This window comes from Actinoplanes xinjiangensis (genome assembly GCF_003148685.1).
GTDB classification, from domain to species: Bacteria; Actinomycetota; Actinomycetes; order Mycobacteriales; family Micromonosporaceae; genus Actinoplanes; species Actinoplanes xinjiangensis.
In genome coordinates this window covers 1-57,671 of the sequence record NZ_QGGR01000023.1, presented here as the reverse complement: position 1 = coordinate 57,671, position 57,671 = coordinate 1, and the positions used below count along the sequence as shown (strand labels likewise).

The following is a 57,671-nucleotide window of genomic DNA, read 5'->3' as shown; positions in this document are numbered from 1 at the left end:
CGCCACCACGGCGGACGCCTGGAGTTCGTCGACCGCGGCGGTGTTGTAGAGGGCGCCGTGCGGCTTCACGTAACGCACCCGGTCGCCGGCGATCCGGCAGAACGCCTCGAGTGCCCCGATCTGGTAGACGATGTCGTCGCGCAGCTCATCGTGGGCGTAGTCGATCCGGCGCCGCCCGAATCCGGCCAGATCGCGGTAGCCGACCTGGGCGCCGATCGCGACGCTCTTCTCCACTGCCCGGCGGCAGACGGAGGCCATCGTGGACGGATCGCCGGCGTGGAAGCCGCAGGCGACGTTCGCCGAGGTCACGACGTCGAGCAGGGCGTCGTCGTCGCCCAGGCGCCACGCGCCGAAGCCCTCGCCGAGGTCGGCGTTCAGGTCAATCGAGTTCACGGAATCTCACGGTAGTGCCCGGCCGCGCCTGCGCGAGGGGGGCGACGTCGTCGACCACGCCGATCACCGGATATCCGCCGGTCGTCGGATGGTCGGCGAGGAAGATGATCGGCTGACCGTCGGCGGGCACCTGCACGGCCCCGAGGACGACACCCTCGGAGGGCAATTCGCCGACGTTCGTGCGGGTCAGGGCGTTGCCGGCGAGCCGGGCGCCGACCCGGTTGCTCAACGGGCTGATCTGGTACGCGGAACCGAACAGCCGGTGTGCCGCGAACCAGTCGTCGCGTGGCCCGAGCCGGATCCCGAGCACCGATTCCGCGCCGATCCGGGCCGGCTCGCCGATCAGCGGGGCCGCCCCGGTGGGTACGCCGACGGGGAGGGTGGCGCCGTCGGTGAGGCGGGCCGGCCCGAGCCCGGAGAGGGTGTCGGTGGAGCGGCTGCCGAGCACCGGTTCGACCGCGATCCCGCCGGCCACCGCCAGGTAGGACCGCACTCCGCGGCTGGCCCTCCTGATGTCGACGACGCCGCCGGCCGGCACCTCGAAGAGCTGGTGCCCGTGCGGCCGTTCGACCGGGCGCCCGTTCACGTCGACCTGGGCGACGGCGCCGGTGACGGCCACGAGCGCCGCCTCCGCGAAGCGCAGGGCACAGCCGAGCAGGGTGGTCTCCAGGGCGGCCGCGTCGTCGGGGTTGCCGACGAACCGGTTGGCGAGCCGCAGGGCCGGTTCGTCGAGCGCGCCGGAGCGGGGCACCCCGAGGTGCGCGTAGCCCGGCCGGCCGAGGTCCTGCACGGTGGTCAGCGGCCCGGCCCGCAGCACGGTGATCATGCCGCCACCAGCCGGACGCGAGTCCCGGGGGTGAGGAGTGCGGGCTGCTCCCGGCGTACATCGAAGAGGTTCTGATCGGTGTGACCGACGAGCCGCCACCCGCCCGGGGAGGCGGTGGGATAGATGCCCGCGTAGCCGCCGGCCAGCGCGACGGCGCCGGCCGGGACGCGGGGCCGCGGAACGGCGAGCCGGGGAACCGCCCACGCGTCCGGAAGTCCGCGCAGATAGGCGAAGCCGGGTGCGAAGCCGGAGAAGGCGACGTTGAGGGGCGTATCGACCAGACGCTGGATCGCCTCATCGGTGGTGACGCCCCAGAACTCGGCGACCGGTTCGAGATCCTCGCCGTCGAAGACCGTCCGGATCCGCACGAGGGGCCCTTCGGACTGAATTTCTCCGGGCGCCGGCTCCCACTGCGGTAGCTGTTCCTCGGTGCCGGGAGCCACCCCGTCGAGCAGGATCGTACGGGCGCCGGGCACGATCTCGACCGCTTGGAGCTCACCGATTTCGCGGCGTCGCCACAGCTCAGCGCGCCAGTCCTCGACCCGGTCGGCATCATCGCACTCGATCAGTAGACCGGCAGCTCCCACCCGTCGTATCTTCATGGGGAAATCATCCGGCAACGCCGGCCGTATCCGGCGTCACTACCCCCCAGTAACCTACGGTGCCGTAACCTGGATCGCGTGACGACCTCAGCCCCGTTCCGGATGAAGCCGACCGACCTCGGCAAGCCGCGACTACGCGGCCGGTTGCATCAGTACGCGTTTTTTGTCGCACTCGTCTGCGGCGTCGTGCTCAGTTCGATAGCGCTGAGCCGCCCCGGCATCGCACCGTTCGTCAGCTGCCTGATCTACAGCATCACGGTCTGTGGGCTGTTCGGCACCAGCGCGCTCTACCACCGCAGGGTGTGGAGCGAGCGCGGCTATCAGATCATGCGGCGCGCCGACCACTCGATGATCTTCATCTTCATCGCCGGCAGCTACACGCCGTTCTGCGTCCTGCTCCTGGAGGGCTCCCAGCAGGCGGTTCTGCTCAGCCTGGTCTGGGGCGGGGCGGTCGGCGGTGTCGCCCTGAAGATGGTCTGGCCGCACCTGCCGAGATGGGCGGGTGCACCGCTCTATGTGGCGCTCGGCTGGGTCGCGGTCGCGATCATCCCCGAGGTGCTGCACGTCGGCGGTGTCACCTGCCTGGTGCTGCTGCTCGTCGGTGGCCTCATCTACACGATCGGCGCGGTGTTCTACGCGCTGCGGCGGCCCAACCCGTGGCCCACCGTCTTCGGCCACCACGAGTTCTTCCACGCCTGCACCCTGGTCGCGGCGATCTGCCACCACATCGCCGTCTACTTCGCTCTGTACGCATGAAAAATCGGCCCGGACTTCGCGGTGAAGTCCGGGCCGTCGTACGTCAGGAGTAGGCCGGCGGAGGCGGCGGCGGGACGTCGTCCCGGCGGACTTCGTGGTACTCGGAGGTGTAACCCGTCCCGGCGACCGGCGCCTGCGTCCGGGTCACCACTGTACGGCGACGGTTGCTCCAGAACGCCAGCGTGATGACGAGGCCCGCCAGCCCGGCCAGCATCAGGATCCAACCGATCACGCCGATGTCCAGTCCACTGATGTCCGCCTCCACGGCGAACGCCAGGATCGCCCCCAGAGCGAGCAGGAAAATGCTTGCACCGATGCCCATCGGACCCTCCTCGGGTGTCCGCCCGGCCGTGCGATCCCGCTCGACCGTGATGAATGCGTTGATCGGGCGTTTACCCGCACGCGCCGAATCCCAATCAGGCAAGCTGTACCGATGACCACGCGGACGCTCATCCTGCTGCGGCACGCCAAGGCGGAGATCCCCGGCGACTTCGACGATTACGACCGCGCCCTCACCGACCGGGGTGGCCTCGACGCCGATGCGGCCGGAGCGTGGCTCGTCGATGAACGCCTGCACCCCGACCTGGTGATCTGCTCACCGGCCAAGCGCACCCGGCAGACCTGGCAGAACGCGGCGATCGCGCTGGCACAGGGCCGGTCCGGGCAGCCGGCGCCCGAGGTCCACTACGAGGAGTCGCTCTATCTGGGCCGCAGCGGCGAGGTCTTCGACCTGCTGCACGCGGTCCCGGACACCGTCCGTACGGTCCTGGTCATCGGCCACAACCCGACCATGTCCGAAGTGTCCGCTCTGCTGCTGCCGGACGAGCAGTACACCGGCACCGTGATCGAGATGAAGACCTCCGGCCTGGCCGTCCACACCGGCGAGAAGCCGTGGTCCTCGGCGGAACCGGGATCGATGCGGCTGACCCGGTCCCACACCGCCCGAGGCTGAGGGGCCCTACTTCCGGTACCAGGTCCGGGTACTCGTGTATCTCACGTTACCGAGCCTGTCGTACGCCCGGACCTGCACCTTCATGGCCTTCGCCGACTTGCTCGCGTTGAACGCCAGCATGTAGCCCGCGGTGTGGTCCCGCGCCACGACCTTCCCGTTGACGGTCAGCTCGACCCGCGCGATCCCACTCGCGTCGGAGGCTTTCACGTACACCCTGGTCGTGCCCTTGATCTTCGCCTTGTTGCTCGGCGCCCTGCTGATCGTCACCGCCGGGCCGTCGTAGTCGGCGGTCACCCATCGTGTGTAGGTCCGGATGTTGCCGGCCTGATCGGTGAGCCGCCAGTACAGCTGCACCGGGCCCGACGATCGCACCGACCGGACGGCCAGCCCGTATGGCGCGGTGTGGTCGAGGCCGGCGTATACGCCGTCTGCCCACAGCTCGGCCAGAACCGGACCGCTGACGTCGGTGACCCCGCCGAGACCGCTGGTGAAGACACCACGGACGCGGGTGCCGTGCGCCGGGCTCAGCGAGGTCGCGGTCGGCCCGGTGTCGTCGACCCGGTACCTCGGGGCGAGCGAGATGGTCAGGCCGTTCCCGCCCCGCACGTTCACGCTGATCCCCGCGTCGGCCGCGAGCTGGACCGTTCCGGTCCAGTCGCGCGTTCCCTCCGCTCGGGTGAGGAGGGTTCCGCCGACCCTGACGGACTCGATAGGGACGCTGTCCTCGGACGCCCGCACCACCAGATCGACCGGACCGCTGCGCAGGGCGGAGCCGGGTGCCGGCGAGACGACCGAGGCCGCCGGCGACATCGCATCGGCGGTGACCACCGTGGTCGCCTCGGCATGGTTGCCGGCATAGTCGGTCACCCGGACGGTGACCGGCAGATCGCCCCGGGTCCCGTGCGGCGCCACCGCCCACAGCTCCTCCCAGGGCTGGTCGGCGGTCGCCACCACCCTGCCGTCGACGATCTGCTCGACCCTCTGCACCGCGTGATCGTCGGAGTACCGCGGCTTGATGGGGGTGCCGCGCCAGGACAGGACCTGGCCGGAGGTCAGACCGGTGTCGGTGAGCACCGGGGCGACCGTGTCGGTGGCACCGAGCTTCACCATGGTGAGGGCCGCGTCGATGATTTTCGGGTCGTCGACACGCGCCCTGGCCGGCGGCAGGTTCGCCCCGCTGCTCACGATCCCCCATCGGACCCGCGCCGCCGAGTTGCCCTCCTTCGCCGCAATGCCGAGGGCGGCCACCCCGGCGACAACCGCGGCAGCGCCGGACGTGTTCCTCAGTGTCCGGTTCCTGGACTGCCGATCCATCGCGTGGACGTTCTGCTCGGCGGCGATGTCCACCCAGTGGTCGGTTCGCGAGTTGGTGTTCGAGTACACCGTGAGGTTGGCCGTCGCGCCGACCGCGATCACCGGCTCGATCGCCGCCGGGAACTCGCGGGCCGTCGCACCGGCATTGCCCGCCGCCGCCACCACCAGTGATCCCTTGCCGTCGGCGTAGGCGACCGCCTCCGCCAGGAGGCGACTCGGTGTGGCCGTGCTCAACGAGAGGTTGATCACCTGCGCGCCGTGGTCGGCCGCCCAGACGATGCCGGCCGCGGCATCCGCGGAGGATCCCTCGGCCGGCCCGCCCGCCCGATGACCCAGGACCCGGACCGGCATGATCCGGCACCGTGGGCAGATCCCGGACGCACCGACCCCGTTGTCCGCCTCGGCGGCGATGACGGTCGCGACCATGGTGCCGTGGTCGTCGTCGTCCAGCGGATCGGCGTCCTCGTCGACGAAGTCGTAGCCGGCGGTGATCCGTGCGGCCGGGAGGTCGTCGTTCGTGCTGACACCGGTGTCGACCACCGCCACCGTGACGTCGGGGCTGCCCGGCCCCCAGGTACGCGCGCCGAACACCCGGTTGCCGGTGTACGGCTCCCGGTTCACGCGATCGTAGGGGTCGCTGTCGGCATGAACCACGCCGTCGGTCTCCACGAACCGGACGTGCGTCTCGTCCGCGCTCAGTTCCGCCCGCACGCTGTCGGCGTCCCCGGCCGGGACCTCGAGGCGCAGGGCGCTCAGTCCCCGGACGGGCTTACTCGCGCGCACCCGGTCGCCGAGGGCGTCCAGAACGGTGGTGGCGTACGTCGAGTCGACCAGGCCCACATTGATCAGCACCGGGTCCTCGGCGGCCATGGCCGGGCTCGCGGCCGAACCCACCAGGAGTACGGAGACGAGACAGGAAGAGACGATGCGCACCGATGGCCCCCGGGCTCGATGATCCACAAGAGAATGATCATCGTAACGCACGTCGATACGGATGCGTCTCCCCCGAAAAGACGAGAGCCCGGCGGACGTCGTTGTCCACCGGGCTCTCGTCTTTTTCAGGAGAGTGGGAAAAGCTTGTGGATCAGAACGCGTCCTCGTCCAGGTCCATCAGGTCGAGGGTGGTGTTCTCGATGATCCGGCGGTCGGCGCCGATCCGCGGCAGGATCTCCGCGACGAAGAAGCGGGCCGCGGCCACCTTGCCGGTGTAGAACTTCTTGTCCGCCTCGGAGACCTCGCCGTTCAGCGCGGTCAGGGCGACGTCGGCCTGGCGCAGCAGCAGCCACGCGAGGACCACGTCGCCGAGGGCGAGCAGGATCCGGCGGGAGCTCAGACCGATCTTGTACAGCTCGCGGGGCTCACCGTTCTGCACGGCCTGGAGCCAGCCCAGGGTGACACCGAGGATGTTCTGCATCTCGGTGAGCGCCTTGCCGAGGGCGAGCCGCTCGTTCTTGAGCTGACCGTTGCCGGCCTCGCTCTCGATGAAGCCCTGGATCTCGGCGGCGACCGTGCCGAGCGTACGCCCACCGTCCTTGACGATCTTGCGGAAGATCAGGTCGAGGCTCTGGATCGCGGTGGTGCCCTCGTAAAGCGTGTCGATCTTCGCGTCCCGGACGTACTGCTCCAGCGGGTAGTCCTGGAGGAAGCCGGAACCACCGAAGGTCTGCAGCGACTCGGCGCCGAGCAGCTCGTACGCCCGCTCCGAGCCGACGCCCTTGACCAGGGGCAGCAGGAAGTCGTTGATCCGGCTGGCGGTCTTCGCGGCCTTCTCGTCGCCGGCGGCCTGCGCGATGGCGACCTTGTCCTGCCAGGTCGCGGTGTAGATGACCAGGGCACGAAGGGCCTCGGCGTACGACTTCTGGAGCATCAGCGAACGGCGTACGTCCGGGTGGTGGGTGATGGTCACCCGGGGAGCCGCCTTGTCGGTGTTCTGCACCAGGTCGGCACCCTGTACGCGGTTCTTCGCATACTCCAGCGCGTTGAGGTAACCGGTCGACAGGGTGGCGATCGCCTTGGTGCCGACCATCATCCGGGCGTTCTCGATGATCATGAACATCTGCCGGATGCCCTGGTGCACCTCGCCCAGCAGCCAGCCCTTGGCCGGGGTGCCGTGCTCACCGAAGGTCATCTCGCACGTGTTGGAGACCTTGAGGCCCATCTTGTGCTCGACGTTGGTGGCGTAGACACCGTTGCGCTCACCGAGCTCGCCGGAGGCCGGGTCGAAGTGGTACTTCGGCACGATGAAGAGCGACAGGCCCTTGGTGCCGGGACCACCCACGCCCTCGACGCCCACCGGGCGGGCCAGGACGTAGTGGATGATGTTGTCGCTCAGGTCGTGCTCACCCGAGGTGATGAAGCGCTTGACGCCCTCGATGTGCCACGAGCCGTCCGGCTGCGGGATGGCGCGGGCGCGGCCGGCGCCGACGTCCGAGCCGGCGTCCGGCTCGGTGAGGACCATGGTGGAGCCCCACTGCTTCTCGACGAAGAGCTTGGCCCACTCCTTCTGCTCCTCGGTGCCCTCGATCCACACGACGTGGGCGAAGGACGGACCGGACGAGTACATCCAGACCGGGGCGTTGGCGCCGAGGATCTGCTCCGCGACGGCCCACACGAGGCTCCGCGGCGCCGGGGTGCCGCCGAGGCCGGTCGGCAGGTCGAGCCGCCAGAACTCGGACGCCATGAAGGTCTCGTAGGACTTCTTGAACGACTCCGGCAGCGGCGCGGTGTTCGTCGCCGGGTCGAAGACCGGTGGGTTGCGGTCCGCGTCGGTGTAGCTGGCGGCGAGGTCCTCGCGAGCCAACCGGTCGACCTCGGTGAGCACGTCACGTGCCGACTCCAGGTCGAACTCGTCGAACGGCGCCTGGCCGAGCGACTTCTCCGCTCCGAAGACCTCGAACAGGTTGAACTGGAGGTCACGAAGGTTGCTCTTGTAGTGCGTCATGGTGCTTGGCCCCGCTCTCCGGACGCGAGTTACCCGTCAGTAACCCCACTGTATTACTGATCGGTAGCCAGCGACAACCCGGGAGACTTTTTCCACGGAACCCCTCGGTGAGGGGCCCTTGTCCGTCGGTTCGTGGGTCAAACGTCGCCGATCGGATGGGCGCCGATACAGCCGTTCGGCCATTTGCCTACTTCGACACGCTGATCACGTATCGCCGACCCGGAAGGCTCGTTCTTAGGGATAGACAGCTACGAACAGGGGGACGCCATGTTCGCCACGCTCAAGAACCTGATCCCGGAGCCGCGTCAGGCCAACCAGCCACGCAACTACGTCGGGCGGCATCGCCAGCCCGATCAGGCCCCACCGGTTCCCGCGCCGACCTCGCCGGCCGCACCGGACGACCCCGAGGACAGCGCGGCCTGACCTCAGCTGCCCGCGGCTCCGACTTCCCAGCTCGGCACCGAGACGGCAGCGCCGCCGTCCGGACCGGCGTACTCCAGCAGCACCAGCGCGATGTCGTCCTCGAGACGCCCGTGGACCCAGTCGACCAGGGCCGTCTCCAGCGACGCGAGACCATCCCCGACCGTGCCGTGGCCCAGCAGGCGCCACGCACGGTCGGCGGTCGGGAAGAACTCACCGTCGCGCCGTGCCTCGCCCAGCCCGTCGGTGAACAGCAACAGCCGGTCCCCCGGCTCCAGGCGTTCCACCCGGGGCTTCACCTCGGGCACGAACCCGAGCGGCGGCGCCGGCGCCGGTGGCTCCAGCGGAATGACCTGGCCCCGGCGCAGCAGCAACGGCGCCGGATGTCCACAGTTGACGATCGTCAGGGTGCCGCCACGCTCCTCGACCAGCGCCGCGGTCACGAAGTCCTCGTCGCCGACGCTGCGGGCCACCGCACGGTCCAGATCCTGCACGATCGTCTTCAGATCGGCCCGCTCGTACGCGACATGCCGATACGAACCCAGCACGATGCTCGCCAGGCGTACCGCGTCCAGGCCCTTACCCCGTACATCCCCGATGATGATCCGGACGCCGTAGGGCGTGTTGAGGGCCTCGTAGAGGTCCCCTCCGATGTCCGCGGCGGCGGTCGCCGAGATGTACCGGCCGGCCACCGCCAGGGCACCCACCTGCGGCCCGATCGGCCGGAGCACCGCCTGCTGGGCCACCGCCGCGAGCCGCAGCAACTCGCCGATCTTCTCCGTCTGCCGCTGCCGGACCGTGGCGCCGGCCGCCGCCACCCCGGTGGCCAGCACGACGCCCATCAGATTGACCAGTCCGGCCGTCTCCAGGCCCTGGGCGACCGGATCGTGCGCGACCTCGGGCGGCGGCACGCGGGACAGGACGACGAAGAGCGCTCCGACGACCGTCGCCAGCACCCCCGCACCGAGGACCAGCTGCCAGGCGGCGAAGACGGCGGCCACGAACGGCACGGCCGCCAGCAGGCCGACATACCGCGCATGGGGGCCTTCGGTGTACTCCACCACGGACACGATCGTGAGCAGCATGAGGGCCGCGCCGATCCCGGCGCGGTTCCCTGGGCTCAGCGGGTGTCGTCCCGCCATGAAAGTAGGCATGGTTCCGCCGAACAGCATGCCCGATCGACCTGACGTCGGGCATCAACTTGACCCGTAGGCTGAGTCGGTTCTGACCCCACGTAGGTACCGGAGTCATTCGGTCGGTCCAACAAGGGCGTCGGCCGGTGACAGGATGTCCGGGTGACCGACGATCTCCGTGACCTTCTCCGATCCGCATTCCGGTGGACCGATCTGGGCCCCGGCCACGACTACATGGTCAGCGACCGCTCCGGATGGTGGCGTGATCCGCGCATCCTCGACGGACTCGGCACGGCCCTCGCCGACCTGTTCCGGAACGACCGGCCGACCGTGGTGGTGTCGCCCGAGGTCACCGGATTCATGGTCGGGCCACTGGTGGCCCGGGCACTCGGAGTGGGGTTCGTCGAGGCGTACCGGGCCGGGGCGCGCCGGGCCATCGCCGAGCCGATGATCTGGGTCGACGTGCCCACCGACCACCGCGGTGACGTGCAACGTCTCGGTGTCCGGGAGAGACTTCTCGGCCCCGGCGACCGCGTCCTCGTCGTCGACGACTGGGCGGCCACCGGAGCTCAGGCGCGCGGCCTGCGCGAACTTCTCGGATCGCGGTACCTCGGTGCGGCGGTGATCGTCGACGAGTGCCCGCCCGAGGTGTCGGCCGAGCTGGCGATCAGAGGCCTGCTGACCGGAATGGACCTCGACCCGTAGACAAGGTGGACCGACCGCGCCCTATCGGGTGCGCTGGTAACCCGCGAGCGCACCCCGGGTCGGGTGCCAGCCGGTCGCCGTGTAACGGGCCAGGCCGCGCACCACATACGGGTCCTTGGCGATCAGCTCGTGCGCCTCGGCCTCGGTGTCCACGTCCAGCAGGATGATGCCGCCGGTCGGCGGGTCCATCCGGCCGGCGGTGACCGCGTAGCCCGTCTTCTCCAGCTCGTCGACGAAGGCCAGGTGGTCGGCTCGTGCCGCGTCGACCTCGTCGAGCGGCTTCAGGTACGTCGAAATCATGAGATACACGCCGCCAATCGTAGGCCCCGGACCAGCCGCCTGGACGGTGCCGATCGATGCCGGGCAAAAGGTACTTTTCCGGGGTGCAGATCCAGATCACCGCGGTTTCCGATCCGGCGCTGATCGCCGCCGCCACCCGGCACGGCCTGCGCCGCCCGGTTCTCGCCGCCCGCCTCGCCGGATGGGCGTTCCTGCTGGTCGCGGTGCTTCTGCTGGGGATCACCGGCGACCTCAGTCCGGGGCTGCTGGCCGGCGGTGCGGCACTCGGGGTGATCGTCCCGGTGGTCCTTCTCAACCACACCGCGCGCGGCCTGCGGGCCGGGCGGGTCACCACCTACGAGATCAGTGAGGGCGGTGTCGCCAGCTCCGACGCGGATGCCCGGCACGCGTACGCCTGGCGGGCCGTCCGGTCGGTCGAACACCTCTCCGGTCAGTTGCTCTTCCGGCTGCGCGGCGCGCGCCTGCTGCCGGTCCCCACGGCCGGGCTGAGCCCGGCACAGATCGAGCAGGTCCTCGGCGCGGCGTCGGCGCGCGGGCTTCACGTCCGGCGGTTCGCCTCCTGAAACACCCGATCGGGGTACGGCCACCCGCTCTCACCGGCGCCGGGCGGGCCGTCCTTCAGCCGATCAGCGGACCGACCGGGCCCGCGCGGAGGACGGCCGGATCCGTGCGGGGGCAGCACGGCCCGCGCAGGACGGCCGGGTCAGCGCAGGGCGGCCGGGTCCTGCAGCGGGTCGGCCCGGTCCGTCAGCGGGCCGGCCGGGTCCTTCAGCGGGCCGGCCGGGTCCGTCAGCGGGTCGGCCAGGTCCGGAAGTTCAGTGCCGAACGGCTGGCGGTCGGGCCGCGCTGACCCTGGTAGCGGGATCCGTAGACGGTCGAACCGTAGGGGTGCTCGGCCGGGCTGGACAGCCGGAAAATGCACAGCTGGCCGATCTTCATCCCCGGCCAGAGCTTGATCGGCAGGTTGGCCACGTTGGAGAGCTCCAGCGTCACGTGCCCGGAGAACCCCGGGTCGATGAAGCCGGCGGTCGAGTGGGTGAGCAGGCCCAGCCGACCCAGACTGCTCTTGCCCTCCAGCCGAGCGGCCAGCTCGTGTCCGAGAGTGATCACCTCAAGCGTGGACGCCAGCACGAACTCGCCGGGATGCAACACGAACGGCTGGCCGTCCTCCACCTCGACCGGGGCGGTCAGCTCGTCCTGCTGCTCGGCCGGGTCGATGTGCGTGTACAGGTGGTTGTTGAACACCCGGAAGAAACGGTCCAGCCGGACGTCGATGCTGGACGGCTGCATGAGCGACGGCTCGAACGGCTCCAGCAAGAGCCCGCCCGACTTGATCTCGGAGACCAGGTCCCGGTCGGAGAGAAGCATCGCAACACCATACCGACCTGCCCGAATCGGCGTGTTCGGTGGCTGTCTCGTACGTATGTTCGATAGAATGCCGGCATGGCTTCCTGGTCCGATTTCGCCGCCGCCGAGCCGGCGCTCGCTGACGGCATCCGTGCGCTCCTGCAGCAGTACGGCCCCGGCATGGGCTACCTGGCGACCATCCGCCCCGACGGCGGTCCGCGCGTCCACCCCGTCTCCCCGGTCTTCACCGCCGACGGGCTCTTCTGCTTCATCGTCGACTCACCGAAGCGCCGCGACCTGGAGCGCGACGGGCGGTATGCCCTGCACGCCTACCCACCGGAGGACAACGACGACGAGGCCACCCTCTCCGGCCTGGCGGTCCCGGTCTGCGACCCACGGGTCATCGCCCACCTGGCCGGCACCCTGCACGCCTCCCCCGACGTCGACTGGCGTCTCTTCGAGCTGACGGTCGACACCGCCATGCTGCGCCGCCACGGCCCGGCCGGCGCCCTCCCCCTGGCGGCCACCCCGTTCCTGCCGGCCTACGCCCGGATCTGGCGCGCACCCCGCCACACACCCAACCTCCTGGCCGTCGCCGGCTGACCTCAGCACCCACCCGCAGCCCCTCGCCGATGGTGGGGCGGTGCCGCCACCGACTCGGATAATCAGGTACAGTGGTGCAGCTTGCGGGTGTAGTTCAATGGCAGAACATCAGCTTCCCAAGCTGACAGCGCGGGTTCGATTCCCGTCACCCGCTCCACAGACTGAGGCCCAGGTCAGCGGCACGATCGCCGACCTGGGCCTCAGTAGTTTCTGATCTCTATTCGGTAGGCGTGCCCCCTGCGTGCCCCTCCGGATTCGCGTGCCCTTCCGTGTCCTCTGCCCGGTCGCCGCGGGCGTCCTCCACGGCGAGGATCTTCACCGCGACCTCACGTGACTGCGCACCGAGTTCCGGGTCCGCGTCCATGACACGCACCTGGTAAACCCGCCGACCGGTCACCTTGTCGAACGACGGCTTACGGCTCTTCGTCAGCTCGTCGTAATCCTGAACTTCAGCGATCGAGTCCGGCACCAGCACGCAGCCCGCCGGAAAGACATCCGCGAACTGAACCCGGATCCGAGCACCACCCTTGATCATCTTTACTCCCATCATTCATGCACGCGTGCATATCGATCGGCAACAAGATGGAGCGGATTTGTTGAAACTTGGCCCTGCATCGCTGCGAACACGGTTTCGCTACAGCCCTGACCTGCGATAAGTCGCTGTATCTTCGATTTCCGAAGTCCTTGACGGATGTCCGTAGGCCTCTGTTCCGAGGCGGTGACGCGGGGCGGGTCTGACCTGCACAGGGATAGATGCCGCCCCGCGCTGTGTCTAGCTACCGGCGATCAGGTGGTCCAGAAGCCAACTGGTTAGCGCTCGGGCGGCACCGGCGATCACGGCCGTGATCACGGTGAGGGTGATCCGTTTGGAACGCGGCTCGGGGTTTTCCGAGTGGTGCGGGGATCTAGCCATCGGGTGCTCCCTGGATGTTGTCGGAGACGAAAGCGGAGCCGGCGCCGGCTTGCGCTTTCAGACTCGGGCGCTCCGGAAGGTGGCAACCTGAGTAACGACGGGTGTCGAGCGGTCCATGACCGGTAGCGGTGAGGCATCATCGATCCCACGATGAATGCCGACGAGTCCCGACGAGTGCGCCGGCCGTCTGCGGCAACGGCTAAGCGTGTCCCGGTTCGCCGGCCGCGGAAGCTGGCCCGTCCTGACCTTGAGCCCGGTCGGGAGCAGAAGGTTCGAGATCTCCTCTATGACCTGCACCTCCAGGCGGGCAGGCCATCGCTGGAAGACTTGGAAAATCGGATCGGTGGGGACCAACGTCTTCTAGGGGCACCGAAGAAGGACGTGATCCGCCGGATCATCTCCCGAGGCGGGCCAGCCGCTCAGGCTGACGTCCGTGCGGTCGCCCGAACGTTGGCGCGGGATTGCGGTCTGGATGAACACACGGTCGATGCGCAGGTCACCCTGCTAATGCGGGAATCTGAGCGGCCACCCGCGTTTGGGCCATTGCTGGTGCCGCGGTCGGCGTACCTAGCGCAGGTTCGTCAGATCGCCCCGCCCTCACTTGAAGGCCGTGAGTCGGAGCTGACGGAGCTGGCCCGGTTCTGCCTGGACGAGCAGTCCGGCGACTACGTGTGGTGGCAGGCGGGGCCGTGGGCAGGCAAGTCGGCGTTGTTGTCGACGTTTGTGCTGAACCCACCGGAAGCAGTGCGCTCGCGGGTGCAGGTGGTGGCGTTCTTCATCACAGCCCGGTTCGCCGCGCAGGACACTCGGCAGGCGTTTACCACGGTAGTCGGCGAGCAGTTGGCCGCGTTAGCCGGCCAGGACGTTCCGGCGGTGATCGACGAGTCATTGCGCGAGGCGTGGCTGCTGGACTTGCTCGGGCAAGCCGCATACGACTGTCAGCAGCGGGGTGTACGGCTGGTGCTGCTCGTCGACGGCCTGGACGAGGACCTCGGAGTCACCACTGGCCCGCACGCGCGGAGCATCGCTGGATTGCTACCGGGTGTGCCACCGGCCGGCATGCGGGTCATCGTGGCCGGCCGGCCCAATCCACCCGTGCCGGACGACGTGCCCGGATGGCATCCGCTGCGCGATTCGGCCATCATCCGGCCGTTGAGCAGCTCCCCGCATGCCCGCGACCTGCAACGACTCGGGCGGAGCGAGCTGAAACGCCTACTCACCGGCAGCGTAGTTGAGCAGGATCTACTCGGTCTGCTGACCGCGGCCCGTGGTGGCCTATCCGGAGACGACCTGCACGAGTTGACCGGGGCCGGGCTAGTCGCCATTGAAGAGGTGTTGCACACCGTGGCGGGGCGCACGTTCACCCGCGGCTCCCGACAGTGGGCGGCAGCGGACGACCCGCTGATTTATCTACTCGGGCACGAGGAACTCGACGCCACCGCACGCCGCTATATCGGCGACGCCCTCCTGGGTGGCTACCGCGACCGCCTCCACACCTGGGCACGGCGCTACCGCCACCCCGTCGACGGTGGCCCGCCCTGGCCCCCGAATACCCCGGAATACCTTCTACTGGGCTACCCCCGGATGCTGGCCACCACAGGTGGGCTGCCCCGGCTAGTTGATCTGGTCACCGACCCCTACCGTCACGACCGAATGCTGGCGCTTTCGGGCGGCGACGCCGCCGCCCTCTCCGAGATCATCACTTGCCAGGACCTCCTCCTCGCCACGCCGAGACCCGACCTCGAAGCGATGCTGCGACTTTGCATCCGTCGCACCAACCTCGCTAACCGCAACAGCAACGTCCCCGCTGGTCTACCTGCGATCTGGGCAGCTCTGGGACAACCCGCCCGCGCCGAAGCCCTCGCTCACTCGATCCCCGATTCGTATGAGCAGGCACACGCGCTGATATCAGTCGCTCGAGCGATCGCGGCCACGGGCGACCCGCGCCAAATCCGACACCTCACCGACCAAGCCGAAACCCTCGCCCGCTCAATCATCATGCCGCATCAGCAGGCGCAGGCGCTGATCTCAGTCGCCCGAGCGATCGCGGCCGCCGGCGACACCCACAAAGCCGAAACCATCGCGCGCTCGATTACTAACCCGGACTGGCAGACGCAGGCGTTGACCTCGGTCACCCAGGCAGTCGCGGCCGCCGGCCACACCGATCAAGCCGAAACCATCGCCCACTCAATCACTAACCCGTACTGGCAGGCGCTTGCCCTGACCTCGGTCGCCCGAACCGTCGCGGCCAGTGGCGACACCGACGGGGCCCGGCGCCTCACCAACCAAGCCGAAACGATCGCCCACTCAATCACCAACCCGTACTGGCAGGCGCTTGCCCTGACCTCGGTCGCCCGAACCGTCGCGGCCAGTGGCGACACCGACGGGGCCCGGCGCCTCACCAACCAAGCCGAAACGATCGCCCACTCGATCACCACGCCGCATCAGCAGGCGCAGGCGCTGGCCTCGGTCACCCGAGCGATCGCGGCCGCAGGTGATATCGAGAGGGCCCGGCGCCTCACCGACCAAGCTGAAACGATCGCCCACTCGATCACCGACTCGCATCAGCAGGGGCAGGCGCTGATCTCAGTCACCCGAGCGATCGCGGCCGCCGGCGACACCCACAAAGCCGAAACCATCGCCCGCTCAATCACCCACCCGCATCAGCAGGCGTGGGCGCTGACCTCGGTCGCCGAGACGATCGCGGCCGCCGGCGACACCCACAAAGCCGAAACCATCGCCCGCTCAATCACCCACCGGCATGAGCAGGCGCAGACGCTGATCTCAGTCACCCAAGCGATCGCGGCCGCCGGCCACACCCACAAAGCCGAAACCATCGCCCACTCAATCACCAACCCAGAGCAACAAGCACAAGCATTGACCTTGGTCGCCGAAGCCGCCGCGGCCACCGGCGACACCGACCGAGCCCGACGCCTCACCAGCCAAGTCGAAACGATCGCCCACTCAATCACCGACTCGTATCAGCAGGGGCAGGCGCTGATCTCAGTCACCCGAGCGATCGCGGCCGCCGGCGACACCCACAAAGCCGAAACCATCGCCCACTCAATCACCAACCCGCATCAGCAGGCGCAGGCGCTGATCTCAGTCACCCGAGCGATCGCGGCCGCCGGCGACACCCACAAAGCCGAAACCATCGCCCACTCAATCACCAACCCACAGCAACAAACACAAGCATTGACCTCGGTCGCCGAAGCCGCCGCAGCCGCCGGCGACACCAACAGCGCCCGACGCCTCACCAACCAAGCCGAAACGATCGCCCACTCAATCACCGACCCGCATCAGCAGGCGCAGACGCTGATCTCAGTCACCCGAGCGATCGCGGCCGCCGGCGACACCCACAAAGCCGAAACCATCGCCCACTCAATCACCAACCCACAGCAGCAGGCGCAGACGCTGGTCTGGGTCGCCGAAGCTGTCGCGGCCACCGGCGACACCGACCGAGCCCAACGCCTCACCAACCAAGCCGAGACCATCGCCCGCTCAATCACCGACCCAGAGTGGCAGGCGCAGCTGCTGGCCTCGGTCACCCGAGCGATCGCGGCCGCCGGCGACACCCGCCAAGCCGAAACCATTGCCTACTCGATCGCCGTCCCGCAGCCGCAGGCGAACGCGCTGTCCTCGGTCGCTCGGGCCGTCGCGGCCACCGGCGACACCGACCGAGCCCGACGCCTCACCAACCAAGCCGAGACCATCGCCCGCTCAATCACGCACCCGTACTCGCAGGCGCTTGCCCTGACCTCCGTCACGCTAGCGATCGCGGCCGCCGGCGACACCCGCCAAGCCGAAACCATCGCCCGCTCAATCACCGACCCACAGCAGCGGGCGCAAGCGCTCATCGCAGTCGCCAAGGTGATCGCAGCCAATGACGACGCTGACCGGGCAGCTCGCCTTCTGAGCGAGTCATTGACGGTGGCGTCGTGGCGAATGTCGTTGTCGGTGTTGGCTGAATATTGGCCCCACGTGGTGCTGCGGTGTGTCGAGGCGTTGTCCGGTAGCGAACAGACGTGGCCGAGCTCGGGCACAGCAAAACCCGTGTCCGGCCTTTAGCAACGCTCCAGGGAGTTCGCGCTGACGGGCACTATCAAGGTCGCCCGGACTTGTCACCGCCGCCGCCAACGATCACTGTCCCGGTTGACGCCTGTCTAGCACGACACCATCATGACCTCACACCAATCAAGCAACGTAAATCACCCTGCCACTCGTCGGTACCGCAGCCCGATTTCTACGCGCTGTGCTGGTAAGGCCAGCTCAGGAGGCTTGCCGTGCCGAGAAGTATTGCGGCGGCAACTAGAGGCGCGGTAAGCCCCCAAGCCGTGGCGATGGCGCCACCCACCAGCGCGCCAACACCGGCAGCGCCCAAGCCGAAGAGACGGAACGCACTGACGACGCGGCCAAGGAGACCATCGGGGGTAAGGGCCTGACGGGCAGAGCCCACAGCAACGCTGGAGAGCGACGAGCCCGCGCCCAGGATGGCCAAAAGCAGGCCGGCAATCCAAACGTTGCCGACCGCGGCAATGCCAGCCCACGCCAGCCCTTGGACCAGGAGGACGATCGACATCGTCTGCCGGTAGGAGAGGTTCCGCGTGATCGGACTCGCCATCCAGCCAGCGGCAACGCCACCGAGGGCACTCATGGCTAGCAGTACGCCGTAGACAGCGTTCGGGACGTCGAGCACGTCGCTGGCGTAGAGGACGAAGGGCGCCATCGCGATGTTGAAGCCGCCGTTGTACGCGCCCATGCTGAACGCCAAAACCCGCAGATCCTGCGTGCGAAGCAGATGGCGAAGGCCCGCCCGAATCGCTGACAGCACCGGTTCGTGCGGTCCGTTGGAAACCTGGTTGGCCGGCAGCAACCGGACTAGAAGCGCAGACACGAGGAAGGACACGGCATCGGACAGGAACGGCAGGCTTCTACCTAGCGCGAAGGTCATCGACCCGAGCGGCGGCCCCAGGAGCGAACGACCGACGGTGTCGAGGGCCCAGTAGCGCCCGTTCGTTTTCGCGAGCTGCTCCTTGTCCCTGCCGACGATCGCCGGGATCGTGGCCTGCGCAGCAGAGTCGAAGAAGCATTGTGCGATGCCCACCAGGACGACGGCGCCCACCAGCATCGGCAGCGTGAGCAAGTCCGCCAGGAGGAGCCCAACCAAAGCCATCAGGGCCGCCGCGCGAAATAGGTCCGCCAGGAGCATCACGCGGCGGCGTTCCCATCGATCCACTAGCGCGCCGGCCGGAAGGCCGAAGAAGAGCCACGGGATGTACACCGCAGCGGTGACTGCGGAGACAGCTACCGGGTCACGCGTTAGAGCAGCAGCCAAAAGGGGTGCGGCCGTCAGAAACGCGCCGTCACCGGTGACCGAGATCCCAGTAGCCGCGAGCAGCGGAGTAGCACGCCGGCTCTTCACGGCATCCTGCCCCGCTGTTCGCTTTCCCACAGATGATCAGTCTTCCAGCCGGCTGATATCGAACTCCCCGGAGCCGGCCCCGGCAAGGAAGGCGTTCCACTCGAGCTCGTTGAACATCAGCACCGGGCCTTGACCGTTGTCCTTGGTATCCCGAACACCGATCACGCCCTCGACGTAGGCCACCTCGACGCAGCCGCCGTCACCGCTGTTGTTGCTCTTGCGCCAGCGTGCCTTGGAGAAATCGGGGCGCTTCATCACGTACCTCCCGGGTTGGGAACAGCCAGGTATCGCTCGATATCGACCGTAAGCGATCTTAGGTATCCAACCGAACTCTCGGGTGTGAGCGCAACCTTCTGTAGGGACTCAAACAACGAGGAGTAACGCTCAATGTCTTCAGGCAGCGAGAAATACACGTCGCCAGCAAGGGTTTCGACCCATGCAACCCGCGGGCTTTCGGCTACTCGGAAGTCGTAGATCGTGAAGCCAGACGTCGCGAAGGCTGAGACAGGAGCACCAAGAGGGATGATGCTGAGGGCCAGACGAGGTAGTGACTCGGCACGGTCAGCCAGGACGCGAAGCTGGTTCCTGATGAGGTCGACATCTCCAACCCCGAGTAGCAGCGCCCGAGCGTCTAGGACCACCTCGTACATAGGCGCCTTGTCTGACTTCAACATCTCCTGGCGCTGCATTCGTTCCGCCGCCACACCGTCAGGATCCGAGGCACCGAACGCGGCTACCACGGCGCAGGCGTAGTCGTACGTCTGCAACAGCCCGGGGATGACGATCGGCTGATGATGCCGAATCCGGGTCGTGACGGATTCCAGCGACGCGATCGAGCCCTGCCGACGAGGAAGGCCGCCGGCGCGGACGATCCAGGAACCTTCGCCGGTGTCCTCGGCTGTTGCGCCCAGCAGTTCGGCGCGCACATCATCCGTTATGCCGTAGATGGCGAGCAGGCCGGCAACGTCCTTCACCGTGAACGCAGTGCGACCCGCTTCGATTCGCGAGACCTTGGGCTGCGACCAACCCAGCGTACGGGCGACCTGCTCCCCCGAGAGCTGAGCCGCCTCACGTAGCCGACGCAGCTCAGCCCCAATGCGAAGTCGCTGGGGCGATCCATCAGTCGGCACGCTGGCCCCCACTATTCATGCATGGATGTATTGGGCAAGCTACCACGATTCCCACCTCTCTTGACGGGGATGGTTCGTACTGATCGACGGCGGCCAGCAAGGGCCGACCTACTCAGACCTGATTTCAAGACCGCGCCAGGTACTGACTACGCCCCCGCCCGCGTGACCCGCTCGGGTCTCCGGTCGGCCGGTCCAATGAAGGAAACGCTCGAACATCTCGCTGGCCGGACCGTGGGGCATGTCGAGGCAAGCAGCTTCCAGCTTGTTCCACATCTCGATACGCAAGGCGGCGGGCGATAGGCCGGTAGCCAGTTCCTCCCGAGCAGGGTCGCACGGCCAGGGCCTGCCGCAGGCCTGACAATCCCAGCTCGGGCGCCCCTCCAGGTGATCCACGGCTCAGCCCTTCTTCGGAAGGAGCGCATAGCCGCCCTCGACTGGATGAACGAAGAAGGACCGCGTTGTCCGGTACTCAAGCCCGCTGGGTTCGACGACGAAACCCGTGATGGTGATCCAATCCCGCCAGCGTTCGCCTGCAAGCGGCGCCGCCTCGGCATGACTGAACAGGATCTTGAAGTTGTGTGAACCACCGGGCCAAAGGACCACAACAGGCTCGCCGGGCTCGTGTAGGTCGACCAGCCACATCGCTTCTCTCCTCGACTTGGACCCACCGACCGCCCGGGGTTCACGGGTCCGCCGAGCGGCCGGTGGGGATGCCAAATAGGAAACACTTAACTTGGCCAACTCGCAAGCTATGTAATTGGCCAAGTAGCCGGATACGACACTTGGCCTAGCGGCTGACCAGGGACGATGACCGAATGGCCGACCTTGAGGCAGCGACACGGAAGCTTCGCGCAGCCGAGGCCGGCGTCACCCGAGCGCAGGAGCGAGCTGCCAAGATCGTGGCCGACGCACGCGACAGGGTTGATCAGGCGCGTGCAGAGCTTGCCGATGCCATCCGAGAGGCGGACCAGGCCGGCGTGCGCCAGATCGACATCGTGACAGTTACTGGCTACAGCCGGGAACGGGTGCGACAGATCGCCCGCGAAGGATGACGGCAATCAGTCCTCGTTCGCAGGCTTCCGTGCTCACGGGCTCGATTAGACCGAGACCGCCTTCACCGAGTTTGCGACGCAGGATCGATGTAGCCGACTCGCAGCGGCTTACGCTTCCGTCGCGCTGTTGGTTCATGCAGCTCCGAGAGTTTGCGACCCGTGACAAGGAGCCGTCGCGGGACAGAACTTGATCTCACTGACGGTTACGGTGCTTGTCATGGGCACGAAACAAGGGTCGTAACCGCCGCGGCACCCCCGAGGAACGCGCAGCCGTTGAAGCGCAGTACAAAGAGGCGGTCGGGGACCTACAGCGAACGGCCTACTGGAACCTTCGCTCCACCACTGGGGCTGTTTGCGTAGGCCTCGGCATCATAGTTTGGAGTCGGTCAAGCTTCCCGACATCGGCGGTGGAGCCGGCTACGATCACCCACTCGCCGGAACGGGCGCTCATGTCTGACGAAATCCTCGATATAGCGCGTGGGAACGTCCGCCTGGCCGACGGAGTCAGGGAACGTCTCCGCCTACTCCTCAAGCATGAGAATGAGAAGATACGCGAGATGGCCCGTGACGCTCTCGACGGCGCCTCGCTGCGTCAGATGGCGGCAAGCAGAGTATACGCGCCGATGAGATGGGCACTGAAATCGGAAAGTTCTGGAAGGAGTATCAGCAAATGACTGCTGAAGAACGTTCCGAGCTACAGAAGGCGAGCAGCTGGTATTTCAACTACTCGCCACTTCCATAGACTGTGGCTGCGATTCGGCCTCTGCTTCGAAAGCCACTCTTCCCGAACCCAGAATTCTCGCGCTAAGGTCACCGCCCGGTGAGGCTAAACACTCCTCCACTCTGAGAATTCTTCCAACCTTGCAACTGGTAGCTTTCCAGTAATTACTCCAGCCAAAGTCCTTACCAATTCGGGGGAAGGGTGTCCTTGAGCTAAGGCCGCATCGACATTTACCTCGAAGCTCCAATCAGCTAGTCTCACCCCCGTTTGAACTATCCTCTTTACAGCCGATAAGGCGCGTCCCGGAATCACTTCCACATGTAAGAACCAGCAGAACTCAATTTCGATCAGGATTTCCAAGTCGGCCGCACCGGATAGTATCGGCGCAGCAAACTGGATCGCCTCTACCTGAAGGTTAGAAGCGAATAGAATCTGAGCAAGATTCGACCTTGCCCAGAGATTACCAGGTCGCCGCTTCAAAAATTCCTGATACGAGTTTCGAGATACTGCTAGATCGCTTAGCGCCTGGTGATAGAAGACTCCCCGCTGAAACCAATACTCATCGCTCTCTGCTGTGGCTGAAGCCGCACTTTCAAAAATCCGAACAGCGTCTTCGACCTCCCCCTCTTTAGCAAGAAACTCAGCATATCGACGATACGTGTTAATTTCGCGAGGATCCCGAGATATCGCGGTTTCGAAAAGCTCACGTGCTTTAGCCAAGTCGCCTTTACTAGCGCGGAATGATCCATACCTTGACAAGTTATTGCCATTGCCCGGATCTAATTCTATCGCTCGCCCGTAAAGACGCTCTATGAAATCATCGTCTTGTACTAGTTTCTCTGCAAGCAGCGCGCAATCACCGAGTACTTCTGAATCCTTAATAGGAATATCGAGAGCCTTTCCGAGTATTTCGCGAGCTTTGACTGACTCGCCCCGATCCGCCAGGAAGCCAGCAAACTGAGCATGCGACCAAGCGTTGTATGGATCAATCGAAAGGGCCCTCTCGTATACTTTGCGCGCGCGCTCGGGATCTCCATGCCCTGCTAGGAATGCGGCAAATTGAACATAGGCAGAGACGTCCCGTGGTTTGAGTATTAAGACGTTCTCATATAGATCCCGAGCACGATCCACCTCTCCCAGTTCCGTCAACAGCGCAGCAAAACGCCCTTTCAACCATGCGTTTCGTGGAACTAGGGCCAAACCTTGCTCGTACAACGCCCGTGCGCGCTCGATCTCTCCATGGTCCGCCAGGAAGCCAGCAAAGTGTCCAATCACCCACTCGTTTCGAGCATCTAGCGAAAGACTGTGCTCGTACAACTCTCGCGCGCGAGCATAATCTCCTTGATCCACCAAGAAGGCAGCGAAGCGCGCAAACCCCCAAACGTTCCGCGGGTCAATGACAAGAGCCTTCTCGTACAAATCCCGCGCACGGTCGGCGTTCCCGCGCCTCGCCAGAAGGGCGGCAAACTGAACATGAGCTGAGACGTTCCTCGGGCTGACAGCTAAGGCTTTCTCATACAGATCCTGAGCACGGTCAATTTCACCTTGCGCTGTTAAGAAGCTGGCGAGCTTCACATGCGCGAAGACGCTTCGTGGTTCGCTAGCCACGGCCTGTTCATACAGATCTCGCGCACGAGCCAGATCCCCTCGCTCAGCAAAGAAGGCGGCGAATTGCAGGAGTACCATCCCGCCTCGCGGGTGAGTCGACATATATTGCTCATACAACTCCCGCGCACGATCGTCCTCACCCCGGTCCGCCAAGAAACCAGCAAACCCGGCGTAGACCCGACCTTCGCGTGGATCAATGGCCAACGCCTGCTCATACAACTGGCGCGCACGATCGTCCTCGCCCTGCTCCGCCAAAAAACCAGCGAACCGGGCGTAGACCCACGTGTTCCGCGGATCAACGGCGAGCGCCTGCTCATACAACTGGCGCGCATGATCGTCCTCACCCCGCTCCGCCAAAAAACCAGCGAACCGGGCGTAGACCCACGTGTCCCGCGGATCAACGGCCAGCGCCTGCTCATACAACTGGCGCGCACGATCGTCCTCACCCTGCTCCGCTAAGAAACCAGCGAACTGAACACACGTCCATGTGCTCCGGGAGTTGATGGCCAGCGCCTGCTCATACAACTGGCGCGCACGATCGTCCTCACCCTGCTCCGCTAAGAAACCAGCGAACTGAACACACGTCCATGTGCTCCGGGAGTTGATGGCCAGCGCCTGCTCATACAACTGGCGCGCACGATCGTCCTCACCCTGCTCCGCTAAGAAACCAGCGAACTGAACACAAATCGAAGCGTTCCGCGGATCGCTTACCCGCGCCTGCTCATACAGCTCACGCGCACGAGCAACCTCGCCCTGCTCCGCCAAGAAACCAGCGAACTGAACACAAACCGAAGCGTTCCGAGGATCGCTCACCCGCGCCTGCTCATACAGCTCACGCGCACGAGCAACCTCACCACGGTCCGCCAAGAAGCCGGCGAACGAGCCGACCGCCCATACATACCGTGGGTCTATAGCAAGGGCTTTCCCATATAGGTCACGCGCACGTGCATCTTCCCCTTGCTCGGCAAGGAATCCAGCAAAGCTCGCGTAAATCCATTTATCTCGCGGATCCATAGCAAGAGCCCGCTCATACAGATCGCGGGCGCGATCCGACTCCCCCTGTGTAGCGAGGAATGCAGCGAGAAAGGCAATCGGCAAAGCGTTTTTCGGACTTACAGCGATAGCTTTCTCATACGATTCACGCGCACGGTCAAAATCTCCCTGCGCAGCAAGGTATACGGCGAATTGAACATTTAACCAGACATTCCTCGGTTCAAGGTTTAGGGCCTCTTCAAAAAGTTCTCGTGCACGCGCAATGTTGCCCTGATCCGCTGAGAACTCAGCGTACCGACTAAAAGAGCGACTCTCTCTTGGCGCTACATCGATAGCTCGGGAAAACATCTCCTCCGCGAGGTCATCGTGACCGTTCTTGGCAAGAAAGTTTGCAAAGTTGGAAATGTTATTACCATGATGCGAATTCAGCTCTATCGCACGCTTATAGAGCTCCTCCGCAAGGGTATTGTCCTGGAGTTCATCCTCGGCAAAGATCGCGAAGTTGCCAACGAGATCGCTGTTTACGCTCTGCATGCTGACAGCAGACTCATACAAGGCTCGCGCACGCGGCAAATCACCCTGCGATGCTAGAAATTTAGCAAACAGAGTGTAGGCTCTCACCTCTCGTGGATTCCACCCAAGTGCCTCCTCAAACAATTCGCGTGCTCGATCAGATTGTCCGCGTTCGGCGAGCAAGTCGGCGAATTCGGAGGCGATCCGAGCATGACGAGGGCTCAAGTCCAATGCTCGAACATATAGCCTTTCGGCAAGATCATAGTCCCGAAGGTTTTCTTCGGCGAAGATAGCAAAATGCCGAGCGATATCTGCGGCGGTCGGTTGTAGATTTGCTGCTAATTCATACATATCGCGCGCGTGTTGAAGCTCGCCGTGTTTCGCGAGAAACTCGGCATATCTGACGTACGTTACTGCGTCTCGTGGATCAATCGAGAGCGCTTCACTAAAAAGTCCCCGCGCACGGTCAATTTCTCCCTGCATCGCCAAAAACTCGGCATACCGGGTAACCAGGCGACTTTCTCGTGGGCCATTTGATGCTACTTCAACAAAAAGCTGCCTCGCCCGGTCTACGTTCCCTTCTTCTGAAAGAAATACAGCATAGTTGGAGACGTTGTTGACATGATCCTGGTCTAGCTCGAGCGCTCGGGAGAACAGCTCGTCAGCAAGCTTCCTATCTTGCAAATCAGATTTTGCAAATAAGGCGAAGTTGCCGACCAGGTCTGGATCGTTAGGCCAGATGTTAACGGCACGCTCATAGACTCGCTTAGCCCCGTCGCGGTCACTATAGCGGGCAACTAGAACATAGGCATACAAGTCGTATACAGACGGTTCGCCAGGATTCTGGATAACAGTCGCCTCGAAAAAATCATAAAGGCTATCGATATTTCCCGATCGGGCTGTTTCATCGGCACGAGATTTAATATCTAGAAAGCTGGAACCGAAGTCATGGGTCAGCGGCCTAACTTCGTTACGGTCACGTTGTCTCGCATCACCTGCCAAGAACGCAACAGCGTTATGGTCAGAAACTGTTTCATTAGTTCGGGCCTGAACCGCCGGCAAGTTGAAAAGGTAATTCAGCTCTTCGACCTCAGATTGAGTAGTTGGCGACCTCCAAGATGTGCGGGCCAGATAAGCATGCGCTGAGCTTTGAGCAGAACCACCCTTAACAGATTCGAGCTCTCTTTGGACTTTTTCCTCTACGCCTCTAGCCTCGGGTGCCGATACAAGTGCTGATTTTTCCGCCTCATCAGCTTGAGTAACGCTCGCCTCATTTGCAAGGGGAGCATCGTCCGGTGCAAGGGGAGTATCGTCCGGCTTTTGAGACCTGGACAGGGCCTCCTCGGCCAAGAGCACGTTCCTTCGCGCTCGGTCCTCGGCCTCGCGCCAACGCCGCTTTTCACCCGGAAGCTTCCATGGCCCCCAACCGATTACCCTAATCACCGCCTGCCCCTCCGATCCTTTGCACCCAAACTTTGTCTGTTTACCTCAACAAGGATATACAAGCAAAAATTCCCGCCATCAAACTCAGAAACACTTGGCCAACTAAGGCGCGTCGCACGTTAGTAACAACTCCGGTGTTCACGTATGTTGCCTTAAGCATGGATGTTCGAAGCTCATTGACTAATTGCGCATCCGTCCAACCATTGAGTTTAGATATTTCGAGTAACTGGTTTTGATCGGATTCAGTTATCCTATCTAGAAGGATAAGATAAAAGACCGCGAGAACAGCCGCAGCTAGCAGAATTACGCCAGTGAGGTCCCACCCGTTGGGTTCACCTACTTGCAGTGAAGTCGCGACTAGCGTTGTCGTGACCCCTGTCGAGAATGTCGCAACAAGTTTCGCGGTGTCCACCTCGGCTCGTTGACGCGCGAAGGTCCTGTCGGCTTGACTTTCAAGCCATTCAGCCGGTGTCTCTGGCATCAGCTGCGCAGTCTTTCTGTGAAGGTCAATGATTCGCATTCCTCTCGGCACATTGACGCCCGCACTCTACGATCGTAGGTCACCCTATTTGATGAACATGCCGTCGGTCGAGGGTTTACGCTGATCTAACCCGGCATATTAGGTCCGCCAATGGAGCCTCACCAACCAAGCTTGCACCTCATCAGCGGGTGGTGCTCGCGGCCCTCTGAGATTGTTGTGTCATCGTCGGGATGATCAAGGGTCCGTATCGTTTCGGCGCCTTTCATACGGACTTCTCTCTGCAGGACGATGCGAGTCATCCTGAGTACAAGGCGCAGGTTCGGGTCAGGTGGGAGTCGTGTCGGCTTGGCAGGAGGCCATTCAGGTCTGCCTCTCAGCCTGCCTCTCAGGCCTCTCAGGGTACTGCCGAATTGGCCTCTCTGATATCAAGGCACCGCGCTTCGCGCGGTGCGGGCGCGGCGAGCCAGCCGACGGCACGCCGCCCCGGCCAGCCTTCGGCGCCGGGGCGGTAAGCCGTCGACACCCGCCGGAACCCGCGCCCAAACCACGGTCCAAGACGCCGCCACGATCGCATCAGTGGTCGACCTAATTCGTGGTTCCGGCGATCGACTGCCGCACCGGCTTCGCCGGCTTGCCACTGAATTGGCGAGTCCCGCCAGGCGAGTGACCACCGCGCCGGAACAAGCTCCGCCGATAGCCAGACGTGCCCCCGGCGTGCCCGTGACGGCGGGGAGCCCCGGGGAGCCGCGGGAAGCCTGGACCACTCCGGCCAGCGGCGCAGCCTGTTGACCTTGGCTAGATCGATCACCTCCGCGAGTTCCCAAGCTGACAGTGCGGGTTCGATTCCCGTCACCCGCTCAGATTTGGACCGCCCTACCAGACACTTCTGGTAGGGCGGTTTTTGCATCGGCCGCGGCCTTGCCGGTGTTCGGATGCTTCCCACCAAGCGGTGCTGGTGCGCGGTCGGGCGGCGCCTTCGGTTGTTCCCCTGCGCCGGCGACTTGCGTTGGGCAAGAGCCGCGACAAGGTTGCTGACAACGTTGGCCGCGGATATGTCGAGTTCCAGGCTCGGGTTCAGCTACCAGTTGCGTCAGGCGGCCGGTGAGACCTGGGCCGGTCAGAGACTCCGCGATGAGATCGAGCCCGGCCTGCGGGATCGCGGCAAGGATTCCCAGTTGCTCGCGATCACGGCGGACGGACGCCAGGTCACCGCGCAGTTCGCCGTGAACGGGCGGGGTTCGGGCGGCGGTGGCGGCACGTACGAGGAATTCTCCTGGGTGACGTGCGCGTCCGTGACCGGAGTACCGGCTCCGGACCCGGCGCTGCAGGTGGAGACCATCCCGTGTCCCGCCGATTTCCCGCCGCCGGACGTGTGGGGACGAGTCGACGCCATCGGGCCGCTGCCGACGGACTGATCAGGTTCCGTCGCGCGGATCCTCCGTGGCAACCGTGATCGTCCGGTCCGATGTGGCGCGGGGGTTGGAATCCCGTCACCCGTCATGACACTGATCACCCGGGCAGCGAGGACCGCCGCCGATCTTTAGGATGCGGGCAACACGGGAGGACAACTAAATGCACAACACCACGGCCCGGCGTGTTTTCACCGCCTTGGCCGCTCTCACCCTGCCCCTCGCTCTGGCGGCCCCCGCGCGGGCCGATGACTTCCTGCCCTTGAGTGCGGGCCCGACGGTGCAGGCCACGGCCACGCCGGGTGCCATCTTCACGGCACCGCTGTCGCTCACCAACACCGGCCGGTCCTCGATCGACGGCGTCGCTGTCTCCTTCTTCGGGATCGACGGCTTCGCGACCGACAGCCGGTACAAGAACTGCACCTACGACATCCTGGGGCAGCTGGAGGCCTGCGTCTTCGACCGGACCCTGGAGTCGGGCCGGTCGTACCGGGTGGATCTGCCGCTTCGCGCCCCGGCCGACGCCTACGCGCCGAGCGCCATGATGTCCCAGTTCACCTGGGAGAAGAAGGCGTACCACCGGCCGTACGGCACGCCCGGTGACGGAGCGGTCCTGCCGCTGCTCGACGACGCGCCGCCGGCGAAGACGGGCGTCTACCCCTGGCAGTTCGTGGATGTGTCGATCACCGGCCGGCAGAGCGCGGATCTGGTCGCCTCCGGCGGCAAGGTTTACGGCGCGGTCGGCGACGTGGTCCAGCTCAAGCCCGCGGTACGCAACGACGGGCCCGCCACGCTCAAGTGGATCGGCACCGGCGTGCCGCACGGCCTCGTGGTCGTCACGATCCCGCCGGGCACGTCCGTGCAGAGCGCCTCACCGGAGTGCGCCCCTGCCACGGAGGCGCAGCGGACCCGCACCGACGCGGTGCAGTACGCGTGCGTACTCGACGGCTATCTGAAGCTCGGCAAGGAGTACGCCCTCAGCCTGCCGTTCAAACTTCGGGTCGACGAGGTGATCCAGGACGCGGCCGGCCTGGTCGAGGTGAACCCGGCGTGCACGTGTGAGCGCTTCGCCGACGACCTGGACAAGTCCAACGACACCGCGCCGCTGATCCTCAACCCGGCGCCGACCGCCCCGGGTGGCAAGGACACCAACCCGCCGGCCGTCACCGCCACCGGGCTCACCGAGGGCCAGCTGCTGGGCTGGTACCGCGACATCACTCCGTCCTGGTCAGACGACGTCGCGGTGACCAAGGTGGAGGTCCTGGTGAACGGCGCGGTCACCGCGACCTATCAGAGCCCACTGCCCCGCGAGGTCCGCGTCGAGCTGCCGACCTCGGTGCATGAGCAGGAGCCGCGGATCACCATCCGCGCCTTCGACGCGGCCGGAAACATCGGAGAGAAGTCCACGAGGGTACGGGCGGACGTGCTCCGTCCCGACGCGACGCTCACCCCGGCGCCCGGGTCACTCATCCATGGTGTGGTCACGTTCCGGGCCACGAACGTCTCCAGCGACACCGCGCGCATCGAAATGCGCGGCCCGGGCGGGACGGTCGTCGCCCGTAGCACCGCGGCGCCGTGGACGATGACCTGGGACAGTCGCGGGTTCAACGGCGACCAGTCCCTGGCGTTCCATGTCTTCGACCATGCCGACAACGGCAGCTACGAGGGCGGCGTCTACCACGTCGACAACGCGGGCCCGGCGATCAGCTCGGTGACTCCCGGCAATCGGGCGCTGGTGCGCGGCAGCGTGCGTACCACCGCGAAGGCCTCCGACCCGAGCGGTATCCAGGCGGTACGGGTCACCGGTGCCAGGGCCACGAGTTCGCCGTGGGCCTGGACGTTGGCCCTGAAGGCGCAGGGCGACCACACCATCGAGTGGGTGGTGACCGACAAGCTGGGCAACACCACGGTGGCTCGTCGGGTCGTCGTCAACGACACGGTGGCGCCCACGTTGAAGCTCACCCGGGCGCCGAAGAACAACGCGAAGCTGACGAGGAACACGACGATCGGCGCGGCCGCGAGTGACCGGAACGGCGTCGCGAAGGTGCAGCTGCTCGTCAACGGCAAGGTCGTCGCCACCGACACGAAGGCCGGCTACAGCTTCACGCTGAACCCGAAGAAGTACGGCAAGAAGTTCACGGTCCAGCTCCGCGCGTACGACAGGGCGGGCAACGTGAGCACGCTCGCCAAGCGGACCTATCGCCGCTGAGCCGATTTCCACCACCCTCCGGAAGCCCTGGTCAGGACCGTTGTCCGCCAGGGCTTCCGCGTTTCTCCACAGAGCTGGATCAGGTACAGCGCAGACGGTCGATGTTCGGTAGGCTGCTGCCACACACGCGTGGGGACGGGGCCGTAACGTCGTTGCGGCGGCGCGCCGGGACCACGCCTCGGGGGTAGGAGAAAGCCGCGGCCGTGAGCACGATCAATCAGTACAGCAGGACCAGGGTCGCGGTGGCGATGCTTGCCGCGGCCGGACTGGGCGGGGTGCTCGCCACGGCCCCGACGACGCTGCCCACACCGGCCTTCGCCGCGGTCAGCGATGCGGAGCTGGTCATTCCGGCGGCGGCACGGGCGGTGCCCCGGGCCACCCAGATCCTCACCGCCGGCACGACCGGCTTCCTCTGGCTCCAGGAGGGTGACGACCGGCTGCTGTGGACCGACTACGGCACGGGCATCACCACGGCTCTGGCGCAGCGGCTGCGGTCCCCCCTGGGATACGACTTCAACTCCGGCTACTTCCGGAACATGGACTCCGACTTCGAGATCAGCGGCACCGGGTCCGACACGGTGGCGCTCTTCTACGCGTCCCCGACACCGAAGGTGACGCTGCTCACCGCCTCCTCCGGCGTGATCGGTGAGGTGGCGATTCCGGAGGGCCACTCCTACCGCGGTACGTACGGCGGTGTCGTCGTCACCAGCGGTGGGGATGACACGTACCACCTGTGGCGCTCGGCGAACGGCGGCGTGACCGGAACGCCGGTGACCGGATTGCCCACGGACGCCACGGACATCACCGTGGAGGACGGCGACGGCAAGGCCCTCATCCTGCGGTACGAGACCGCGGACGGCCCGCACTGGTCGCTGGCCGACCTGGCCGGTGGTGCCGCGGTGGCCCTGCCCGACCGGCTCGACTCGGGTGAGTCCTGGGAGGTGTCCGGCTTCAAGCTCGCACCGGGCTCGGTGCTCCGGCTCCGGATGGGCCGCAGCGCGATCGACGTCTACCCGCGGCAGGACCTTGGCGCGGAGCCCCGCACGGTCGAGGTGGGCGCTTTCGGGTACGACGCGTCGTACGCAGTGACTGGAACACACCTGCTGGCCATGGACCGCATGAGGACCGGCAACAGCCGTTTCCGGGGCGAGCCGCTCTGGGCCGTTCCGGCGACCGTCGACGACCCCGACATGACCGAGGTCCTGGGCCTCGGCGCACACGGGCTGGTGCAGGCCCCGGACGGCTCGGTCCTCGTGGCGGGCGCCGAGGAGGACGTGTGGCGCGGTGACACCGACCTCGGCATCTACCGGGTGCGCGAGTCCGCGGACGGTTCGGTGGTGCGGGAGCGGCTGACCGCCGTACAGCCGATGCCGGCACAGGTCCACGGTCTGTCCCTGGGCGGCGGTGTCCTGACCACGGTCGCGAACAGCACCGCCTACGCGCCCTCGACGACCATCGGGGCGTACCGGAGCACCTGGCTGACCAGCCCGGCACCGGGAGGCGTGCCGAGTGTCGTCCGGAGCACCGTGGACGACTACGCCGGCGGCCGGGACGGTTTCTGCTCGCTGGACGGCCACCAGGACCGGTGCATCCGGATGTTCGCCGACGGCACCGGGCTGCACGGCCGGGAACACGGCACCGAGCAGGGCCTGACCATGCTGAGGGTCAACGGCAGCAGCACCTGGGGGCCCAGCGTCGACACCGGCGCCGACAGCCCGTACCTCTCCGATCTGTCCGGCCGCTACGGCGTGGTCACCGGGCTGGGCGGTGGCGGGCAGGATCAGTACGTCGTCCGGTTCCCCGCCACCGGCACCGGCACCGTGCTCCAGAAGCGGGAGCGGGTCGGCTCGGCGGTGTGGGGTGCCACGCTGTGGAGCGGGTCGGCGGAGGGTGGCGCGGTTCAGGCCACCAGCCTCCCGTCCGGTACGCCGGGGGAGAGTTTCACGACCGCCAACGACTGCACTCCGTCGAAGCTGCAGGCGGTGGGCCGGTGGGTGTACTGGACGTGCGTCGACTACTGGGGATCACATCACGGCTCCGGGGTCTACGACCGGGTCGCCCGTAGGACGGTCACGGCACCCGCCGGTGAGGTGCTGCTCGGGGACGGTTTCCTGGTCGCGTACGTGGCCGGCGCCGGTCTCCAGCTGTCCGACCTGACCACCGGCGCACCCGCCCGGACCCTGGTCACCGAGGCGGAGCTCGGCTCCTCCCACGGGGCGGGGACCAGCTGGACCGTGGACCGGTTCGGTGGCGGTGTCGCGTGGGCCGATGACGCGCAGCGGGTTCACGTGGTGCCGACCGGGATCGCGACATCACCGCTGTCCGTGATCGACTCCGAGGTCTCGACGGCGGCGGCGAACTGGTCCGGCACCTGGTGGCTGTCGAAGCCGGCCGCGTCGTGGCAGGTCACCATCCGCGACCGGGCCGGCGCGACGCTGCGGACGCTGTCGGGGTCGGGCACGTCCGGGCAGATCCGGGCCACCTGGGACGGGCGGGACGCGGCCGGGAAGGCCGTCGCCGACGGCACCTTCACCTGGGCGCTCACCGCTCAGCCCGCGGACGGCCAGGGCGCGGCGCTCACCGTCGGCGACCCGGCCCCGGCGGCGGCGCTGCGGGCCACCAGGGCACCGGCGATCAGCGGGACGGTCCGGGTCGGTTCGACGGTGCGGGCAGCGGCCGGCACCTGGTCCCCGGCCGCCACGAAGTACACCTGCCAGTGGTACGCCAACGGTGCGGTGATCAGGGGCGCGACCGGGGCGGCGTACCAGATCACGCCCGGTGCGCTCGGCAAGCGTCTCACCGTCCGGGTGACCGCGACCCGCGCCGGGCATCCGTCCGGAACCGCCTCGTCGACCGCCTCGGCCGTCGTCACCCGCGGCCCGGCCGCGAAGGCCACCGCCCGCCCGAAGGTCACCGGCACGGCCAAGGTCGGCCGGACCGTGCGGGCGGCGGCCGGTTCGTGGTCGCCGAAGGTGGACGCCTACCGGTACGAGTGGCGGCTGAACGGCAAGCTCATCCGTGGCGTGACCGGTGCGACGCTGAAGCTGAAGTCGTCGATGCGCGGCAAGAAGCTGACCGTCACGGTGATCGCCCGCAAGGCCGGTCACCTCGATGGCCGGGCGACCAGCCTCGCGGTGAAGATCCGGTCGTGACCGCTCAGTCGCCGATCATCACGAAGACGTCGTCGATGGCACCGGCGAACTGATCATTTCCGGGCGCCGGGCCCTTGCCGCCGATGCGGAGGGGCTCGGCGTTCGCGATCGACAGCTGAGGTGGGATCGGGACCCAGGCCCGCACGACGCCGTCGACGACCATGATCAGACGGTTGGCGATCCGTCGGCATTCCAGGTCGTGCCATGCGCCGTCGGCGACGTTGATCCACGGTTCGGCACGGTAGATGCTCGCCCGCGGGCCGGCGATCACGCAGCTGGGACGGCCCTGCCGGTGGTCGACCTGGAGTTTGTACTGGCTGAACCCGCCGACCGAGTAGCCCTTCTGCAACACGTTGGCACCGTCGGCCAGGTCGTCGTGGGTCATCCGGATCGAGGCGCCGTAGCGCAGCGCCCGGCGGCCCGGATTGAGGCTGTCGTCACGCAGGCCTTCGAGGATCGCCCGGGGGCAGTCCCGTTCCCGCGGCAGGGTGCACCGGTCCGGATAGGCGACGGCAAGACCGGACCCCTGGGGTACGAGCCGGAGCGCGCCCCCGTTCTGGCCGAGGGGCCGCAGTTCGTGCCGGCCGGCGAGGTCGGCGATGGGCCGGCCGACGCCGCCGTCGAAGTCGTACCGGACCTCGAACGGTGCACCGGCGATGCGGATCCGGCCGGGTGTGACGGGTGCGGAGAAGGCGCTCACGTTGTGGAGGAATCCGGGCACCGGCCGGGTCGGTGTGGTGGTGGCCGTCGGGGGGACACGGAGCGGGCCGGCCAGGGCCGACGTGGCGGATGTTCGGGTGGCGATGGGCGGGAGTGGGCTGTGTGTGGTGGTCACAGGCGGCCCGGCTACGGACGGGGTGTGCTGGATGACGAGTGACACCCCGGCCAGGACGAGAGCCGCCGACAGGACACCGATCGGTACAGCGCGCCGCCGGAAGTGAAGCATGCGCTTATTGTCCGGAATGCAGCCTAAGTCGCGAACCGCCGCACCGAAACGCCGGAAAAGCACTCGAACGCGGTAGACCGAACCACTGAATCCGAACCGGGGTAACGCAGATCACCGCATCCTCGACGCCGGATGCGCGGCCCTGGCCGGTTCGCCGATCACCGCGTGCAGCACGTCGTCCAGGGTGATCACGCCCAGCGGCCGCCGCCCGTCGCTGACCAGCACGATGTGCAGGCGGTCGCGGCGCATGGTGAGCAGCAGATCGGCGAGGCTGCGGTCCGGCGGCACCACGGCGAGGGGCCGGATCACCTCGGCCGGCACGGGTAGGCGGCGCTGCGCCCCCGCGTACCCGAGGATGTCTTTGACGTGCACGAATCCGAGCACCCGCCGGGTGTCGCGCTGCACCACCGGGAACCGTGAGCGGCCGCTGCGGGTGGCGACCGCTTCGAGCGTCGCCGGTGACACGTCGGCGGCCACCGTGGTGACCCGCGACCAGGGCAGCAGGGTGTCGGCGGCGGTGCGGTTGCTGAGGCCCAGGGCGGCGTGGATGCGGTTGTACTGCTCGGAACCGAGCAGGCCCTCGCTGCGGGCCTGGGTGACCATGCCGGCCAGCTCCTCGGCGGTGAAGACCGTCTTGACCGCGTCGGTCGTCTCGATCTTCCACAGCTTCAGGATGTTGCGGGACGCCCAGCGCATCGCGTTGAGCAGCGGCTTGGTGGCGGTGCAGAAGGCCAGCATGAACGGGCCGAGGATGAGCGCGGACTTCTCCGGTCCGGCCAGCGTGATGTTCTTCGGCACCATCTCGCCGACGACCGTGTGCAGGAACGTCACGATCATCAGGGCCAGCACGAACGCGATCGGATGCACCGCGTTGTCCGGCAGCCCGATCGCCTGGAACGGGCCCTCCAGCAGATGGGCGACGGTCGGCTCGGCGATCGCGCCGAGCACCAGTGTGCAGATCGTGATCCCCAGCTGCGCACCGGCGATCATCAGCGGGATCTGGCTCATCGCCGACAGAGCCCAGCGGGCCGCCTGCGAGGTCTCCGCCAACGGTTCCAGTGCGGTACGCCGGGAGGCGATCAGGGCGAACTCGCCGCCCACGAACAGACCGTTGCCGATCAGCAGAACCGCGACGAAGAGCAGTTCGCTCATGCCGCCGCCTCCGTGGTGTCCGTCGCCGCGTCCGCGGGCTCAGTCATCCGACGGCTCCGGCGGCGCAACGACCCGCACCTGCTCGATACGGTGCCGGTCGACCTCCATCACAGTGAACTCCCACCCGTTCTCCTCCAGCGATTCCCCGGCGATCGGGATGTGCCCGAGGCGGGCGAGCAGGAAGCCGGCGAGCGTCTCATACGGCCCCTCGGGCAACCGGAACCCGGTCTGCTCGTGCAACTCGTCCTCCCGCAGGAGGCCGTCTACCAGGAATGTCTTCTCGCCGCCCGGGGCGGTCAGCTCACTCGTGCCGGTCTCGCCGAGGTCGGTGTCGTACTCGTCGGCGATCTCACCGACCAGTTCCTCGATCAGGTCCTCGATGGTGACGACACCATCGGTGCCGCCGTACTCGTCGACCACGATGGCCAGGTCGGCGCCGGCCGTACGCAAGGCTTCGAGCACCTTGTCGAGGTTGAGGCTCTCGGGCACGTAGACGGGCTCCCGGGCCAGGACGGAGACGCGGGTGGAGGCGCGTCGCTCGGGGGGCACACCGAGGGCGTCGTTCACGCCGACCACGCCGGTGACCACGTCGAGCTCGTTCTCGTACACCGGAAATCGGGTGTGCCCGGTCGCGCGCGCCACCGTGATGAGGTCCGCGACGGTTGCGGTGGTCTTGAGGCCGACGACGTCGACGCGCGGTGTCATCGCCTTCGCCGCCCGTTTCTCGCCGAACCGGATGGTCCGGCGCAGCAGGGTGGCGGTCTCGGCCGGCAGGGCGCCCGCCGAGGCGCTGATCGCGGCGAGCAGGCCGAGCTCCTCCGGGGAACGGGCGCTGGCCAGTTCCTCCTGCGGTTCGATGCCGAGCCGGCGGACCAGCCAGTTCGCGGTGCCGTTGAGCGCGGCGATCAGCCACTTGAGGACGATCGAGAAGCCGCGCAGCGGTGCGGCGGTGCGCAGCGCGATGCCCATCGGCCGGGCCAGCGCCGCGTTCTTCGGCACCAGCTCACCGAAGAGCATCGAGATCAGCGTCGCCACGACCAGGGCGATCACGTGGGTGACGGTGTCCGTCGAGTCGCCCGCGATCGGTTCCACCAGCGGGATGAAGAGCTCCGAGAGGGCCGGCTCGGCGAGGTAACCGGTGAGCAGCGCGGTGAGCGTGATGCCCAGCTGCGCCCCGGAGAGCTGGAAGGAGAGTTCCCGGAGGGCGGTCCGGACCCGGCGTGCCTGACGGTCACCGGCGGCGGCCCTCTTGTCGATCTCCACGCGATCGACGGTCACCAACCCGAACTCGGCCGCCACGAAAAACGCGTTGCCCGCCGTGAGCAGCGCAAACGCCACCAACGGGAGCACCGCGGTCAGGAACAGGCCGTCCATGATCGCTTCACCTCGGACCTCATTGTGCCGGACTCGGGCCATTCGCCACCAACCGTGCCGGGACCGACTCGGCACAGACGACCGTGGCCGGCAGCTGAGGAGCTGCCGGCCACGATTCTGAGGCGGAGAATGATCAGACGTCCTGTTTCAGCGAGCGGAGCAGGACGGTGGCCACGTCGACCACCTCGACCTCTTCCTGCTTGCCCTTGCCGGTCACCCCGTCGCCGATCATGGTGTAGCAGAACGGGCAGCCCACCGCGATCGTCTTGGCACCGGTGGCCAGGGCCTCCTCGGTGCGCTCCACGTTGATCCGCTTGCCGATCTTCTCCTCCATCCACATACGGGCGCCACCGGCACCGCAGCAGAAGGAGCGTTCGGAGTTGCGGGGCATCTCGACCAGGTTGGCGGCCTCGCCGAGGACCTCGCGGGGAGCGTCGAACACCCGGTTGTGCCGGCCCAGGTAACACGGGTCGTGGTAGGTGACGTCGCCCTCGATCGGCTGGACCGGCGTGAGCTTCCCCTCCTTGACCAGGTGCGCCAGGAGCTGGGTGTGGTGGACCACCTCGACCTTGAGGCCGAGCTGCTCGTACTCGTTGCCCAGGGTGTTGAAGCAGTGCGGGCAGGTCGCGACGATCCGCTTGACCTTCTGGTCACCGAAGGCCTCGGTCAGCGTCTCGACGTTCTGCTGGGCGAGCATCTGGAAGATGAACTCGTTGCCGATACGGCGGGCCGGGTCACCGGTGCAGGTCTCGCCCTCGCCGAGGATGGCGTAGTTCACACCGGCCTCGTGCAGCAGCGTGGCGACCGCCCGGGTGGTCTTCTTGGCCCGGTCCTCGAACGCGCCGGCGCAGCCGACCCAGAACAGGTAGTCGAACTCCTCGACCTCGCCGACCCGCGGCACCTCGAAGTCGAGACCCTTGGTCCAGTCCTCGCGGGTGTTCTGCGGGGCGCCCCACGGGTTGCCCTTGTTCTCCAGGTTGCGCAGCATCACGCCGGCCTCGGAGGGGAAGCTCGACTCGATCAGTACCTGGTAACGGCGCATGTCGACGATGTGGTCGATGTGCTCGATGTCGACCGGGCACTGCTCGACGCAGGCGCCGCAGGTGGTGCAGGACCACAGCACGTCCGGGTCGATGATGCCCTGCTCCTCGGCGGTGCCGATCAGCGGACGGTTGCCCTCGGCGAGCGCGAGGACGTCCATGTGCGCGAGCTGGGCCTCGGTGGCCTTCTCCTCGCCCATCAGGTCCTTGCCGCCGCCGGCGAGCAGGTACGGCGCCTTGGCGTAGGCGTGATCGCGGAGCGAGAGGACGAGCAGCTTCGGCGACAGCGGCTTCGCGGTGTTCCACGCCGGGCACTGCGACTGGCAGCGGCCGCACTCGGTGCAGGTGGAGAAGTCGAGCAGACCCTTCCAGGTGAACTGCTCCACCTGGTTGACACCGAAGAGGTCCTTCTCCGGGTCGGCCTCCTCGAAGTCGAGCGGCTTGCCCTGGCTCATCATCGGCTTCAGCGCGCCCAGACCGGATCCGGCCGGCTTCTCCGGGTTGCGCTTGAAGTAGATGTTGAAGAACGCCAGGAAGCGGTGCCAGGCCACGCCCATCGTCGGGTTCAGCGAGATGGTGATCAGCCAGGTCATCGAGATGCAGATCTTGATCAGCGCCATCCAGGTGGCGCCGTCCTCCCAGTCGGGGAGGATCGAGCCGACGGCGTGGCTCACCGGAGTGGCCCACAACGGGTACTCGAAGTGGCCGGTGGCGACCTTGAAGCCCCGGATCAGGAAGCCGAAGATCAGCACCCCGACGATGACGGCCTCGACGAAGTACGCCTGCCACATGGTCGAGCCCAGGAACCGGCTCCGCTTCACCGCGCCCGGCTTGTTCCGCTGCCGTACGAGGATCAGGTAGAGGATGCCGATCGTGCCCAGGATCCCGAACCACTCGGTGACCAGCCCGAAGATCGTCCAGTGGCCGATCAGCGGCAGCCCCATCTCCGGCGCCGCGACCTCGAAGTAGGCCTCCAGCACCAGCAGGGACAGAACCAGGAACGAGAACATCACGAACCAGTGGGCCGCGCCGATCGCGGACCACTTCAGCATCCTGGTGTGACCCACGGTCTCCACCAGCATGGTCTTCGTCCGGACCTTCGGGTCGGCGAAGCGGGCCGGGTCGGGCTGGCCCTGCCGGATCACTGCGGTGATCGTCATAACGGCACGTACCGCCAGGTAGACGGCCACCACCGTGATTGCCCCCGCTAAGACGGTGGCGACTATCTGCGCGTAGCCCATCTGCGTTGTGCCTCCTCGGTCGGCGGTGCGCCAACCCATGTTACCCACGAGTAATAGACGGGCACACGCCGCACGTCAAGGGAGTGCGCCCCACGCCGAAAGCGCACCCCACGCCAAGCGGGGGTGCGCTACCTTTCGAGGATTTTCACGTATACGCGGTAGAAAGGGAAACGGCGTTTCAGCGCCAGCGGGAGAGCAGACCCAGCGACGCCACCATGCAGCCGAAACCCACCGCGAGGTTCCAGTACTCCCAGCTCGCCACCGGCCACTGCTGCGAGGACAGGTAGTAGACGACGAGCCAACCGATGCCGACCACGATCAGGGTCACCGCACTGACGGGCACCCAGACCGGGCTCGGCTTGTTGGACGCACCCTTCACCGCCGGGTTGATGTCCGACGGCGGGGTGTAGACCTTCTTCTTGCGAACCACTGACTTGGGCACGGCACTCTCCTGAGGGCAACAAGTGGTGAACAACCCACCGCTGAGCGGCTCCGGAACTCCCGAATGCTGCCCGTGGCGAATACTGTTCGACCGCTAGCGTAGTCAAGGCGGTACGCAGACAGGCACCCGCCGGGGCGAGAAAATACCCCGAGCGTCTGATCTTGAGGGGGCTGGGTGGCTTTTCGAGGGGTTGGCGACGTTCGAAACGGCGCCGGAGGGGCCTCCTGGCGGCTCGTGCTCCGGCGCGTCGCGCGCGGCCTCCGGCCACGGCGCGATCGTCCCCGATCGGCCTGGTCGGTGGGGGTGCCGCTGATCGCGCTGGCGGCGGGCCTGCTGTTCACGACGTCGGCGACCACCGCGGACGGTACGGCGCTGCGGGACGACCGCCGCCCCCGCCTGACTCAACTGATCGCCGAGAAGCGGGACCGGCTGGCCGCCAACGAGAAGAGGGCCGCGCGCCTGCTCACCGAGGTCGACCAGCAGACCGGCCGACTGGCCGAACTGGACCAGCCGGCCCGGGACCAGGCCAACGCGCTACGCCGGTCGGCCGGCTTCTCCGAACTCCAGGGCCCCGGCATGACGGTGACGCTGAACGACTCCCCACGCCGCGGCACCGACTTCGGCGACAACGCCCCGGACAACGACGATCTGGTCGTTCACCAGGGCGACGTCCAGGCCGTGGTGAACGCGTTGTGGACCGGCGGGGCCGAAGCCATGACGATCATGGATGTCCGGGTGATCTCCACCAGCGCGGTACGCTGTGTCGGCAACACGCTGCTCCTTCACGGCCAGGTCTTCTCACCGCCTTTCAAGATCACCGCGATCGGCGAACCCACAGCGCTCACTCGCGCGTTGGACTCGTCAGAGGGAGTCAGGCAGTTCCGGGAGGCCGTCGCCGACTTCGGCCTCGGTTACACGGAAAAGGTGGAGAAGAACGTGACAGTGCAGGCGTACGACGGATCGACCGACCTCCGATCGGCGCAGGCTGCCCGGTGATGGTTCCCCCGGAGTACCCCGCGAACCCGTCCGGCTCCGGCCGGCACCGCGCGCCGGACGGCGACGCTCAGACCGCATACATCCCGCGGATCACCGACGCCGCGCCCGACGGTGTCCCCGGCGGGCCGCTCGCATCGCCGGTCGGCCCCGGCGGCAATGTCGATCCTCGGCCCACCGCGCCGCCCGCCCCGGACGAGATCAGCGTCGCGGCAGCCGCGGCCCGGCGGCGGGCCGCCGCGGAGGCCGGCGGACCGACGGCCCCCAGAACGGATCTGAGCAGCCCTACCGCCGCTCCCCCCACCGCAACCCCGATTCCGCCGTACGCGCCCGCCAGCGAGCCGCTCAGCGGGGTGCACGGGGCTCCGGTGAGTGGGTACACCCCGCGTCGTGCCGCGTCGCACTCGGAGCCGGTGTCACCGTCCGATGGCCAGCCGGCGTGGAACTCGACCGTGACGGCGCCGATCGACACCACGTTCGCCGCGTCGCTGCGGGCCGGCGCTCCGAACCGGCCGGGGACGAACGGCACGCCGGGCGCACCGGTCTCCCCGGGCCCGTCCGCCTTTCCGGGCCCGTCCGCCTTCCAGGGCACGCCCGTCTCCCCGGGCCAGGCGGCCGCTCACGGTTCGCTCAGCGTTCCCGCCCCGGCGCGGAACCAGCCTGCCCCGGCGACGCCGGGCCCATCGGCCACCGACCCGGCCGTTGCCCAGGGTCCGCTGACCGGCGCCCCGTTCGCGGCGCACAATCCGCAGGCCGCCGCCCCGTCCGTGGCACACCAACCGCAAGCCGCCGCCCCATCCGCAGCGCATAATCCGCAGCCCGCCGCCCCGTTCGCGGCGCACAATCCGCAGGCTGCTCCGCATCACCCCATGGCCGCTCCCACGGCCGCGCACAATGCGCTGGCCGCAGCAGGGAACGCGGGTATGCCGCCCCTGGCCGGCACCGCGGGAATGCCATCCACAGCCGGCGCCGCGGGCATGCCGGGTCCGGCGGGGTCCTACGACGGCGCGACGACCGCCTGGGCTCCGGCCACCGCCGACCAGCAGGGCCGCGCGCAGCAGGGCTGGTCGCGTACCGAAGGCACCGCCTGGCCTGTCCCGGAACCCTCAGGTGCGCCGGCCGGCCCGGCCGACTGGCTGCCCGGCGGCACGGGGCCGGAGGCCGCACCGGCGTGGACGGCCGGGCCGACGCGGGACCCGAGTCCGACCGCGATCATCCGTACCATCGACGCCCCGACCGGCCTGCTGCCGGCCGTCCAGCCCGCCCGCCCGGCCGTACCCGCCCTTCCCCCGCCGGGGATCGTGGCGCAGGCCGCGCGTGAGGCGGCCGGCCCGGATGCCGTGCTGGGTGCGGCGTCGGTGTCGCCCGCGGCCGTGGGGGCGAACTCCGGCGGTCTCCCGGCGGAGACCGAGCCGGACCCGGCCGAGGACACGAAGACGAAGCGCGGTGAGCGTGTGGTCAAACTGCGCCCGGAGCAGACCGAGGAGGGCTACAAGAGCGTCTACTCCGAGTTGACCCGCCCGACCCTCGGCTCCCGGATCCGCACCGGCATCCGCACCTCCGGCGAACTGATGATCACTTTCGGTCTCGTGGTGCTGCTGTTCGCCGGCTATCAGGTCTTCGGCAACTCGGCGGCGGTCGACGCCGAGCAGGACACCCTCGGCTCGGAGCTCGACCAGGCCTGGGCCGACCCGACCGTGGCGCCGACCGCGGGCAGCGCCGTGAAGGGCCCGAAAGCACCCGGGGCGAACCTGGTGGGCCGGCTCTACATCCCGAAACTGGACAAGAAGTGGGTGGTCGTCGACGGCGTCCAGCCCGACGACATCCGGTACGCGCCGGGTCACTACCCGGAGACCGCGAAGCCGGGGCAGGTCGGCAACTTCTCGGTCGCCGGCCACCGGGTCCGGAAGATCTTCTGGCGGCTCGACGAGATGAACGACGGTGACGTCATCGGCGTCGAGACCCGGGACAGCTGGTACATCTACCACGTCTACCAGCAGGTGGTGGTGAAGCCGAACCAGGTCGAGGTGGTCGCCCCGGTACCGGGCAAACCCAAGGCCAAACCCACCCGGGCGCTGCTCACCCTCACCACCTGCAACCCGAAGTTCAACAACTACGAGCGGCTGATCATCCACGCCGAGCTGGTCAAGACGGTCCCCCGGGACCAGGCCCTGCCCGACGCCGGCATGCCGGCCGAGATGAAAGCGTCCTGACGACGATGTACGCGTGGATCTGGCGCAAGCTGCCGGGCGGCGTCTGGAGCAAACTGTCCTTCTCGCTCGTGCTGGCCGCGGCGATCGGGACCCTGCTCTGGTATGTCATCTTCCCGTGGGCCACCCCGCTGCTGCCGTTCGACGACGTCCAGGTCGAGGCCGGCAACGGGGAGGACGCCGGGTCCACCGTCCCCGGCGACGAGGGTCCGGACGAGCCGCCCTACGACACCACCACGAACCAGCCCAAGCCGAGTCCCAGCAGGTGATGACGTGCGCATTCTCGTGATCGACAACTATGACTCGTTCGTTTTCAACCTGGTGCAGTACCTGGGTCAGCTCGGTGCCGAGTGCGAGGTGCGCCGCAACGACGAGATCTCGGTCGCCGACGTGGGCGGGTTCGGCGCGGCCGGCATCCTGCTCTCACCGGGCCCGGGCGAGCCCACCCGCGCCGGGATCATGATGGACGTGATCAAGGAGTACGCCGGGAAGATCCCCATGTTCGGTGTCTGCCTCGGCCACCAGGCGATCGGTGCGGCGTTCGGCGCCACCGTGACCCGCGCCCCCGAGCTGTTGCACGGCAAGACCTCCGAAGTCCACCACCAGGGGACCGGTGTGCTGGCCGGGCTGCCCGACCCGTTCACCGCGACCCGCTATCACTCGCTCGCCGTTCTGCCGGAGACCCTGCCGGCCGAGATCGAGGTCACCGGGACGACCGACTCGGGCGTCGTGATGGCGATGCGGCACCGGGAGCTGCCGATCGAGGGTGTGCAGTTCCACCCCGAGTCGGTGCTGACCGAAGGTGGTCACACCATGCTGGCCAACTGGCTGGCCTCGTGCGGGCTGTCGTCGGCGCTGGAGAAGGCACCGGCCCTCGCCGCCGAGGTGGAGACCCGCCGCCGGTCCGCCTTCGCCACCGCGTAACGCCCCCGCCGTACGAGAAAGGCCGGCACCCCTCGGGGTACCGGCCTTCGTCGTTTCCGTGGATCAGGGCTCTTCGCCGCCGCCCTCGCCGGTCCCGGTCGACTCCGAGGTGCTCGGGTCCGGGTTCGGCTCGCCGATCACCGTGAGCTTGATGGTGGTGTTGCGCTCGACTTCCTTGCCCGCCTTCGTACCCTGGCTGATCACGGTGCCCGGCTCACCGTCGGCCTGCACGAACTGCGGGTCGGCGATCAGGTCCACGGCCTCCAGCAGAGCCTGCGCGGCCTCGAGCGACTTCTCCTCCACCGGCGGCACCTTGACCAGGTTGTTGTTGGAAACCGTCACGGTGATCGTGGTGCCGGGGTCGACCTTGTCGCCGGCCTTCTCGACCTTGAGCACCCGGTCCTTCTCGGAGGAACTGTTCACCCGGTTGACGTCGACTTTCAGACCGAGATTGGTCAGACGTGACTGGGCTGTGCTGAGAGGGCTACCGACCAGGTCTTCCGGCACATCCACCGGCTCCGGCGCGTTGCAGACCTTGTACGTGACCGGATCGGTCGCCGTCACGGTGGCGCCGGCCTTCGGGTCCTGGGCGACGACCGTGCCGTCGCAGTCGTTCTTCGTGTCCGGCGGCAGGGCAGTGGCCTTGGTCAGGCCGACCCGCGTGAGTTCGGCCTCGACCTCCGCGGGCGTCAGCCCTTCGAGTTTCGGCATGGCGAAGGTCTGGGGCGTGTTCGTGTCCGGGTTGGTGTTGTCGCCCTTCTTGGACATCGCCAGGGCGACGCCGAGAACGACCACGACGAGAACCGCCAGACCGGCGACCACGGCCATCACCCATGAAGACCGGCTCTCCGGTTTCTGGGGGGCGCCCATCGACGCCGGGATGGGCCGCTGGATGGTGGTGGCGCCCTGCGGCTGCCACTGCCGAGGGCCGCCGCCCTGCATCGCGACGGTCTCGGCCTGGCTCATCACCGGGGTCGCCATCACCGGGCGGCCGGAGACGGCACGCAGCGCGTCGGCGCGCATCTCCTGCGAGCTCTGGTAACGGTTCAGCGGGTTCTTGGCCAGCGCTTTCAGCACGATCGCGTCGATGTCCGCCGGGACCTCGCGGTTGATCGAGCTGGGAACCCGGGGCTCCTCACGCACGTGCTGGTAGGCGACGCTGACCGGGCTGTCGCCGACGAATGGCGGCTGTCCGATGACCAGTTCGAAAAGGACACAGCCGGCCGCGTACACATCGGAGCGTGCGTCGACCGACTCACCGCGAGCCTGCTCCGGCGAGAGATACTGTGCGGTACCGATCACCGCGCTGGTCTGCGTCATGGTGGTGGCACCGCTGGCCAGAGCCCGCGCGATACCGAAGTCCATCACCTTGACCTGGCCGTTCTGCGTGATCATCACGTTGCCGGGCTTGATGTCCCGGTGGATGATCCCGTGCCGGTGGCTGAACTCCAGGGCCGCGCAGATATCGGCGATGATCTCCAGGGCGCGGCGTGGTTGCAGCCGCTGCTCCTGGGCGAGGACCTCCTTGAGGGTCCGCCCGTTGACGAACTCCATCACGATGAACGGCAGCTTCTCGCCGGTGGCCGAGATCTCCTCGCCGGTGTCGTAGACGGCGACGATCGCCGGGTGGTTCAGGGCGGCGGAGTTCTGTGCCTCACGACGGAACCGCTCCTGGAACGTGGCGTCACGGGCCAGATCGGTGCGCAGCATCTTGATCGCGACGTCACGGCCTAGGCGCAGATCGCGACCCTTGTGCACCTCGGCCATGCCGCCGTAGCCGAGCAGCTCGCCGACCTGATACCTGCCACCGAGCAGGCGGGCCTGAGCCGTCATAACGTCTGTCGTCCTTCGTTCGGTCGGATCCAGCCGAGCTGGGCATCGGCCTTTGTAAGACGGTACGACGCCACCGACACAGGGTCGACGACCACGCCCGAGCGGAGGATAGCCTCAGAGCTGCTGTGATGACCCAGCGTGCTGCCTGAGGCGGAGTTGCTGTTGCCATGTCGTAACAGGAAAGAGATGACTCCGGCGCAGAGCAGCACCAGCAGAGCCAGCACCACGGCGAGAACCACGAGCACCTGGCGCCCGAAGGAACTCTCCTGCTTCGCGGCCGGCGGTTGTGGATGGTACGCGTTCGCCGGCGGACCCGACTGCGGCCGGTACGACGGAGGTGCCGGAGACATCGGCTGAGAAACCGGCGGTGCGGACGGCACCGACGCCGCACCCCGGGCCCCGGACACCGGCCGTGGCACCGCCGCACGTGCGGAACCCGAGGTGGGCCCACCCGACTGCGGACGGTTCGGCGGCGCGCTCGTGGGACGCGAGTTGTGCACCGGCGGCGCGGACTGCGGGGCGACCGGCTGCTGCGCGGTGGTCAGTGAGGACGCGGCCTGCCGGGCCACCGCGGCCATCGCCGAGGCGCTCGGCCAGCGGGCCCCCGGGTCCTTGGCCATGGCGCGTTCGACGATCGCACGGACCGCGGGCGGGATGTCGGCGGGCAGCGGGCGCGGGGTCTCCCGGACGTGCTTCATCGCGATCTCGATCGGGGTGGCCCCGTCGAACGGGCGATGGCCGGAAAGGCACTGGTAGGCGACGACGCCCAGGGCGTACACATCGGAGGCGGCGGTCGCGACGTCGCCGGCGGCCTGCTCAGGGGAGATGTAGGACGCCGTGCCGAGCACCGCGCCGGCCACCGTCAGTTGTCCGACCAGCGCGGAACGGGCGATGCCGAAGTCCGTGAGGACCAGGGTGCCGTTCGGGCGTACCAGAAGATTGCCGGGTTTGACGTCGCGGTGGACGATGCCGTTGCCGTGTGCGGCCTGCAACGCGTCGGCGGCCTGCGCGACCAGCGCCATGGTCCGTGCCGGCGTCAACCGGCCGACCCGGCTCAGAGTGCGCGAGAGGGCGTCGCCCTCGACGTACTCCATGACGAGGAATGCGATCTGCTGATCGCTGCCGTAGTCGTAGACGTCCACGACGCCGGGATGGTTGATGGTGGCCATGGTCCGTGCCTCGCCGCGGAACCGCTCGGCGAACCCCGGCTCGTCGAGCAGCGCGGGCAACAGGATCTTGACAGCGACGGTCCGGCCCAGCACGTCGTCCGTGCCACGCCAGACATCGCCCATGCCGCCACCGGCGATACGCTCCTCCAAGCGGTATCGCCCACCGAGCATGACCCCCGGCCGGATCATGTCAGTCCCCTCCCCGGCCCGCGGCGGCCTTCATGATGAGCCCGGCGATCCGGGCTGCCTCGGCGCTGGCATGACCGCCGGGCACGTTCTCCAGCATGACGCACACCGCGGACACCGCCTTACCGTCCTCGTCGTACGCGAAGCCGATGAACCACCCGTGCGGGTCCGCGCCCTCGGCGTTCTGCGCGGTTCCGGTCTTGCCGCCGACGGTGAAGCCACTGATCTTGGCGTTCTTACCGGTGCCGTTCTCGACGACGCTGACCATCATCTCTTTGAGGCCCTCGGCGACACCGGCGCTGGTGGGCTCCCGGAGCGGTTTCGGGACGGCGGTGTAGATCGTCCGCCGGTCCGCGTCGAGCTGCTGTTGCACCAGGTAGGGGCGCATCTGCTTGCCATTGTTCGCCACCGTGGCGGCCATCAGCGCACCCACCAGCGGGGTCATCCGGACGTCACGCTGGCCGAGCGACGACTGGGCGAGAGCGGACTTGTCGACGCTGCCGTCCGCGTTGGCGATGGCGCCCATCCGGCTGGCCGCCACCGGCAGGCCCTTGTCGGCGGCCTCGAGGTCGCCGACGAACAGGGCCTCGTCCTCGAAGCCCCACTTCTTGGCTGTGTCGATCACCACATCCCGGCCGAGCTTCACGCCCAGCTTCGAGAAGCCGGTGTTACAGCTGGTGGTCAGCGCGTCCTTGAGAGTGATCTGACTGCCGGGGCAGACCTCGTCCTCGGAGTTGCGGATCGTGGCGCCGCCCTCCTGATAGACAGCGCCCGCCGGGATCTCGGTTCCGAGGTTGTAGTTGTTCTCCAGCGCCGCCGCCGAGATGATCACCTTGAAGACCGAGCCGGGTGGCAGGGTGTTCGCCACCGCGCGGTTCAACAGCGGGTCGTCCTCGTCGGCGTTCAGCTTCTTGTACGCCTCCCCGGCCACCTTGTCGTCATGGCTGGCCAGCGGGTTCGGGTTGTAGCTCGGCATCGAGACCATCGCCTGGATCGCGCCCGTGTTCGGGTCGATCGCGACCGCCGCGCCCTTGGTCACCCCGCGCTCGTTCTTGGTCATCTGTTTCCAGGCGACCTCCTGCGCTCGGGGGATCAGCGACAGCACGATGTTGCCGCCACCGGTCTTGTCACCGGTGAACATGTCGCTGAGCCGGTCGGCGAAGAGCTTGTCGCTGGAGCCGGAGAGGATGTCGTTCTCGAAATCCTCGACACCGACCGCCGCCATGTTGACCGGCTTGTAGCCGAGCACCGACGCGTAGATCTCCTTCTTCGGGTAGATCCGCTGGTACTTGAGCTCGCCATCGGTCGCGGTGCTCTGGGCCAGGGTCTCGCCACCGGCCGCCTGGATCACACCGCGGGGCCGTTCGTACTCGGCGATCTGGACCCGGTTGTTGCGGGCGTCGTTGCGGTACTCGTCGGCCTTGTACGCCTGAATCCAGTTCAGCTTGCCGAAGATCAGCGCGAACAGGACGAGGATGACGACGCCTGAGCGTCGGAGAGGGGCGTTCACGGCTTGATCACCTCCGTCATGGCGCCGTGCAGTTGGGTGGGTGCCTTCTTCGGGCCGCCGGCGCGTTCCGCCGGAGTGTTCGCCGGCCGGCGTGCGGCGTCCGAGATCCGTAGCAGCATCGCGATGAGCAACCAGTTCGCCATCAGCGAGGAGCCACCCGCGGAGAGGAACGGGGTGGTCTGGCCGGTCAGCGGGATCAGGCCCGTGATGCCGCCGAGGATCACGAAGACCTGGAGGCCGAGGGTGAAGGCCAGACCGCCGGCGACCAGCTTGCCGAACGAGTCACGCACCGCGAGCGCCGCGTGCAGGCCGCGCTCCACGATCAACAGGTAGATGATCAGCAGGGCGGCGAGGCCGAACAGGCCGATCTCCTCACCGAGGCCGGCGAAGATGAAGTCGGTGCGGACCTCGGGCACCTTGAACGGCGAACCGGCTCCCGGCCCGGTGCCGAACAGGCCGCCGGTGCCCAGGCCCAGCAGACCCTGGACCAGCTGGTAGCTGTTCCCGCTCTTGCGCTCGTAGTTCTCCTGGGAGAACGGGTCGAGCCAGATCTCGGCCCGGTCGTAGAAGTTCGCGAACGGACCGCCCACCACGTCGCCGAGCAGATACGCGACGTAGACGCCACCGAAGAACAGGAGCAGGCCGATGATCAGCCAGCTGGATCGTTCGGTCGCGACGTAGAGGGTGACGATGAAGAGGCCGAAGTAGAGCAGTGCGGTGCCGAGATCCTTCTCGAAGACCAGCACCAGGAGGCTGAACAGCCACACCGTCAGAACCGGGCCGAGGTCGCGGCCACGCGGGAAGTCGATGCCGAGAACCCGGTGGCTGGCCAGCGACAGAACCTCACGCTTGCGGACCAGGTAGTAGGCGAAGAACGACACCAGTGCCAGCTTGGCGAACTCACCCGGCTGGATCGAGACCGAACCGAGCCGGATCCACAGCTTCGCGCCGTTCACCTCGGAGATGCTGGCGGGCAGGACCGCCGGGATCATCATCAGCACGATGCCGACAAGACCCAGGGTGTACGCGTACCGGGACACCACCCGGTGGTCGCGCAACAGCAGGAGCAGCACCGCCGCCAGGATCAGCGACAGCAGCGTCCAGGCCAGCTGGCGGCCACTGGTCTCGGCGAAGAACCCCGGGATGGCCAGCTTGTTGGCGATCGCGTTCTCAAGGTCGAGACGGCGCAGGAACGCCACGCCGATGCCGTTGATCAGTGCCACCGACGGAAGCAGCACCGGGTCGGCGAACGGAGCGGTGAACCGCACCACCATGTGCAGACCGAAGAACAGGATGCCGATCAGACCGGCCGGCACCCAGAAGTTCGGCCGGATCTCGTCGAACTGGTTGGCCTCCACCGTCGCGCCGAACGCGGCGACGAGCAGCATGGCGAACACCAGCAGTCCGAGTTCGGCGTTGCGGCGTGTCTTCAATCCCCGGATACGCGACATCTCGCCCGTGGGAGCGGGCGGTGGAGCCGGTACGGCGGACGCGGTCAAGAATCTTCCCCAGACTGTAGGCCGTGCTCAGTCGACGGTCCGGCACCCGACCGGGTCGACCGTCGGCGGAGCACTTTCGGAGGCAGCCGGAGCGGAGGCGGAACCGCTCGGTTTCGGCGCCGGACTCGGCGTAGCCGCGGTCGTTGGCGTCGTACCGGCGACGGTGCAGATCGGCTTGAGATTGGAGTTCGACGGATCGTCACTGGTCAGATCGGCCAGAGTGGTCCGGGCGGCGGCCTGGTCGGTGGCGTGGATGCCCTCCTTGACCCGCTCCTGGGCAGCCGTGGTCAGGTCGTTCAGCCGCACCGTGCTGGTCTCGCTCACCGTCGACAGGTCCAGGCCGGCGATCTGACCGGGCACGCCCTGGAAGATGGCGAGCTCGCCCTGCTCGGTGGCCCCGACGTAGTACTGATCCTGGGTGTACCGCCAGCCGGCCCACAGGCCACCGCCGAGCACCGCCATCAGGGCCAGCACCATCAGGGTCGTCCGCACCGGATGCCCGGCCGGCTCCGCGTCCCGCTCGTAGCCACCCGTCGGCTCCGGCTGGGCCGGGCGGGGCGGAGGCTTGAGCGCGGCGGCCCGCGCCGCCGAGGTGGAGCTGTCCGCCACCGTGGTGTTGCCCCGGTCGAGTGACGCGGCGCCACCCACGATCGGCGCCTGCTCCATGATGTCGGCATCGGTGGCGTCGGCGATGATGACCGTGATGTTGTCCGGTCCGCCGCCGCGCAACGCCAGCTGCACCAGCCGCTCGACGCACGCCTTCGGGTCGGCGAGCTCGCGCATGGTCTGCCCGATCGTCTCGCCGCTGACCACGCCGGAGAGCCCGTCGCTACAGATCAGGTAACGGTCGCCCTTGAGTACCTGACGGACCGAATACTCCGGGTCGATGTCCCGGCCGTCCAGCGCGCGGGTGAGCAGCGAGCGCTGCGGATGGCTGCTCGCCTCCTCCGGACTGACCCGGCCCTCGTCGACCAGCATCTGGACGTACGTGTCGTCCTTGGTGATCTGCGCGAACTCACCCTTGCGCAGAAGGTAGGCCCGGGAGTCGCCGATGTGCACCATCCCGAACTTGCTGCCGGAGAAGAGGACCGCGGTGAGCGTGGTCCCCATCCCCTCCAGCTGAGGGTTGGCGTCGACGGTGTCCCGGAGCTGCTGGTTGGCTGTCCCGACGGCATGCCGCAGGGCGTCGACCATGGCGTCCCCGGGGACGTCGTCGTCGAGGTGGGCCATCGCAGCGATGACGATGTTGGACGCGACGTCACCAGCGGCCATACCGCCCATGCCGTCCGCGACAGCGAGAAGTCGCGGCCCGGCGTAGACGGAGTCCTGGTTCAGGTCTCGGATCAGACCGCGGTCGCTCTGAGCGGCATAGCGCAGGGTCAGGGTCATGGCCGTAACTCGAGGGAAGTGCGCCCGATGCGGATCGGAACGCCAAGGGGGACTGGAGTGGGTCCGGAGACCTTACCGCGATCAAGGTAGGTGCCGTTGGTCGAGCCGAGGTCCTCGACGAACCACTGGCCCTCACGAGGCACCAGGCGGGCGTGCCGGGCCGACGCGAAGTCATCGGTGATGACGAGCGTCGAATCCTCGGCCCGCCCGATCGTGATCGGGGCTTCACCGAGAGTGATCCTCGTGCCGGCCAGATTGCCGGCAGTCACGACCAGTTGCCGCGCTGCCTTACCGCGTTTCACCTTCGCCGGCCGGCCCTGCAGCACCGCGCCACCCACCCCCCGAGGGCTGGCGACGATGCTCTTGGTCCGGCCGCCCGCGAAGAGATCCCGCCGGATCACCCCGACAACCGTGAACACGAAGATCCACAGAAGGATGAGAAATCCGAACCGGGCGACGGTGAGGACGAATTCGGGCAAGGTTGCTAGCCGTCCACTCGGAAGGTGAGTGTTGTCGTACCGAGCTGGATCATGTCGCCCGGGTTGAGTGCGACGGCGGACACCCGCTGGCCGTTGACCATGGTGCCGTTCGTCGAGCCCAGGTCGGTAAGCACGACCTGGTTGCCGTCGTAGTCCAGCCGGGCGTGCCGGCGCGAGATACCGACGTCGGGCAGGCGCAGGTTGGCCTGGTCACCACGGCCGATCACCGTCGAGCCCATCTGCAGCGGGTAGGTCCGGCCATCACCGGAGACCAGGCCCACACTGCGCGGCCCACCGTGGTGATGCTGCTGATAGCCACCACCCTGCTGGTCGTAGGGCGAATACTGCGGGCCGGCGTCATACGCGGGCTGCTGCACCGGGGCGACCTCGCCACCCGTGTACACCTCCGCGGTGACACGGAACATGCCCGTGTCCAGGCCGTCGCCCCGCTCGATCTCGACGATCACATCGCCATACACCGTCCAGGCCTGCTCACCGATGAACTCGGCCTGGGACTGCGCCAGCTCCTGCGCCAGTGCCGCGGCGTAGGGCGCCAGACGACTGTGGTCGTAGGGCGACAGATCGATCACATAGCGGTTGGGCACGAGAGTGCGACCACCGGCCAGGATGGCCTTGTGCGCCTCGGCCTCCCGCTGCATGGCATTCAGAATCTCCACAGGGTGCACGACACCCTTGAAGACCTTGGCGAAGGCCCCTTCGACAAGGCCTTCCAATCGCTTCTCAAAGCGCTGCAGCACGCTCACCGGCTCCTCCTCGGGTTCCGAGGACATGATGGTATCCGGCGACCGCTTGCGCATCTGTAGCCCAAGAGCAGCCGGCACTTCTGACCCTCGTATGGCGCCCCGGAACGCCGTGCTAATGTTTCCTCCGTTGCCGGGGCGATATCAACTCGCTAGGTGACGTGCGACAGCGTAGTCTGTCGCAGCCAGTAACAAGAAGCAGGCCCGACCGGCCGGTTTCAGCCGAAAAGATCAGATGTATGATCTTGGAGGCAGTCACATGGGGATGTGGCGGAATGGCAGACGCGCACGGTTCAGGTCCGTGTGTCCGAAAGGACGTGGGGGTTCAACTCCCCCCATCCCCACGAGATCGAATGGGCGACCCTTGTCCGCGGAAAGCGCGGACCTGCGGTCGCTCTCGTCTTTTCTGCCCCGTGGGCCGAGCCCCCGGGTGCCCCGCATCACGGTGGGCGCGGTGAGTGGGCCGGTCACGGTTACTTCAAGTAGGCACGGTTCTGGTCAGTGCGCCGGGTCATGGTTACTTCGGGTAGGCACGGTTCTGGTCGGTGGGCCGGGTCATGGTTACTTCGGGTGGGCGCGGTTCTGGTCGGTGGGGCGGTCAGGGTTACTTCGGCGGGCTGTTGCTGTTGGAACCTTCAGACCAGGTTGGGGTACGGCTACGTGTCCTGGGTTCGGGCCTGAGGTTTCGTCATCTTTCGGGTGACGGTAAGTAGGGCGTTATGCTCGCGGCTTTATTCGGTCTTCAGGGTGGGGTGCGGTCGTGACGGCGACTGGTGTCGGACAGGGCAAGCGCAACGTTCTCGGTGTGCTTGTGGATGCGACTGACTATGCGACTGCTACGGCACGGATCATCGAGGCAGCCCGGGAGCAGCGGCCGTTCGCGGTCACCGCGCTGGCGGTGCACGGGGTGATGACCGGTGTCGAGGATCCGGCGCACAACGCTCGGCTCAACTCGTTCGATCTCGTCACTCCGGACGGGCAGCCGGTCCGGTGGGCGCTCAACCTGTTGCACGGGGCGGGGCTCACGGATCGGGTCTACGGGCCGACGCTGACCCTGAAGGTGGTCGAGCAGGCCGCCGCCGAAGGGCTGCCGGTCTACCTCTACGGGTCCACCGAGCCGACGCTGGAGCGGCTGGTGCCGGCGCTCCAGGGCATGTTCCCGGCTCTGAAGATCGCCGGCGTGGAGGCCTCCAAGTTCCGGAAGTCTCAGCCGGGTGAGCCGGAGGCGATCGCCGAGCGGATCAAGGCGTCCGGCGCCCGGGTGGTGCTGGTCGGCCTCGGGTGCCCGCGGCAGGAGGTCTTCACCTACGCCATGCGGCCCCTGCTGGACATGCCGCTGCTGGCCGTGGGCGCAGCGTTCGACTATCACGCCGGGCTGCTGAAGAACCCGCCCGCGTGGATGCAGAAGTACGCCCTGGAGTGGCTGTGGCGCCTCGGCCTGGAGCCCAAGCGACTGTGGAAGCGGTACATCCTGCTCAACCCGGCATACCTGAGCCGGCTCGGCGCGCAGAAGCTCGGCCTGTGGAAAGCGGCCCCGCCGGCTCCGGCGACCGTTCCGGTGGCCGAGTTCGCCGTCTGACCGCTGCGATCTTGTATTTGACAGCGTGTCACAGATCACTCACTGAGTGCCCTCATTGGTCCACATAGTCCGGGAAGTTCTCTACCGTCCGCGACAGGTCGCGCACAGCTGGTGACGCGGCACCCCTACGGGTACCGCGTCCGGGCATATCCCGGTTTCGCAACCGTCACAAACGGTGAACGCTGTCGATGTGAACACCGTTGTGGACATCACCCTCATCGGCATCCTCGCCGCCGTCTGGCTCGCTGCCGGGCTCCTCGCGGACGCCATGCCCACCGCCGGCAGCGCGCGCCAGCTCCGGCGCCGGGCCGGGCTGCTCTCCGCGCTGGTCGGTGCGGGCGTCGCGGTGTTCGCCGCGGTTCCGCTGATCGCCGGTCTGGTGCCGGGCGTCTCGGCGGCGCCGACCGCCGCGCTGCTCCCGGCCGTTCCGGCGCTTCTCGTTCTGACCGCGACTGTGCGCCGTCTCGGCTGGGTCCGGCGGGGCGCGGGGGCGTTCTCCACCGCGCCACGCACGCCGGTGCCGCCGGCTCTGCGGGCGGCGGCCGCACATCCGCTGCTGGCCGCACCCCTACAGATCACCGGTCTGGCCGCGCTGGTCGGCCTGCCGATCGCGGCCGGCCTGGTGGCGCTGCCCGGTGGTCAGGCCACCGCGACGGCCAGTCTCGCCGTCATCGCGATCGTGTTGGCGGTGGCCGTGATCGGCATCCGGGCCGGCCTGCGGCACAGCCGTCTCGCGCCGCTGGTCATGGCCCCTCTGCACCGGGACCGCGAGCGGACCCCGGTCGGCGCCCGCTGATTAGGCGCCACCACCCGCCCGCTGACGAGGCGCCACCCGCCCGCTGGCGAGGCGTCGCCATCGTGACCGCTGACGAGGCGTCACCACCGTGACCGCCCACTGACGGAGCGTCTCCCCGAGGTGTCGCTGGGAAGCCGGGGAACGGGCAGCGGGCGTACCTCTAGTGCTTCTTGGCCTCTTGAACGTAGAGCAGCTCCAGGATGGACCGCGCCGCCTCGAACCAACGGTCCAGCCACTCGGCCGGCGGCAGGGTGCCACGGGCCGGCAGTTCCAGCAGGAGACCGCGCAGCAGCGGGTGATCGGCCATTGACTGGCTCGACGATTCGGCCCAGCCGGCCGAGAAGACGGGGTCGCTCAGACCCTGGAGATCGAGGGACGGGAGTTTCGACGCCCGGTCCAGCGGGGTGGACGGCTCGATGCTGGTGTGCGAGCGGCCGGGTGACCGGGTCGGCAGTCCGGCGGCGGTACGGGACACCAGATCGCCGTCACCCTCGGGTGCCAGCGCGTCACGCCGTCCCTGCCGGTATGCGCTCACCCCGCCACTGAATCTGTCCTGCGCCGTCGGCGAACCGTTGCTGAGGTTGTCGGAACCAATCGTCATCTGTCTGCCTTGCCTCGTTCGGGCCGGCTCGCACCGCTGTCTCAGAGGTTGTGAGACACCGTGGAGAACCGGCCGGTGATGTGTCCCGGCCCACAGCGCGGTCCGGTCCGCGCTTGGACTTTTCAACGAGGCGAGTCGCACACAGCGACGGCAGAATCGGGCAAATAGCACGGCCGACCCGGGCGATCCGCTCGCCGGGCCGGCCATGCCGACGTTCTCAGAGGTCGAACTCGCCGTCCTTGGCACCACCCACGAACGCGTCCCACTCAGCCGTCGTGAAGATGAGCGCCGCTCCCGACGGGTTCTTCGAGTCCCGCACCGCGATGGCCTCACCGACGAACGCGACCTCGACACAGTTGTCGCAGTTGGGGCCGCTTCGCGTGCTCTTGAACCACCGAGCGTGGTTCAGATCGACTCGGAGGCCCTTCGCCTCGATTTCCACAATGGCTCCTCTACCAGCACTTTGATCATCTCGCTGGACGCTTCCGGATCGAGGGCGGCAGCCCGGATGGTGTCGAACACCTCCCGGTACGTACGAAGTTCGTCGTCCTTCTCCAGGAAGAGCCCGCCGGCCGCGTTCTCCGCGAACACCAGGTCGGGGTCACCGTCCGAGGGGAAGTCGAGGATCGCGAACGCGCCGTCCATCGCGGCGTGTGCGCCGACAGCGAACGGCAGGATCTGGAGAGTCACGTTCGGCAGACGGGTTGCCTCGAGCAGATGCAGGAACTGCTCACGCATGACCGCGTCGCCACCGACCGGACGACTCACCACCGCTTCATCGAGCACCACCCGAAGATCGATTGGATCGTCCTGAATCAACAACGACTGGCGTTGCATGCGGACGCGGACACGTTGCGCGATTCTCTGGTCGGTGTCATCCCATCGGGCGGATCCAATGAGTGCCAGCGCATAGTCCTCTGTCTGCAATAGACCGGGAATGACCTGCTGCTCGTACGTCCTAATTGATCTAGCTTCGGCCTCGAAGCCCACGTAAGTGCTGTTCAGGACGGTTGAATAGGGATGCCCCCACCCTCTCTGACGAGCGTCTCGAGCAATTCCGACGAGACCTTCCGCTATATCCGGATTCACACCATAAAAGGCCAACATGTCGCTAACGTCGGCGGTCGTGGCGCTGGTATGTCCGGTTTCGATGCGGGATATCTTGGATGGCGAACAGCCCAGCCGCTGGGCCACCACATCGATGGTCACGCCGGCCGCCTCACGGAGTCTGCGCAGTTCGACGCCGAGGCGGCGCCGACGAAGGGTGGGACTGCGGCGTCGATTCACCAGCCCAGTCTTCCGACCGGTTCATGATCGTTCAAGCACAGTGGATGATCACGGAGAATCACGGAAGCGTGACATGCAACTTGCATCGACAGGACTGGTGGTGCAATCTTTCCGTATGGCCAGCGTCACTTAACGTTCTTGAGGGACAAGGTCAAAATCGACAAAACGCACCATACGACGTCCATCACGGGGCGCCGAGCCATTGGCAGTCCGTTGTGGACTTCCGCCCCGACACGGGTGGGGCTGTTCGGCGATAGTGACGTTCCGCAACCTCCTTCGATGGCCAAATCCATCGGAGCCTTGCAAAAGTGCATCAAGGCGGCAAACTGATGCACTTGTCACCATCCACATCCCACACGAGTCTCAGGGCAGGAGATGACGTGGTTCTACCTCGGTCCGGTGATGTCATCCACGTGACGAAGGCGGCAAGCGTCCAGTTCGCATCACCCATGTTGTTCCGGGTCATCCGGGTGCACGACTGGCCGACCTACGAGGGCTGGGTCTGGCTGGACGGCTACGAGTTGAACTCGGCCGGTGACGCGGTCGAGCGCCGATCCATCTTCGTACAGGTCAGCGGGCTGCGCCCGGTCGGAAAGGCGCCCGATCCACGGGCCCGCAACGGCCGTCAGCCGGCCACTCGTCCGGGAGTCCTCCCCAACCGGACGATCCGCACCACCAACCGCTAAGCGCCTGATCTGAAGTGTTGTTCGTAACCCTCGGGGAGCCAGGGTGAGGTCCATGGTGCGGCGGTAGTGCGGTTCTCGGCGTCGGTGCGGTAGCGGAAGAACGCGTGGGCCTGACGGACTCGGTCGGCCATGGTCGCCGGTGCGGTGTTCGCGATCTTTCGTTTCAGGGCGGCCCAGATCCGTTCGACGGGGTTGTCCTGAGGGCTGTATCTGGCGCCTTCGATCACTTGTAGCCG

At 67.1% G+C, this 57,671-nt stretch carries 49 protein-coding genes, 2 tRNA genes and 1 pseudogene (1 of these 52 running past the window's edge); 20 read left to right on the top strand and 32 right to left on the bottom strand.

The features are described 5' to 3' along the window. The 3 genes in view from BC793_RS36375 to BC793_RS36365 are tightly spaced (each overlapping or abutting the next) and all read right to left on the bottom strand, a layout consistent with a single transcriptional unit that may run on beyond the window. Window positions 1-384: the 5' portion of a LamB/YcsF family protein gene (locus BC793_RS36375; protein WP_109601069.1), read on the bottom strand. 360 nt of this gene lie to the left of the window's left edge; only the first 384 of its 744 coding nucleotides appear in the window; its start codon is at window positions 382-384; the stop codon falls past the left edge of the window. Then, complete coding sequence (locus tag BC793_RS36370; protein WP_109600912.1) at window positions 380-1,219, bottom strand: 5-oxoprolinase subunit C family protein; 840 nt, start codon at window positions 1,217-1,219, stop codon at window positions 380-382. Before BC793_RS36370 ends, BC793_RS36375 begins: the two co-directional genes overlap by 5 nt. Next, on the bottom strand, window positions 1,216-1,821 hold the full coding sequence (locus BC793_RS36365) for a 5-oxoprolinase subunit B family protein (RefSeq protein ID WP_109600910.1): 606 nt from the start codon (window positions 1,819-1,821) through the stop codon (window positions 1,216-1,218). The genes BC793_RS36370 and BC793_RS36365 overlap by 4 nt, the downstream gene beginning before the upstream one ends. A gap of 78 nt (window positions 1,822-1,899) precedes the next feature. Between BC793_RS36365 and trhA the strand changes: the two genes are divergently transcribed. Then, window positions 1,900-2,577 carry a PAQR family membrane homeostasis protein TrhA gene (gene trhA, locus BC793_RS36360; protein WP_109600908.1) on the top strand — a complete coding sequence of 226 codons (678 nt, stop codon included), beginning with the start codon at window positions 1,900-1,902 and terminating at the stop codon, window positions 2,575-2,577. A 43-nt stretch (window positions 2,578-2,620) separates the two neighbouring features. Here the strand turns inward: trhA and BC793_RS36355 are convergent, their stop codons facing one another. Then, on the bottom strand, window positions 2,621-2,899 hold the full coding sequence (locus BC793_RS36355) for a DUF6458 family protein (RefSeq protein ID WP_109600906.1): 279 nt from the start codon (window positions 2,897-2,899) through the stop codon (window positions 2,621-2,623). 111 nt (window positions 2,900-3,010) lie between these two features. On the opposite strand from BC793_RS36355, the gene BC793_RS36350 reads away from it, so the two are divergent. Next, window positions 3,011-3,529 (top strand): SixA phosphatase family protein, encoded by a 519-nt coding sequence (locus BC793_RS36350; protein WP_109600904.1) that lies wholly within the window; start codon window positions 3,011-3,013, stop codon window positions 3,527-3,529. Window positions 3,530-3,535: 6 nt separating this feature from the next. Here the strand turns inward: BC793_RS36350 and BC793_RS36345 are convergent, their stop codons facing one another. Next, window positions 3,536-5,776: a S8 family serine peptidase gene (locus tag BC793_RS36345; protein ID WP_146246616.1), complete on the bottom strand. Its 2,241-nt coding sequence runs from the start codon at window positions 5,774-5,776 to the stop codon at window positions 3,536-3,538. Between the two features lie 151 nt (window positions 5,777-5,927). Further along, window positions 5,928-7,784 carry an acyl-CoA dehydrogenase gene (locus BC793_RS36340; protein WP_109600900.1) on the bottom strand — a complete coding sequence of 619 codons (1,857 nt, stop codon included), beginning with the start codon at window positions 7,782-7,784 and terminating at the stop codon, window positions 5,928-5,930. A 267-nt stretch (window positions 7,785-8,051) separates the two neighbouring features. Here BC793_RS36340 and BC793_RS49905 point away from each other — a divergent pair, with 267 nt between their 5' ends. Beyond that, window positions 8,052-8,207 carry a hypothetical protein gene (locus BC793_RS49905; protein WP_158319483.1) on the top strand — a complete coding sequence of 52 codons (156 nt, stop codon included), beginning with the start codon at window positions 8,052-8,054 and terminating at the stop codon, window positions 8,205-8,207. Between the two features lie 2 nt (window positions 8,208-8,209). On the opposite strand, the gene BC793_RS36335 is transcribed toward BC793_RS49905, so the two are convergent. Further along, entirely contained in the window at window positions 8,210-9,376 is a 1,167-nt protein-coding gene (locus BC793_RS36335; RefSeq protein ID WP_109600899.1) for a PP2C family protein-serine/threonine phosphatase, read from the bottom strand. A 123-nt stretch (window positions 9,377-9,499) separates the two neighbouring features. Between BC793_RS36335 and BC793_RS36330 the strand changes: the two genes are divergently transcribed. Beyond that, on the top strand, window positions 9,500-10,042 hold the full coding sequence (locus tag BC793_RS36330) for a phosphoribosyltransferase family protein (protein WP_203896566.1): 543 nt from the start codon (window positions 9,500-9,502) through the stop codon (window positions 10,040-10,042). Window positions 10,043-10,063: 21 nt separating this feature from the next. Here BC793_RS36330 and BC793_RS36325 read toward each other — a convergent pair whose 3' ends face one another. Further along, window positions 10,064-10,342 carry a YciI family protein gene (locus BC793_RS36325; RefSeq protein ID WP_109601065.1) on the bottom strand — a complete coding sequence of 93 codons (279 nt, stop codon included), beginning with the start codon at window positions 10,340-10,342 and terminating at the stop codon, window positions 10,064-10,066. Window positions 10,343-10,425: 83 nt separating this feature from the next. On the opposite strand from BC793_RS36325, the gene BC793_RS36320 reads away from it, so the two are divergent. Then, window positions 10,426-10,905, top strand: coding sequence for a YcxB family protein (locus BC793_RS36320; RefSeq protein ID WP_109600897.1), 480 nt, complete (start codon window positions 10,426-10,428; stop codon window positions 10,903-10,905). A 226-nt stretch (window positions 10,906-11,131) separates the two neighbouring features. Here the strand turns inward: BC793_RS36320 and dcd are convergent, their stop codons facing one another. Beyond that, on the bottom strand, window positions 11,132-11,710 hold the full coding sequence (gene dcd, locus BC793_RS36315; protein WP_109600895.1) for a dCTP deaminase: 579 nt from the start codon (window positions 11,708-11,710) through the stop codon (window positions 11,132-11,134). Window positions 11,711-11,785: 75 nt separating this feature from the next. Between dcd and BC793_RS36310 the strand changes: the two genes are divergently transcribed. Both BC793_RS36310 and BC793_RS36305 read left to right on the top strand, forming a co-directional pair. Beyond that, window positions 11,786-12,292, top strand: a complete 507-nt coding sequence (locus BC793_RS36310; protein ID WP_109600893.1) for a pyridoxamine 5'-phosphate oxidase family protein — start codon at window positions 11,786-11,788, stop codon at window positions 12,290-12,292. An 83-nt stretch (window positions 12,293-12,375) separates the two neighbouring features. Beyond that, window positions 12,376-12,449, top strand: a tRNA-Gly gene (locus BC793_RS36305). A gap of 60 nt (window positions 12,450-12,509) precedes the next feature. Here the strand turns inward: BC793_RS36305 and BC793_RS36300 are convergent. Continuing rightward, a complete protein-coding gene (locus tag BC793_RS36300; protein WP_109600891.1) occupies window positions 12,510-12,827 on the bottom strand; it encodes a hypothetical protein in 318 nt (105 codons plus the stop codon). Between the two features lie 528 nt (window positions 12,828-13,355). Here BC793_RS36300 and BC793_RS36295 point away from each other — a divergent pair. Further along, window positions 13,356-17,273, top strand: coding sequence for a hypothetical protein (locus BC793_RS36295; RefSeq protein ID WP_146246615.1), 3,918 nt, complete (start codon window positions 13,356-13,358; stop codon window positions 17,271-17,273). A gap of 175 nt (window positions 17,274-17,448) precedes the next feature. Here BC793_RS36295 and BC793_RS36290 read toward each other — a convergent pair whose 3' ends face one another. The 4 genes from BC793_RS36290 to BC793_RS36270 form a co-directional block, all read right to left on the bottom strand. Next, window positions 17,449-18,627, bottom strand: coding sequence for an MFS transporter (locus BC793_RS36290; protein ID WP_158319482.1), 1,179 nt, complete (start codon window positions 18,625-18,627; stop codon window positions 17,449-17,451). 36 nt (window positions 18,628-18,663) lie between these two features. Beyond that, entirely contained in the window at window positions 18,664-18,882 is a 219-nt protein-coding gene (locus BC793_RS36285; RefSeq protein ID WP_109600885.1) for a DUF397 domain-containing protein, read from the bottom strand. Beyond that, the gene (locus BC793_RS36280) at window positions 18,882-19,757 is read right to left on the bottom strand and encodes a helix-turn-helix domain-containing protein (RefSeq protein WP_158319481.1); all 876 of its coding nucleotides are present in this window, start codon (window positions 19,755-19,757) and stop codon (window positions 18,882-18,884) included. Before BC793_RS36280 ends, BC793_RS36285 begins: the two co-directional genes overlap by 1 nt. 396 nt (window positions 19,758-20,153) lie before the next feature. Then, the gene (locus tag BC793_RS36270; protein ID WP_109600882.1) at window positions 20,154-20,399 is read right to left on the bottom strand and encodes a hypothetical protein; all 246 of its coding nucleotides are present in this window, start codon (window positions 20,397-20,399) and stop codon (window positions 20,154-20,156) included. Window positions 20,400-20,572: 173 nt separating this feature from the next. Between BC793_RS36270 and BC793_RS36265 the strand changes: the two genes are divergently transcribed. Further along, window positions 20,573-20,809: a hypothetical protein gene (locus BC793_RS36265; RefSeq protein WP_109600880.1), complete on the top strand. Its 237-nt coding sequence runs from the start codon at window positions 20,573-20,575 to the stop codon at window positions 20,807-20,809. 826 nt (window positions 20,810-21,635) lie between these two features. Here the strand turns inward: BC793_RS36265 and BC793_RS49165 are convergent. Then, entirely contained in the window at window positions 21,636-25,994 is a 4,359-nt protein-coding gene (locus BC793_RS49165) for a tetratricopeptide repeat protein (RefSeq protein WP_158319480.1), read from the bottom strand. Window positions 25,995-27,620: 1,626 nt separating this feature from the next. Here BC793_RS49165 and BC793_RS36240 point away from each other — a divergent pair. The 3 genes from BC793_RS36240 (at window position 27,621) to BC793_RS36230 (ending at window position 33,338) form a co-directional block, all read left to right on the top strand. Then, window positions 27,621-27,983, top strand: a complete 363-nt coding sequence (locus BC793_RS36240; protein WP_109600876.1) for a hypothetical protein — start codon at window positions 27,621-27,623, stop codon at window positions 27,981-27,983. Between the two features lie 157 nt (window positions 27,984-28,140). After that, on the top strand, window positions 28,141-30,186 hold the full coding sequence (locus BC793_RS36235) for an Ig-like domain-containing protein (protein WP_109600874.1): 2,046 nt from the start codon (window positions 28,141-28,143) through the stop codon (window positions 30,184-30,186). A 203-nt stretch (window positions 30,187-30,389) separates the two neighbouring features. Further along, window positions 30,390-33,338 (top strand): FlgD immunoglobulin-like domain containing protein, encoded by a 2,949-nt coding sequence (locus BC793_RS36230; RefSeq protein WP_146246613.1) that lies wholly within the window; start codon window positions 30,390-30,392, stop codon window positions 33,336-33,338. A 4-nt stretch (window positions 33,339-33,342) separates the two neighbouring features. Here the strand turns inward: BC793_RS36230 and BC793_RS36225 are convergent, their stop codons facing one another. The 5 genes from BC793_RS36225 to BC793_RS36205 all read right to left on the bottom strand — a co-directional run bounded on the left by BC793_RS36225 (window position 33,343) and on the right by BC793_RS36205 (window position 39,533). Continuing rightward, the gene (locus BC793_RS36225; protein ID WP_109600870.1) at window positions 33,343-34,284 is read right to left on the bottom strand and encodes a LamG-like jellyroll fold domain-containing protein; all 942 of its coding nucleotides are present in this window, start codon (window positions 34,282-34,284) and stop codon (window positions 33,343-33,345) included. Window positions 34,285-34,395: 111 nt separating this feature from the next. Further along, the gene (locus BC793_RS36220) at window positions 34,396-35,436 is read right to left on the bottom strand and encodes a hemolysin family protein (RefSeq protein ID WP_109600868.1); all 1,041 of its coding nucleotides are present in this window, start codon (window positions 35,434-35,436) and stop codon (window positions 34,396-34,398) included. A gap of 39 nt (window positions 35,437-35,475) precedes the next feature. After that, window positions 35,476-36,810, bottom strand: a complete 1,335-nt coding sequence (locus BC793_RS36215) for a hemolysin family protein (RefSeq protein ID WP_109601061.1) — start codon at window positions 36,808-36,810, stop codon at window positions 35,476-35,478. 133 nt (window positions 36,811-36,943) lie between these two features. Beyond that, entirely contained in the window at window positions 36,944-39,091 is a 2,148-nt protein-coding gene (locus BC793_RS36210; RefSeq protein ID WP_109600866.1) for a (Fe-S)-binding protein, read from the bottom strand. A 178-nt stretch (window positions 39,092-39,269) separates the two neighbouring features. Next, window positions 39,270-39,533 (bottom strand): cell division protein CrgA, encoded by a 264-nt coding sequence (locus BC793_RS36205; protein WP_109600864.1) that lies wholly within the window; start codon window positions 39,531-39,533, stop codon window positions 39,270-39,272. Window positions 39,534-39,707: 174 nt separating this feature from the next. Between BC793_RS36205 and BC793_RS36200 the strand changes: the two genes are divergently transcribed. Next, window positions 39,708-40,529, top strand: coding sequence for a DUF881 domain-containing protein (locus BC793_RS36200; protein ID WP_170167313.1), 822 nt, complete (start codon window positions 39,708-39,710; stop codon window positions 40,527-40,529). Between the two features lie 67 nt (window positions 40,530-40,596). On the opposite strand, the gene BC793_RS49160 is transcribed toward BC793_RS36200, so the two are convergent. After that, window positions 40,597-41,118, bottom strand: a complete 522-nt coding sequence (locus tag BC793_RS49160; RefSeq protein WP_146246612.1) for a hypothetical protein — start codon at window positions 41,116-41,118, stop codon at window positions 40,597-40,599. Between the two features lie 277 nt (window positions 41,119-41,395). Between BC793_RS49160 and BC793_RS51855 the strand changes: the two genes are divergently transcribed. From BC793_RS51855 to BC793_RS36185, 3 genes are read left to right on the top strand one after another with little or no spacing between them, the layout of a single operon-like run. Next, the gene (locus BC793_RS51855) at window positions 41,396-42,739 is read left to right on the top strand and encodes a class E sortase (protein WP_239170731.1); all 1,344 of its coding nucleotides are present in this window, start codon (window positions 41,396-41,398) and stop codon (window positions 42,737-42,739) included. A gap of 5 nt (window positions 42,740-42,744) precedes the next feature. Next, a complete protein-coding gene (locus BC793_RS36190) occupies window positions 42,745-43,005 on the top strand; it encodes a hypothetical protein (RefSeq protein ID WP_109600860.1) in 261 nt (86 codons plus the stop codon). A 4-nt stretch (window positions 43,006-43,009) separates the two neighbouring features. Next, window positions 43,010-43,660 (top strand): aminodeoxychorismate/anthranilate synthase component II, encoded by a 651-nt coding sequence (locus BC793_RS36185; RefSeq protein ID WP_109600858.1) that lies wholly within the window; start codon window positions 43,010-43,012, stop codon window positions 43,658-43,660. Between the two features lie 63 nt (window positions 43,661-43,723). Here BC793_RS36185 and pknB read toward each other — a convergent pair whose 3' ends face one another. The 7 genes from pknB to BC793_RS36150 form a co-directional block, all read right to left on the bottom strand. Continuing rightward, window positions 43,724-45,493 (bottom strand): Stk1 family PASTA domain-containing Ser/Thr kinase, encoded by a 1,770-nt coding sequence (pknB, locus tag BC793_RS36180; RefSeq protein WP_109600857.1) that lies wholly within the window; start codon window positions 45,491-45,493, stop codon window positions 43,724-43,726. Beyond that, a complete protein-coding gene (locus tag BC793_RS36175; protein ID WP_109600855.1) occupies window positions 45,490-46,851 on the bottom strand; it encodes a serine/threonine-protein kinase in 1,362 nt (453 codons plus the stop codon). Before BC793_RS36175 ends, pknB begins: the two co-directional genes overlap by 4 nt. Before the next feature lies 1 nt (window position 46,852). Next, the gene (locus BC793_RS36170; RefSeq protein WP_109600853.1) at window positions 46,853-48,358 is read right to left on the bottom strand and encodes a penicillin-binding transpeptidase domain-containing protein; all 1,506 of its coding nucleotides are present in this window, start codon (window positions 48,356-48,358) and stop codon (window positions 46,853-46,855) included. Next, window positions 48,355-49,809, bottom strand: a complete 1,455-nt coding sequence (locus BC793_RS36165) for an FtsW/RodA/SpoVE family cell cycle protein (protein WP_203896655.1) — start codon at window positions 49,807-49,809, stop codon at window positions 48,355-48,357. Before BC793_RS36165 ends, BC793_RS36170 begins: the two co-directional genes overlap by 4 nt. Window positions 49,810-49,884: 75 nt before the next feature. After that, window positions 49,885-51,246 carry a PP2C family protein-serine/threonine phosphatase gene (locus BC793_RS36160; protein WP_109600850.1) on the bottom strand — a complete coding sequence of 454 codons (1,362 nt, stop codon included), beginning with the start codon at window positions 51,244-51,246 and terminating at the stop codon, window positions 49,885-49,887. Continuing rightward, entirely contained in the window at window positions 51,243-51,725 is a 483-nt protein-coding gene (locus BC793_RS36155; RefSeq protein WP_093620755.1) for an FHA domain-containing protein FhaB/FipA, read from the bottom strand. The genes BC793_RS36160 and BC793_RS36155 overlap by 4 nt, the downstream gene beginning before the upstream one ends. Before the next feature lie 5 nt (window positions 51,726-51,730). Continuing rightward, window positions 51,731-52,516, bottom strand: coding sequence for an FHA domain-containing protein (locus tag BC793_RS36150; RefSeq protein ID WP_093620829.1), 786 nt, complete (start codon window positions 52,514-52,516; stop codon window positions 51,731-51,733). 231 nt (window positions 52,517-52,747) lie between these two features. Between BC793_RS36150 and BC793_RS36145 the strand changes: the two genes are divergently transcribed. From BC793_RS36145 to BC793_RS36135, 3 genes are all read left to right on the top strand, one after another. Next, a tRNA-Leu gene (locus BC793_RS36145) sits at window positions 52,748-52,830 on the top strand. A 416-nt stretch (window positions 52,831-53,246) separates the two neighbouring features. Next, complete coding sequence (locus tag BC793_RS36140) at window positions 53,247-54,065, top strand: WecB/TagA/CpsF family glycosyltransferase (RefSeq protein WP_109600848.1); 819 nt, start codon at window positions 53,247-53,249, stop codon at window positions 54,063-54,065. 190 nt (window positions 54,066-54,255) lie between these two features. Beyond that, complete coding sequence (locus BC793_RS36135) at window positions 54,256-54,861, top strand: hypothetical protein (protein ID WP_239170732.1); 606 nt, start codon at window positions 54,256-54,258, stop codon at window positions 54,859-54,861. Between the two features lie 160 nt (window positions 54,862-55,021). Here the strand turns inward: BC793_RS36135 and BC793_RS36130 are convergent, their stop codons facing one another. The 3 genes from BC793_RS36130 to BC793_RS36120 all read right to left on the bottom strand — a co-directional run bounded on the left by BC793_RS36130 (window position 55,022) and on the right by BC793_RS36120 (window position 56,749). After that, window positions 55,022-55,462, bottom strand: coding sequence for a hypothetical protein (locus BC793_RS36130; RefSeq protein WP_109600844.1), 441 nt, complete (start codon window positions 55,460-55,462; stop codon window positions 55,022-55,024). A gap of 217 nt (window positions 55,463-55,679) precedes the next feature. Continuing rightward, window positions 55,680-55,898: a DUF397 domain-containing protein gene (locus BC793_RS36125; protein ID WP_373871338.1), complete on the bottom strand. Its 219-nt coding sequence runs from the start codon at window positions 55,896-55,898 to the stop codon at window positions 55,680-55,682. Continuing rightward, window positions 55,868-56,749, bottom strand: a complete 882-nt coding sequence (locus tag BC793_RS36120; protein WP_109600840.1) for a helix-turn-helix domain-containing protein — start codon at window positions 56,747-56,749, stop codon at window positions 55,868-55,870. The genes BC793_RS36125 and BC793_RS36120 overlap by 31 nt, the downstream gene beginning before the upstream one ends. 380 nt (window positions 56,750-57,129) lie before the next feature. Between BC793_RS36120 and BC793_RS36115 the strand changes: the two genes are divergently transcribed. Further along, on the top strand, window positions 57,130-57,435 hold the full coding sequence (locus BC793_RS36115) for a hypothetical protein (RefSeq protein ID WP_346265299.1): 306 nt from the start codon (window positions 57,130-57,132) through the stop codon (window positions 57,433-57,435). On the opposite strand, the pseudogene BC793_RS50785 reads toward BC793_RS36115, so the two are convergent. Then, window positions 57,432-57,671 (bottom strand): annotated as a pseudogene (locus BC793_RS50785) (IS630 family transposase); the annotation flags it as partial. The gene BC793_RS36115 and the pseudogene BC793_RS50785 sit on opposite strands and share 4 nt — an antisense overlap.

What these genes read in the sequence shown, in the direction of transcription:
- BC793_RS36370 (WP_109600912.1), bottom strand. Translation starts at nt 1,219, where the DNA reads ATGATCACCGTGCTGCGGGCCGGGCCGCTGACCACCGTGCAGGACCTC.
- BC793_RS36175 (WP_109600855.1), bottom strand. Translation starts at nt 46,851, where the DNA reads ATGATCCGGCCGGGGGTCATGCTCGGTGGGCGATACCGCTTGGAGGAG.
- BC793_RS36215 (WP_109601061.1), bottom strand. Translation starts at nt 36,810, where the DNA reads ATGGACGGCCTGTTCCTGACCGCGGTGCTCCCGTTGGTGGCGTTTGCG.
- BC793_RS36295 (WP_146246615.1), top strand. Translation starts at nt 13,356, where the DNA reads ATGAATGCCGACGAGTCCCGACGAGTGCGCCGGCCGTCTGCGGCAACG.
- BC793_RS36210 (WP_109600866.1), bottom strand. Translation starts at nt 39,091, where the DNA reads ATGGGCTACGCGCAGATAGTCGCCACCGTCTTAGCGGGGGCAATCACG.
- BC793_RS36220 (WP_109600868.1), bottom strand. Translation starts at nt 35,436, where the DNA reads ATGAGCGAACTGCTCTTCGTCGCGGTTCTGCTGATCGGCAACGGTCTG.
- BC793_RS36225 (WP_109600870.1), bottom strand. Translation starts at nt 34,284, where the DNA reads ATGCTTCACTTCCGGCGGCGCGCTGTACCGATCGGTGTCCTGTCGGCG.
- BC793_RS36300 (WP_109600891.1), bottom strand. Translation starts at nt 12,827, where the DNA reads ATGATCAAGGGTGGTGCTCGGATCCGGGTTCAGTTCGCGGATGTCTTT.
- BC793_RS36285 (WP_109600885.1), bottom strand. Translation starts at nt 18,882, where the DNA reads ATGAAGCGCCCCGATTTCTCCAAGGCACGCTGGCGCAAGAGCAACAAC.
- BC793_RS36265 (WP_109600880.1), top strand. Translation starts at nt 20,573, where the DNA reads ATGGCCGACCTTGAGGCAGCGACACGGAAGCTTCGCGCAGCCGAGGCC.
- BC793_RS36240 (WP_109600876.1), top strand. Translation starts at nt 27,621, where the DNA reads ATGTCGAGTTCCAGGCTCGGGTTCAGCTACCAGTTGCGTCAGGCGGCC.
- BC793_RS36310 (WP_109600893.1), top strand. Translation starts at nt 11,786, where the DNA reads ATGGCTTCCTGGTCCGATTTCGCCGCCGCCGAGCCGGCGCTCGCTGAC.
- BC793_RS49905 (WP_158319483.1), top strand. Translation starts at nt 8,052, where the DNA reads ATGTTCGCCACGCTCAAGAACCTGATCCCGGAGCCGCGTCAGGCCAAC.
- BC793_RS36160 (WP_109600850.1), bottom strand. Translation starts at nt 51,246, where the DNA reads ATGACCCTGACCCTGCGCTATGCCGCTCAGAGCGACCGCGGTCTGATC.
- BC793_RS36130 (WP_109600844.1), bottom strand. Translation starts at nt 55,462, where the DNA reads ATGACGATTGGTTCCGACAACCTCAGCAACGGTTCGCCGACGGCGCAG.
- pknB (WP_109600857.1), bottom strand. Translation starts at nt 45,493, where the DNA reads ATGACGGCTCAGGCCCGCCTGCTCGGTGGCAGGTATCAGGTCGGCGAG.
- BC793_RS36325 (WP_109601065.1), bottom strand. Translation starts at nt 10,342, where the DNA reads ATGATTTCGACGTACCTGAAGCCGCTCGACGAGGTCGACGCGGCACGA.
- BC793_RS36190 (WP_109600860.1), top strand. Translation starts at nt 42,745, where the DNA reads ATGTACGCGTGGATCTGGCGCAAGCTGCCGGGCGGCGTCTGGAGCAAA.
- dcd (WP_109600895.1), bottom strand. Translation starts at nt 11,710, where the DNA reads ATGCTTCTCTCCGACCGGGACCTGGTCTCCGAGATCAAGTCGGGCGGG.
- BC793_RS51855 (WP_239170731.1), top strand. Translation starts at nt 41,396, where the DNA reads ATGGCCGCTCCCACGGCCGCGCACAATGCGCTGGCCGCAGCAGGGAAC.
- BC793_RS36335 (WP_109600899.1), bottom strand. Translation starts at nt 9,376, where the DNA reads ATGCTGTTCGGCGGAACCATGCCTACTTTCATGGCGGGACGACACCCG.
- BC793_RS36365 (WP_109600910.1), bottom strand. Translation starts at nt 1,821, where the DNA reads ATGAAGATACGACGGGTGGGAGCTGCCGGTCTACTGATCGAGTGCGAT.
- BC793_RS36270 (WP_109600882.1), bottom strand. Translation starts at nt 20,399, where the DNA reads ATGTGGCTGGTCGACCTACACGAGCCCGGCGAGCCTGTTGTGGTCCTT.
- BC793_RS36150 (WP_093620829.1), bottom strand. Translation starts at nt 52,516, where the DNA reads ATGTCCTCGGAACCCGAGGAGGAGCCGGTGAGCGTGCTGCAGCGCTTT.
- BC793_RS36355 (WP_109600906.1), bottom strand. Translation starts at nt 2,899, where the DNA reads ATGGGCATCGGTGCAAGCATTTTCCTGCTCGCTCTGGGGGCGATCCTG.
- BC793_RS36165 (WP_203896655.1), bottom strand. Translation starts at nt 49,809, where the DNA reads ATGTCGCGTATCCGGGGATTGAAGACACGCCGCAACGCCGAACTCGGA.
- BC793_RS36235 (WP_109600874.1), top strand. Translation starts at nt 28,141, where the DNA reads ATGCACAACACCACGGCCCGGCGTGTTTTCACCGCCTTGGCCGCTCTC.
- BC793_RS36340 (WP_109600900.1), bottom strand. Translation starts at nt 7,784, where the DNA reads ATGACGCACTACAAGAGCAACCTTCGTGACCTCCAGTTCAACCTGTTC.
- BC793_RS36350 (WP_109600904.1), top strand. Translation starts at nt 3,011, where the DNA reads ATGACCACGCGGACGCTCATCCTGCTGCGGCACGCCAAGGCGGAGATC.